Raw genomic sequence first — 56,031 nt, forward strand, 5'->3', positions numbered from 1 at the left:
CTGGTGCGCGCTAACCTCATGCACCGCAAAAGGATCGACCGCCTGCTAAAACCAAGCCACAGTCCCCCCGGAAATCTCGGCCAAATGAGCCTCCAATGGTGACAAAATTTAAACCGGACAGCAGTGGCACAAGGCCGAGGATGACGCCGAGTAAAGAACGCCCTCGCCGGAGCCTACTTCTTCGAAGCCTCGTAGAGCGCCTTGGTCTCGGCGTTCATCGGGTACAGGCCGGGCAGCGACACGCCTTCATCGATCCTGGTCATGATCCAGGCTTCCATGCGCTCCTGTTCCGGCGCTTCCGCCAGCACCGCCTCGAGCAGATCGGCCGGGATCAGCACCGCGCCGTCCTGGTCGGCGACGATGATGTCGTCAGGAAAGACCGCAACGCCGCCGCAGCCGATCGGCTGCTGCCAGGCGACGAAAGTGAGGCCGGCGACCGAAGGGGGCGCCGAGACGCCGCGGCACCAGACCGGCAGGTTGGTGTCGAGCACACCGGCAAGGTCGCGCACGACGCCGTCGGTGACAAGGGCTGCGACACCCCTCTTCTGCATGCGGGCGCAGAGGATATCGCCGAAGATGCCGGCATCGGTAACGCCCATTGCATCGACGACGGCGACACAGCCTTCCGGCATCGCCTCGATCGCGGCGCGCGTCGAGATCGGCGAGGCCCAGGATGCCGGCGTTGCCAGATCTTCGCGAGCCGGAACGAAGCGCAGGGTGAAGGCCGGGCCGACGATGCGCGGCTGGCCGGGCTTCAGCGGAACGGCGCCGCGGATCCAGACGTTCCGCAGGCCCTTCTTCAGAAGAACGGTCGTCAGGGTCGCCGTCGAGACGGTCCTGAGGGTTTCTATCGCTTCAGCGCTGAGGGCCATCGGCTATCGGTTCCAATTCGGTTTCTGTCAGATGCTCTGGATCATGCCGCCATCGACGCGGATCACCGATCCGGTGAGATAGGAGGCAGGTTCGCTTGCCAGGAAGGTGACGACATTGCCATATTCTTCCGGCCGGCCATAGCGGCCGAGCGGAATGCTGCCGGTGCTCTCAGTGACGACGTCATCGATGGAACGGTTCTCGCGCTTGGCCTTCTGTTCGTCGAGGAAGGTGATGCGGCCGGTGGCGATCCGGCCCGGCAGGACGATGTTGACGGTGATGCCGTCGCGCCCGACCTCGCGCGCCAGTGTTTTCGACCAGCCGACCAGCGACAGGCGCAGCGCATTCGAAATGCCGAGATTGGGGATCGGCGCGACCACGCCCGACGAGGTCGAGGTGACGATGCGCCCCCATTTGCGCGCCCGCATCTGAGGCAGCACACGATCGGTAATGGCGATGACCGAGAGCACCATGCTCTGGAAATACTGGTTCCAGAGCGTCGGATCCTGGCCGGAGACAGTGGTCGGCGGGGGGCCGCCGGTATTGTTGACGAGGATATCGACCGGTCCGAACTGGCGCTCGATTGCAGCGACATGGGCATCGATCGAACCGAGATCGGAAAGGTCCCATTGCAGTGTCAGCGCCTTGCCGCCTTCGGATTCGATCGCAGCCGCGGTCTTCTCAGCAGCGGCGAGATCGATATCCGCTGCGGCAATTCTGGCGCCTTCGTGCGCAAGCTTGGCGGCAATCGCGCTGCCCAGTCCGCCGCCGGCGCCAAGCACCAGGGCCGTCTTGTCCTTCAGGCCGAAATCCATTTCATCTCCTCATAGGGTCTGGCCATCTTTCGGAGCAATGGATCGTAAATAAAATATGGCTTCTGCTTCTTTCAGGAGATAGAAAAACTATTGATGGACACGCGTTTTCTCGAAACTTACATCGTGGTTGCCGAGCGGCACTCGCTGGCGGAGGCGGCCCAGCGGCTGAACCTCACGCCTGCGGCTGTGGCCCAACGCATCCGCGCTTTGGAGGCCGAGCTCGGCGTGCGGCTGCTGGTGCGCTCCGGCCGTGTGATGCGGCCGACTGAGGCGGGTTTTGCCATTCTTGAACGCTGCAGGGATCTGGTGCGCGATACACGCGATCTGAAGGCGATGGCCGGCACCGCGACGATTTCGGGCGAGATGCGGATCGGGGCGATCAATACGGCGCTGACCGGCCTCGTTCCCGGCATTCTCTACCGCCTTGCGCAGGATTATCCGCTGATCGAGATCTTCCTCAAGCCGGGCGCGTCGATGGATCTCTATGCCGAGGTCCTGAACGGCACGCTGGACGCGGCCTTCATCATCGAACCGCGATTTCCGATGCAGAAGACGCTGACCTTCGACAAGCTGCGCCAAGAGCCCCTCGTGCTGATCGCCCCGCGGGACTGTGAGGGGGCGGATCCGCTCGAACTGCTGCAGACCCTGCCCTTCATCCGCTACGACCGTAACCAGTGGGGTGGTCACATTGCCGACGAATATCTGCGCGAGATCGGCATCCGCCCGGTCGAGCGTTATGAACTCGACGCGCTGGAGGCGATCGCGGTGATGGTAGATCGCGGTCTCGGGATCTCGATCGTGCCGGATTGGGCGCCGCCCTGGCCGGCGGGATTAGATATCGTCAAGCTGCCCCTGCCCCGCTCGTCCGCTATGCGCACGGTCGGCATCGTGGTGACGCGATCCTCGCCACGGGCAAATCTCGTCGCCGCGCTTCTGGAAACCAGCCGCGCGGCGATGGGGCTCTGATTAATTTCAGGCGATCTTCTGGCGGACCGGCAGTTTCCAGCCGGGCCGGACGAAGTGGCAGGTATAGCCGTTCGGAATCCGCTCCAGATAATCCTGGTGCTCGGGTTCGGCCTCCCAGAAATCGCTAACCGGCACGACTTCGGTGACGACCTTGCCGGGCCACAGGCCTGATGCATCGACATCGGCGATCGTATCCCTGGCGACGCGCTCCTGCTCAGGGGTGACGTAGAAGATCGCCGAGCGGTAGCTCAAGCCAACATCATTACCCTGGCGGTTGCGCGTGCTCGGGTCGTGGATCTGGAAGAAGAATTCGAGGATTTCCCGATAGCTGATCCTTGCGGGGTCGAAGATGATCTCGATCGCTTCGGCATGGGTTCCGTGGTTGCGGTAGGTAGCATTCGGCACATCGCCGCCGGTGTAGCCGACGCGGGTCGAAATCACGCCCTTATATCGGCGGATGAGGTCCTGCATGCCCCAGAAGCAACCACCGGCGAGGACTACACGTTCTTCGGTCATTGGATATCTCCTTTTCCGCAAGAGATAGTATCTCCTGCCGCCGATTTCCACACCGAGCAATCAGCACAGCTGTGCAATTTCCCTGCCGAGACGCCCGATCCTGTCATGTCGATGTTACGCGCCGGCGCTAGCAAGGCCTTGGACAATCCTGCGGAGGCTGAGCCTCGACACCTGATGGAGACGGGTTATGAATAGACGCGAATTTCTGATCACATCGTCGGCTGCAGCCGGTCTTCTGGCTCTTCCACGTTTCGCATCGGCTGCGGCCGGCACGATCGACCTCTACAGCGGTTCGGATGCCAATATTGTCGACCTCTGGAACAACACTATCCGCCCGGCCTTCGAAAAGGCGCATCCGGGTGTTGCCCTGAAGGTGACCGATGCCGGCGACAATAACGGCTTGCGCGCCATCGCCGACCGTGCGCTCGCCGCGCTAAAGATGAAGACCGATCCGCAGGCCGACCTTTTCGAACAATTCGATCCGCGCCTGCCGTCCGGCGGCATCGATGCCGGGCTCTGGGTGAAGTTCTCCGCCGAGAACATCGAAGGCTACGACCATATCAACCCGCTTGCCTTCGATACCCCTTACTCCCTTCCCTATCGCGGTTCGCAGGTGCTTCTCGCCTACGACACGACCAAGCTCGATCCGAAGGATGCGCCGAAGAGCTGGGATCAGCTCACCGCGTGGATCAAGGCCAATCCGGGCCAGTTCATCTACAACAGACCCGACAAGGGCGGTTCGGGCGGCAATTTCGTCCGCCGCGCGATCCATGAGGCCAACGGCCGCGATCCGAAGAAGTTCAAGGTCGACAATTTCAGCTCCGACTTCGCCACCGAGGCGCTGACGCCGGCCTGGAAGATCCTCAACGATCTTGCGCCTGCGCTCTACGACAAGGGCGCCTATACATCAGGCAACACCCAGTCGATCCAGCTGCTCGCCCAGGGCGTCGTCACCATGGTGCCGGTCTGGTCGGACCAGGTGCTGCAGGCGATTTCCCAGGGTGTGCTGCCTGATACGACCGGCCTTGTGCAGCTTAGCGATCTCGCCCTTTGCGGCGGCTTCTCCAGCATCACCGTGTTCTCGAACGGCGCCAACAAGGATGCGGCGCTGAAGCTTGCCGCATTCATGCTGACGAAGGAAATGCAGGAAGCGATCATCACCAATATCGGCGGCTTCCCTGCCGTCTCCTGGGATCACATCTCCGACGATCTCCGCAAGAAATATGCCGACGTCATTCCGTCGACCATTCCAACCTTCCCGGGCGGCGATTGGGAAAAGGCGATCGCCGACGGCTGGTACCGCAACGTCGCGCCAAGCATCAGCCGCACCTGATGTCCACTGACACTGCGCCGGCGGTTTTGCGCCGTCACCGGTCCATCAACAGGCGGAGTTCTATCGGGCTTCTCCTCGTTGCACTGCCGGTCCTCCTGCTCGCATGGCTGATCGTCTTTCCGATCTTTTCGGCAGTCGTCGGCACGATCTTCGTGCAGGGCCCCGACGGCGCGACGGAATTCTCGCTTGCCTCCTATCGCTTCTTCTTCACCGATGGCTACAGCCTCGGCAATCTGTGGCTGACACTCTGGACCACCGCCGTCTGCGGCATTCTGCTTCTGGCGATCGGCCTTCCGATCGCGCTTTACCTCCGGTTCTCGCAAGGCCGCCTCGCCGCCTATGTGCAGGCTCTTGCGATCTTCCCGATGTTCGTACCGTCGATTATCCTTGCCTATGCGCTGATCAGGACGATCGGGCCGAACGGCACCGTCGACCTGCTGCTGAATGCGGTCAGCCTGCCGAAGCTGCGCACGCCCTATCTGACGCCGTGGGGACCGGTCATCGGCCTCGTCTGGGACAATCTTCCCCTGACGGTGCTGATGTTGACGGCGGGGCTTTCCTCCGTTTCGAACAGCGCTATCGAGGCCGCCCGCGATGTCGGCGCAGGGCCGCTCCGGGTGTTCATCTCGATCATTCTGCCGCGCATGGGCAATTCCCTGCTGGTCACCGCGTCCTTTGCCGTGCTCGGCATCTTCTCCGCCTTCACCCTGCCCTATGTGCTGGGCTCGGCATCGCCGGAGATGATGGGGCCGTTCATGCAGCGCACCTTCGCCGACATGAACGACCCGCTGAACGCCATGACCCAGGCCGTCATCACATTCGGCTTCTGCCTGGTCTTCGGTATCTTCTACATCAGGTCGATCGCCCGCAACCGCGAGGCCCAGCCATGAGTGCCGGCAGATCGGGAACGGGTCTTCGCTTCGACTGGATCGGCGTGCTCTTCGCGTGCCTGCTGACGCTGTTCATCGCGCTGCCACTGATCGTCGTCGGAACATGGGCTTTCACCGAGGTCTGGCGTTATCCATCGGTGATCCCGCAGCAGTTCGGCCTGCGCTTCTGGGGCCAGACGCTGGCGCGCCCGGATGTCTGGGACGCTCTCTTCCTCAGCCTGCGGCTGACGACGACGGTGACTATTCTTTCCGCCGTGATCTGCCTTCCCGCCGCTTATGCTTTCGCGCGCATGCGTTTTCCCGGCAGGAACATCCTGTTCCTGTCGTTCCTCGCATCGCATGCCTTCCCGAAATTCGGCCTGCTCGTTGCCATTGCCGGTATCTTCCTGCAGCTCGGCCTGATCAGCACTTTCTGGGGCGTCGTGCTGATCCAGCTTGTCGGCACGCTGATGCTGATGATCTGGATTCCGGTCGCAGCCTTCCAGAATGTCGACCGGCGCATGGAAGAGGCGGCGCGCGATGCGGGCGCCACGCCGCTGCGTGTCTTCTGGTCGATCACCCTGCCGCAGGCCGGACCGACGATATCAGCCGCACTGCTTTTGACCTTCGTCGGCACCTTCTACGAGACCGAAGGCGCCTGGCTGATCGGCGCGCCTCAGGTTCGCACCATGCCGGTGCTGATGATCAGCTTCATCAACAATCAGATCGTCGTGCAATACGGCGCGGTACTGTCAGTCATGCTGTGGGTGCCGTCCTTCATCGCGTTGATGTTTGCACGCCGGGTGATCGGCACCGGCGCATTCGCACGAGGCTTCGGCGCGTGAGGTTAATTCAGGGAAGGGTTTGAGAATGGCACATCTTTCGATCGAAGGCGTTTCGAAGCTGTTCGGGACGACCTTTGCCGTTCGCGACTTCTCGCTCGAAGTGGGCGACGGCGAGCTCGTCTGCCTGCTCGGCCCATCCGGTTCCGGCAAGTCGACGCTTCTCCGGATGATCGGCGGCTTCGAGCGCCCGAGCGGCGGAACGATCCGCATCGACGCGAAGGATGTGACGACGCTGCCGCCCGAGCGGCGCCCGACCGGCATGGTATTCCAGAGCCATGCGCTCTGGACGCACATGGATGTCTTCAACAACATCGCCTTCGGTCTGAAGCTCCGCCGGCTGCCGAAAGCGGAGATTCGCCAGCGTGTCGAGGATGCTTTGACCCTGGTCGGCCTCGCTGATTACGGGCGTCGGATGACGTCTCAGCTCTCCGGCGGTCAGCAGCAGCGCGTCGCGCTTGCCCGCTCGCTCGTGCTCGAGCCGAAGATCCTTCTGCTCGACGAGCCTTTCGCCAGCCTTGACCAGCATCTGCGCGAAAGGCTGCGGGATGAAGTGCGCGATATCCAGCAACGCCTCGGCATCACCACGCTCTTCGTCACCCATGGCCAGGACGAGGCCTTAGCGCTCGCCGACCGCATCGTCGTCATGCGCGACGGAGGCACCGAACAGATTGCGCCGCCGAGCACCATTTACCGGCAGCCACAGACCGCCTTCGTCGCCGGTTTCATCGGCTCGATGAATTTTGTTCAGAGTCATACCAGGAACGGCGTCTGCGAGCATCCGCTGTTCCCGCTTGCGGTTCCCGTCGAGGATGGGCCGGTGACGCTGGCCGCCCGCCCGGAAGCACTGACGATCCGTTCCTCGGACCGGGTCGATGCCGCCACAGTCCATCGCATCGTCGATTTCGGCACCCACAAGATGGTCGATGTCGATCTTGCCGACGGCACCCGTCTGAAGGCGATGGTGGCGCCGGACGATCGGATCCGGGCCGGGATGAGGGTCGAGCCGTGCTTCTCCCGCTTTTTTATCTTCCGTCACAACGAGCTTGTCCATTCCGAGTTGCAGATCCTGCCGCAGTACCCCGGTGAGCGAATCAAGTCGAATACATGCCTTTGATTCGGCATGAGCGGCACTTCAAGCTGTTGACTGTGCCGGCTCGCGCCGTGTGATCTGATACCAGGTCGGTGTTTCGAACTAAAGTTAAAGTTTATTCTGCGTTTTCCATGGGCTTTTTATGTATCCGTGGTTGTGCGGGGCGACCGCCATTTTGATTATCTGAAACAATTCAAACAGAAATGCGCGAATTTTACGCGAATGCATTAGTACATTTACATATTATAAATGTCTTCATTTAAGAATTGGCCCTATCAAAAGTGATGGTATTTGATGGCTTCCCGCCTGCGATAATTGGCCATTGTGAAACTATGGAGGAATGAATGTTGGGATTTGGCGCAGGCGCCGATGCAAGGGCCGTTCTCGAAGCGATGAGCAAGTCTCAGGCGATCATCGAGTTCAAGCTGGACGGTACAATCATCACCGCGAACGAAAACTTTTGCCGGGCGCTCGGTTATCAGCTTTCCGAGATCGTCGGTCAACATCATCGCCTCTTTGTCGATCCGGCTGAGGCAGCCAGCTCCGACTACAAAGACTTCTGGGCAAAACTAGCGCGCGGCCAGTTCGATCAACGGCAATATAAGCGCATCGGCAAGGGCGGCACGGAGGTCTGGATCGAGGCCTCCTACAACCCGGTCTCTAGCGGAGGCAAGCCGTATAAGGTCGTCAAATTCGCGACCGATATCACCGCGCAGAAGCTCAAGGCGGCCGAAGATAGCGGTAAGCTGAACGCCATCTCGCGCGCCCAGGCAGTCATCGAGTTCACTCCGAAAGGCGATATTCTCACCGCAAATGAGAATTTCCTGACGACACTCGGCTACGAGCTGGCGGAAATCCAGGGCAAACATCACTCGATGTTCTGTGAGCCAAGCTATAGCAACAGTGAAGATTATCGTCGGTTCTGGACGAAGCTTGCCGCGGGAGAATTTGTTGCGGATGAGTTCTTGCGCATCGGCAAGGGCGGCAAGAAGGTCCATATCCAGGCATCATACAATCCGATCTTCGACATGAGCGGCAAGGTGTTCAAGGTCGTCAAATTTGCGACCGATGTCACCACGCGTGTCGGAAATGTCGACCAGCTCGCGGGAGCGCTAAAGGCTTTGTCGGAGGGCGATCTGATGCAGACCATCGCCATGCCCTTCCTGCCCGCCTTGGAGAAGCTGCGCGCTGATTTTAACGACGCTTCATCGAAGCTTCGCGTTACATTGCAGACAATCTCGCAGAATGCTGGCGCCATCGCTGCGGCATCGCAACAAATACAATCTGCCTCGAACGATCTGTCCAAGCGTACCGAGCAGCAGGCTGCTTCCGTCGAGGAGACGGCCGCTGCGCTGGAGGAGATCACGACCACCGTCGCTGATTCCAGTTCCCGCGCCCAGGAAGCAGGGCAGCTTGTTCGCAAGACCAAGGAGAACGCGGAAAATTCTGGCAACATTGTCAGTCAAGCCGTCGACGCGATGGGCAAGATCGAAAAGTCCGCCAGCGAGATCGCCAACATTATCGGCGTGATCGACGAGATCGCATTCCAGACCAATCTTCTGGCGCTCAATGCCGGTGTTGAAGCGGCCCGGGCCGGCGACGCTGGCAAGGGCTTCGCCGTCGTCGCTCAGGAAGTTCGCGAACTCGCCCAGCGATCGGCCAAGGCGGCAAAGGAGATCAAGGAGCTGATCAACGCCTCGAACGAACACGTCAAAAGCGGTGTCACATTGGTTGGTAACACAGGCAAGGCATTGCAGGAAATCGTGACCCAGGTCGTCCAGGTGAACGGTAATGTCGGCGCCATCGTCGAAGCCTCCAAAGAGCAGGCAACGGGTCTCAAGGAAATCAACACCGCCGTCAATACGATGGACCAGGGCACACAGCAGAATGCCGCCATGGTCGAGGAGACGACGGCCGCGGCGCATAGCCTTGCCAAGGAAGCAGATCAGCTCTTCGATCTCCTCGGTCAGTTCAACATCGGGACAGGTGCCGGCGCACCTCGCGCGGTCCCGGTTGCAGCCGACCGGCATTTGCGGGCTATGCCGTCGCCAGCCCGTCAGATGACGGCCAAGGTTGCCCGAGCATTCAGCGGCAATGCGGCGCTCAAAGGCGGCGACAGCTGGGAGGAGTTTTGATGGCGTCGATATCCAAAAATCGCGATGGACGCACGTCTCTCGAAATCATTGCATTCCAATTACATGGTCAGAGCTTCTGTATCGAAACCACCTCCATTCGAGAGATACGTGGATGGGCGGCTTCGACGCCGATCCCGCACGCGCCGCCGGAAATGGTCGGCATCATTAACTTGCGAGGCGTCGTCATTCCCACCATCGACTTATGTCGCAAGCTGGGGATGCCTTCGTCGGAAGCGACCGAACGCAGCGCAATCGTGGTCGCTGAAGTTCACGGCAAACCGATCGGCCTTATGGTGGATCAGGTCACCGATATGCTTTCGATCAACGCCGATGATCTGCAACAGGCTCCAGAGATTGTCAGTTCGCCGGACCGCTCATACTGTGAAGGAATTATCACTCACCAGTCTGGGATGATTTGCTTCCTCAGCTTGACCAGGATGTTCGCTGACGATGACGAAGCATTGGCCGCTTAGATGCTGATGATTTTAGGCCGGCTCGGCCTAAAATCTGAATCAGCATCTAAATCAAATAAATAGAGCATGATGTCGTCCGAAAACCGCGCACACTTTTCGGCATCATGCTCGAGTCGTCCGGGTTCAGAGTTGAAATCAAAGGGTACAGCATGATGTCATCCGAAATCCGCCCATAGGCATCGTCCTCTAGTACGGCGCCAACACAGTTGTCGGCGCGGCATTCGCCTATGCGAAACCGAGATAATTGCGCCGGAATACATCGGTTCACGTCCTGATCTGGAAGCCTTCCAGCAGCCAGGGATGCAGCGCCTTGCTGGCAGCCAGGATGTCGCTCTTTCCGACAACCTTAGCGCCGGAAAAACGGGTGACGATGCCGCCCGCCTCTTCGACCATCAGCGCCGAGGCGCCGAAATCATGGATCGCGAGCCCGTCCTCGAAGAATCCATCCAGCCGGCCGCAGGCGACATAGGCGATCGACAGGGCCGCCGAGCCGAGGCGGCGCACACCCGCCGTATTCGCCATCAGCCGTTTGATGGCCTCGAAATAGGTCTCTTCCGCAACCGCCGTGACCTGGCCGGGGATCGGCAGCCCGGCGCCGACGAGCACATTTTCGATGTCGTCGACATCGGCGCAGCGGATACGCTCGCCGTTGAGATAGGCGCCGCCGCCGATCTCGGCGCTGAACAGCTCGTCCTGCATGGCGTCATAGACGACACCCATGACGAGCCTGCCGCCTTCGACGATCGAGATCGTCATGCCGAAATGCGGAACGCCCCAGGCGTAATTGGTCGTGCCGTCGATCGGGTCGATGTAGATAACAGGCGTTTCCGGACCGGCCGTGCGGTTGCCGACGGCTTCCTCGCCCTGGATGGCATAGTCCGGGAAGGCCTTCGCCATCTCGTCGACGATGATCCGCTCGACGGCGACATCGATCTCGGTCTGATAGTCGCGCGGCGCCTTGGTGAGCATTTCCTGGGATGTGCGCCGCCGCAGGGAGCCGCGGGCAGTTTCGCCCGCCTTCAATACCGTTTCGGCAAGCACGACGAGGCGGGACGAGGCGGTCGGGGAAAGACGTGCGGAAATCGGGGAAGATGTCATGAGAAAAGTCCGGATGCTGCTGATATGACGGAGTGAATCGCGAGGAGCCCATCCCTTCGCAGAGGCCGATGATGATTTTATGAAGCGCGCCCATGCCGAGCGGATTATCTCAGGATCGCTTCAAGCTCGGAAATGGTCGGAAACGCCTTTCTCGTTCCATGTCTTGAGACGGTGATGGCCGCGGCTGCAACTGCGTGCTCGATAGCTAACCTGTCCAGCCGCTGTCCGCGCAGCGCGCAGGACGCAAGTGCTGCGGCCATGAAGGTATCGCCTGCGCCCGTTGTATCCACAACATCGCAGACCTGGGCGGGCACTTCGACGCTGTCGTGCCGGTTCACCAGCGTCGCGCCGTCGCCGCCCAGCGTCAGGACGATTTCGCGCAGCCCGCGGCTCAGCAGATATTCGGCAGCATCCCTGCCTGTCGTTCCCGTCAGAGCCTGCGCCTCACCCTTGTTGAGGAAGGCGATGTCGATCAATCCCCAAAGATCGGAGAAATAGGCACGCACCGGCGAGGGATTGAAGGCGGTGACCATGCCGATCGCTCTTGCATGTTCGAGGATGTCGCGCGTCGTCCGGTCGGAGAGGTTGCCTTGTAGTATCATCAGATCGCCGGAACCGGCCGTCGACAGGATCCGCCTGACATGGGACAGGGACAGGCTCTGCGCCGATTCCGTCGTCGTGACGATGGCATTCTCGCCGCCCGGCAGCCGGAAGATGATCGAGACGTCGCTCGATGCATCTTCCATTTCGATCAGTTCGCTCCGAAGCGGCTCGTCCGCGAGGTAGTGGCGTATCGTATCGGCCCTCGCATCCCTGCCGACAGGCGCCACCAGCGTTGTCGGAACGCCGCAGCGAGCCATGACGACCGCCTGGTTCGTGCCCTTGCCGCCGAGATCGCTGCCCCCGGCATTGCCCAGGATGGAGGCGCCGATGAAGGGAAGTTCGGAAACGGCGATGGTTTCGTCGATGGCGACGTTACCGATTATGTAGGCGCGCATGCATCCGCTTTCGCAAGGTGAGGCTTAGAACGGATCAGCTTTTCATGAAAGCGCAGAACCGTTCTAACCTTTTGTTTTTACGCAATTTCCGGCAAAACCGCTTCGCGCTTTGCCTGGGATTGCTCTAGAGGTAAGGCGCATCGTGGAAATCGATCTCGAGTTGCATCGTCCTGCCGAAGATCGCGCTGAGCCGCGCTTTTTCATCCTCTTCCAGCGTTTCTCCTGTCATGTCGAGTTCATTCTTCAGCCATTGCGCCTGGGCGGCGAAATTCGGATCGACGTGCATGTCGACCCATTCCTTCAGCAGCGGATCGCTGATTGGATGGGTCGCCGCTTCCTTCGACCAGGTCCAATACATCCACTCGGCCGCAAACATCGCCGCGACCGTATCGAGGAAGCCGCCCTGGCGGGCAATCTCCAACATGCCGGTGCGAAAGGCCTCGACCTCGGCCATGCCGGTGTCGAAGGACGAGGGATCGATGCCGCGGCTGGCGAAGGTGCGCTCGAAATAGGCGATTTGTTCGTTGGCAAGCGCGTCGAGAACCACGATCAGCCAGCGCTTCTGCGTCATCGTCCTGGCGGTCGCCGCCGCATAGGCAAAGATCGAGATGGCACTGTCGACGAAGGCGCTTTCATAGACGAGATAACGCTCGAAAGCCTCCTTGCTCAGCCTGTCGTTCTTGACATCCTCGACGAAGCGGTGGCCAAGCATCGTCCGGAAGACAGCATCGTTCTCGCGCAGGATGCGGGCCGAAAGGCTCTCTGCCGCCATGCTCAGCCCTCCAACCCTGGTTCGGCCGCCGCCCGGAAGGCGCGCACCCGCTCGACGTCGACCGGGTTCCACCAGACGCCGCCGTGCTTCAACGAAGACGCAACGATGACGCCGTTGGTGCGGCTCAGAATATCGACGATATTGTCCTTGTTGACGCCGGAGCCGACGAGCAGCGGCAGGTGTGTCGCCGCACCGATCTCCTCGATTTCCTCCATCGTTGCCGAATTGCCGGTTCGCTGGCCGGTGGCGATGACGCCGTCGGCATCGAAGAAGGCGAGGTCGCGCGTCAGCTCCCGGATCGAGCGGTCGGCGACGATGGCGTGGCTGCCATGTTTGACGTGGCTGTCGGCAAAGACCTTGATGTGCTCGGCCCGGAGCAGCGAGCGGTAGCGCATGGCTTCGGCCGCTCTGCCCTCCATGAAACCTTCATTGGCGACATAGGCATTGGCCCATTGATTGACGCGGATGAATTTGGCGCCGCCGGCCATGGCAATGGCGAAGGCCGGGATCGGTGCATTGGCCAGCACGTTGACGCCAAGCGGAATGCCGGCCGCGCGCGCGATCCGGTCGGTGACGACGGACATGAAGCCTGTCGTCTCGGGGCCGATATCCTCGGGCTTCGAAAACGGTAGATCGCCGTGATTTTCGATGATCAGCCCATGCAGGCCGCCTTCCACGCAGGCTTCGGCGTCGCGCATGCACGCGTCGTAAATCGCATCCATCGCCGCCCCCCGGTAGCGCGGCGCGCCCGGAAAGGCCGGGCAATGGATCATGCCGATCAGAACCTTGTCCCTGCCGAAGATATCCCTGATGGCGTTGGACGGCCTGTCCGAAATTTCCTGCATGTTATTCCCTTTCGAATTCCTGCCCGGCGCTGACATCACGCCTGCTTTTCGGTGAGCCAGCCGAGGATGTTCTTCCAGAGCCGGCCGTAGCCTTCCCATTGGCAGAAAGCGGGCGAGAGCCAGTGCGGGCCGATATCCGACGTCCAGGCCGCCGTCCGCCCAGTGCCATGTCTGCCGACGACGAGCAGCGGATGGCCGCCCTGATCCTCGGGTAGGCGTGCAACGATCTCGACATCGGCGCGGTCGCGCACTTCGACCTCGTTGACGCCGAGAAGCACCGGCCAGGCGCCTTCAAGACCCCGCATCGTCGGATGCTCCGGCTTCACCACCTCGGCAACCGTGCCCTCGGGAATCTCGACGCGGTCGTCATAGGGCAGGCAGGTGACGGGCAGCGTGTCTTCGACTGGGGTGCGCCGCCAGCGCGCCTTGCCGTCGATACCCTGGAAGGAGAAATAGCCGCCGACCATCAGCAGGCCTCCGCCCTTCTCCACCCAGGCCTTCAGAAGCTTCAGCCGGTTTGGCACCGTGCGCGAATGCAGCCACACATCCGGCGGCAGCAGCAGCGAATTGGCGCCGATGTCGGAGAGAATGATGGCGTCGTAGGCGTCGAGCCCTGCCATATCGAAGGGAAACTTCTCCACCGCCTCATGCGCCGGCATATAGGTGAGCTCGAAGGCGCTGCCGGCGAGCGCCTTGACCAGCGGTTCGGCGCCGAGATGAAAGGTGACGCTGCCGAACTGATCGAAGCCTTTGTAATGCGTGGCGGAGCTGACCCAGCTCTCGCCGACAAGGAGGATTTTTTTGGTCATGGTCTACGTTTACCTGTGATCGATTGAATGGATGGAGCTAAAGCATGTCGCGCAAAAGTGTGCAGCGGTTTTGCGATAACGACATGCGTAAAACGAGATCTAAAGCGCGACGCGCTTTAGCCCCCGGCGTCAAAGACGCGGCGCGGATTGCCGCGCATCATCTCGTCGAGAACCGTCCTGTCGAGGCCGTGCCGCTGAAGACGGGGGAGGAAGTGGCGGAGGATATAGGCGTAGCCGTTGCCGCCGTAATGCGTCAGCATCATCTTCAGAAACACATCGTGCGACAGGAGAATCCGACCGAGATAACCGGCCTCGACGAGACGAACGATCGCACGCGCCGCCTCCTCGTCGCTCGGGCACTGCACCTGCTGGTCGGCATAGAAGAAATCCATGCCGATCATGTCATATTCAATAAAGGCGCCGCGCTCCGCCAACTCGCTCTGATAGGCAATGTCGTCATGCGACGGGTTCATATGGCAAAGCACAGTGTGCCTGAGATCCGCCCCCTCTTCGGCCACTATGTCGAGCACGCGATGGCCGAGACGAAACCAACCCGGCAGATGCACCATCAGCGGAAGCCCGGTCGACACTTGCGCCCGGGCAGCGCCGCGCAGCGATTTTTCTTCCTCGGCGGTGAAATCGGAGGAGACGCCGATCTCGCCGATCAGGCCGATCCTGACGCCGGTGCCGTCGACTCCCTCCCTCGCCTCGCGGACGATTTCGCCCGCGATGTCATCGACGCTCATCGCCGCGACGCCTTCCGGATGTGAGGAGCCGAGGTAATAACCCGCCCCCATCACGATATTGAGGCCTGACGCTTCGGAGATGCGTTTCAGCGCCAGCGGATCGCGCCCAATGCCCTTGCAGGTCGGCTCCACCACCGTGCGCCCGCCCGCCGTGGCGAAATCCCTGAGTTCGGCCACCGCCAGATGTTCGTCGTCGAGCGTGATATTGTGCTTGTTGACGAAGGGGTCCTGCCGGAGTTCGCCGAGGATCTCCATGCAGACGAAGCTTTCGGCGAGATATTGCCGTTCCGGCGTCTTCGGCGCATGCCACCAGCAGCGGCAGTCGTTGAGGATATGCTCGTGCATCAGCGTCACGCCGAGCGCATCCGCCGAAATCGGACCAGTGACGCTCATCACCTTGCCGGATCGGACATGCGCTTCGGACAGGCTTTCTGCTGTCTGTTCGCTCATCGCCTCATCCTTTCCTGCCCAGCCGGAAATGGAAATTGGCCGTAAAGATGCGCGTGTTCAGCCAGATGGCGACGAGAATGATGGCGCCGGTGACGATCTGGGTGAAGAACGGCGATATGTGCATCAGGATCAGGCCGTTGCCGATGACGGCGATGGTCAGCGTGCCGAGTACGGTGCCGAGGATGGTGCCGCGTCCGCCCATCAGCGACGTTCCGCCGAGCACCACGGCGGCGATTACCTGCAGCTCGAAGCCGACGGCGGCATTGGATGAACCGGAACCGAGGCGGGCGGCGATCAGCAGCCCGGCGACCGCGCAGGCGACGCCGGAGATGATATAGACCGAGGCGATGATCCATTTGGCGGGCATGCCGACACGCCGCGCGGCTTCCGCATTGGAGCCGACCGCCACGACCTGACGGCCATATTTGGTCGCGGTGATGATGACATAACCGAGAATGGCGATGATGACGGCGATGATCGCCGGGATCGGGAAGCTCAGGATCTCGCCGCGGCCGAGCGCGAAGAAACCCGGCGCATCCTTGATCGGGATGGAATAGCCCTGGGTCAGATAGAGCGCCAGGCCGCGCAGGATCGAGAGACCGGCGAGCGTGACGATGAAGGCCGGGATGCCCTGATAGGCGGTAAACCAGCCCTGGACCAGCCCCATGAAGCCGCCGAGCACGATCATGCCGATGACCACAGACGGCCAGGGAATACCCATCGCCATGACGATCGCCGCGACCGCGTTGACGAGGGCGACCTGCGAGCCGACCGAAAGATCGATGCCGCCGGTGATGATGACGAAGGTCATGGCGATGGCGACGATCAGGATGGGGGCGGCCTGGCGCACGATGTTCAGGATGTTGCCGAGCGTGAAGAAGGTTTCGCTGCCGATCGAGAAGAAGATCATGCAGGCCAGGAAGAAAATGGCGATCGACAGGACCTGTGCGTGTTCGCCGAAGAAATCGGCGACGCGCGAGCCGTGGCCGCGTTCCGTATAAGCCGTCATTGCCTGGCTCCTTCACCGACGATCAGCCTGACGAGATCTTCGAGATTGGTGCTGCCGATCTGCCGTTCGGCTACCTTCGTGCCCTCGTACATCACCGCGATACGGTCACAGACCCGAAAGAGATCCTGCAGCCGGTGGGTAATGAGGATCACCGAGACCCCGTTTGTCTTGACGCGGTTGATCAGGGCCAGAACCGCCTCGACCTCGGCGACGGCAAGTGCCGACGTCGGCTCGTCCATGATCAGCACCTTCGGCTTGAACGAGGCGGCGCGCGCAATGGCGATCGCCTGGCGCTGCCCGCCGGAGAGCTGGGCGACCTTGCTGGTCAGTCTCGGAATGCGGATCTCAAGCGAATCCAGCATCTTGCGCGCTTCGGTCAGCATCGTCCTGGTGTCGAGAAACGGCCCGCGGCTGAGCTCGCGGCCGAGGAAGAGATTGCCGACGACATCGATATGATCGCAGAGGCTGAGATCCTGGAAGACCATTTCGATGTTACGCCCACGCGCGTCCGCGGGGCCGGAGAAGCGGACCTCCTCACCTTCCATGGTGATCGTGCCGGCATCGGGAATGTAGGTTCCCGAAATAATCTTCGTCAGCGTCGACTTGCCGGCGGCATTGTCGCCGACGAGGCCCAGGCATTCGCCGGGGAAGATGTCGAGATCGACGCCGCGCAGGGCCTGGTGCGAGCCGAACGACTTGCGGATTCCGCGCAGCGAGATGCGCGGGTCGGATCGGGTGCCGCCGGATGTTCCGGTTCCGGAGGGTGCGACCCCTCCGGAACCGGCGGCAGCGATATCATGCTGTCCGCTTTCGATCATTTGAAGACGGCCCGGTATGGCTCGACATTCTCCTTGGTCACGATGGTGATCGGCACCGAGATCGTCTTGGTGACGGCTTCGCCGGCCGAAGCCTTGACGAGCGCGTCGACGGCGGCACCGCCCATTGCGGCCGGATCCTGCTGGACGACGGCGACGACGAAGCCGGCATCGATGCCGGCAATGGCTTCGGCGGTCAGATCCCAGCCGAACACCTTGATCTTATCCTGCTTGCCCTGGCTCTGGACGGCGGCGATCGCCCCCATCAAGGCCGGCTCGCCAGTGGCGTAGATCGCGGTCAGATCGGGATTGGCGGTGATCAGGTTTTCAGCCGCCGCAAGGGCGTTGTCCTGGATGTTCTGCCCGTCGACGACGCCGGCCATTTCAATGCCGTCGATGCCTTTCAGGGTCTTCTCGAAGCCCTCCTGGCGGATGTTCTGGATGAACGAGTTCAGCGCGCCGACAACGCCGAGCTTGGCTTTGCCGCCCATGTTCGCCTTGACGTAGTCGAGGAAGTATTTGCCCATATCGGCGCCGGCCGCGGCATTGTCCACGCCGATCTGCGCCTTCTGCGGGCCATCCGGCAGGATGGCGTCGATGGCGACGACCGGAATGCCGGCATCGGCCGCCTGCTTGACGGCCGGCATGATGCCGTTGACGTCGATCGCCACGACAGCAAGGCCGGAGACCTTTTCCTGCACGTAGGTTTCGATCGCGCTGTTCTGCGCGGTCGTCTCGTTGTTGGCGTTGAAGATCACCAGCTTGACGCCGGCGGCATCGGCCGCCTTCTGGGCGCCCTCATTCATCTGATTGAAGAAAAGCGCCTGCTGGTTGATCTGCACCAGCGCGATGGTCTTCTTTTCCTGTGCCGCAGCGCCGGACAGGCTGATGAAGGTCAATGCCGTAAATCCGGCGGCTGCGATCATCGTTCGTCTTGTCAAATTCAGTGTCATGTTCTCATCCTCTTTTGGTTTTTTGACGTTGCTGATTATTATTTCGCAGGCGACGCAACGGAGTTCCGCACCACGATTTCGACAGGCAGGAGTTCTTCCGAAGCGGATGGTTTCCACTCGTGCCAATTGGTTTCCAGAAGCAGCTCCAGCGACCGTCTTCCGATCTCACGCACCGGCTGACGGATGGCGGTCAGCGGCGGCGCAAAGAGATGAAGCGGACCGACATCGTCGAAGCCGATGACCGAGATGTCAGCAGGGATCGAGACGCCTTGGCTTCTGAAGACCTCGACCAGCCCGATGGCGATCTCGTCGGAGCTGGCAAAGATCGCCGTCGCCTTTCGGTCTCCGGAGAGATAGTCGAGCGCCGCCGCACGGCCGTATTCGATCGTATATTCGCCGGCATATCGATCGGCCCGGGCCTCGTCGCCATGCCGTTCCCTCAGCGCTTTCAACAGGCCGTCATAACGCCTGCGGGCGCTGATCATGCGTTCGTCGCCGCCGATGAAGAGGACATGCCGATGGCCTTGCTCGGCCAGATGCTGGCCGGCGAGATAACCGCCCTGCTCATTGTCGCAGAACAGCTTCGGCGCCTTCGAATCGGGAATGTCCTCGTCGACGATGATGACCTTGCCGCTGCCGTTGATCAGCGCGGCAAGCGCGCCATCATCGGGGTGGTTGGTGACGAAGATCAGGCCGTCGACGTGATTGCGTTCGATCAGCTGCAGATATTCGATCTCGCGCCCCGGCCGGTTCAGAGTGGCGTGCAGGGAGACCGCCAGCTTCTTTTCATCGGCCGCCTGCTCGACGGCGGCGACGAGAGTCGCGAAGAAAGGGTTGGCGATATCGGGCACGACGAGGCCGATCGTGTCCGAGCGCCCCCTGCTTAACCGGCGCGCATGCGGGTTCGGCCGGTAGTTCAGCGTCTTGATCGCATCCTCGATGCGCTTCTTGGTCTGAAAGGGAAGATCGAGGCTGCCGTTGACGAAACGCGACACGGTCGTGACCGACACCCCGGCGGCGGCGGCAACATCCTTCAGGCTTGGTGTCGTTCCCTTGGCCATTGACTGGACCTTTTGTAAAGCGGTTTAGTAAAGCGCTTTACAAGACAATATCGAATGATCGCCGTTGTCAACAGCGATGAACGCACACGATCTGCTTTTTTGCCAGCCGATCGAAGTCTCGACCGGTGGGCCGTCAGGCGATCGTCGGGTCGAGCTTGTCGCGCAGCCAGTCGCCGCTGATGCTGATCGACAGCGTCGTCAGCATGATGACGAAGGACGGCGCCAGCATGATCCAGGGCGCGCGGGTCAGATATTCGCGCCCGTAGCCGACCATGTTGCCGAGGCTGGTCATCGGCGGTTGGACGCCGAGGCCGAGGAAGGAAAGGCTGCTTTCCATCAGGATGATCTCAGGGAAAGTCAGCGTCATCGAGACGATCAGCGTCGAGGCGATGTTCGGCAGGATATGCTTGAGATAGACATGGGCCGGCTTGGCGCCGAGTTGCGTGACGGCGGCGGCATAACCCTGGCCACTGGCGGCGATGGCAAGGCCGCGGGCGATGCGCGCATAACGTTCCCAGCCGTAGAAGCCCATCAGGCAGATAAGCAGCGGCAGCGAACTGCCGAAGAAGGCGAGCACGGCCAGTGCCATGATGAGGAAGGGCATGGCCGCCTGGAAATCGGCAAGCATGACGACGAGCTGCTCGACGACGCCGCGGAAATAAGCGGCGAGAAAGCCGAGCGTCGTGCCGACGAAAGCCGAGATCAGCGTTGCGCCGAAGGCGATCAGCAGCGAGATGCGGATCGACACGATGAGGCGGGAGAGAACATCGCGGCCGAGTTCGTCGGTTCCGAGCCAATGCGCGCCATTGCCGGGCAGTGACAGCCGGTTCTTCAGGTCGAAGGCGGTGATATTGTAGGGCCGGATCCAGTCGGCCGTCAGCGCGATCAGGATCACGACGGCGATCCAGATGAAGCCGATGATCACGAAAACGGGCACGCCGCGCTTCTTCTTCTCGCGCACTTCGTGGATGACGGTCGCCGGTTGAGCAGAGATATTTGTCATGATTCCGCTCCTTAATGCCTTGCCTGATTGCTGCGCAGACGCGGGTCGAGATAGCCGTAAAGGATGTCGACGACGAAATTCGAAAACACCATGGTCGCTGCCACCAATAGCAGGATGCATTGGACGACGGCGAGATCGCGGTTGGAGACGGCGACGACGAGAAGCCGGCCGACGCCCGGCCAGGAGAACAGCGATTCCACCACGACGGCGCCGGCGATCAGCGTGCCGACCATGAAGCCGGCGATCGTCACGATCGGTATCGCAGCATTCGGCAGCGCGTGGCGCCAGACGACGTTTCGCCAGGCAGTGCCCTTGGCGCTGGCCGTACGGATATAGGGCTGGCCAAGCACCTCGATCATTGCGCTTCGGGCAAAGCGGGCAAGAATGCCGGCACCGCCGATACTCATGGTGATGATCGGCAGAATGGCGTGCATCCAGCTGTCCTGGCCGCCCGACGGCAGCAGGCCGAGCGTGACGGAGAAGATCAGCACCAGCACGAGGCCGAGCACGAAGCTCGGCATGGTGAAGCCGACCACCGCGCCCGCCATGACGGCGCGGTCGATCGAGCTGTCGCGATGGAGGGCGGCGTAGACGCCGGCCGGAATGCCGATCACCAGCTTAAGGATGAGGGCCGGTATCGTCAGCTCCAGCGTTGCCGGAATGCGGTCGAGCACGAGCTGGATTGCCGATTGGCCGTCGCGCATCGAGATACCGAGATCACCGCGGGCGATTGCGCCGAAATAGCGCAGATACTGCACCCAGATCGGCTGATCGAGACCCCAGGCGGCACGGAAGGCGCGGATCGCTTCCGGCGGCGCTTCCGGACCCATGATCGTCAGCGCCGGGTCGCCGGAAAGGCGCAGAACGACGAAGGCGAAAGTCACCACCAGCACGATGGTCATCAGCGCGCGGAACGCCCTTATCAGGAAGAAACGGATCATGGCTCAGCTCTCCATGAGCGTTGACGCGGATGCGGGCGTGACGAGGTGGCAAGCAGCTTTTCGACCCGCCTCGATGGTGACGAGTTCAGGCGTCTCGACGCGGCAGCGCTCGACGGCATGGCCGCAGCGGGGATGAAAGGCGCAGCCGGCAGGCCGGGCAGCGGGGTTCGGCGGTTCTCCCTGCAGGATGATACGGTCGCGCAGCGCCGTGCCGGGGACCGGAACGCTGGAGACCAGTGCCTGCGTATAGGGATGCAACGGGCTGCGGAAAATATCCTCCGAGGCTGCTTCCTCGACGATCCGGCCGAGATACATCACCGCGACGCGATCGGCGACGTTGCGCACGACCTTCAGGTCATGGCTGATGAAGGCCATGGCGATGCCGCGCTCTTCCTGCAGGTCGCGCAACAGGTTGATTACCTGCGCCTGGATCGAGACGTCGAGAGCCGAGACCGGCTCGTCGCAGACCAGAAGCTCCGGATTGGTGGCGATAGCGCGTGCAATGACGACGCGCTGGCGCTGACCGCCCGAAAGCTCATGCGGATAACGCTCCGCCTGATCGCGGCGAAGACCGACGGCGACAAGCAGTTCATCGACACGTTCGCGCCGCTCCTCTTCGCTTCCGACGGCATGGATGGCAAGTGGTTCGCCGATCTGAACGCCGATCGAGATGCGCCGGTCAAGGGCTGCCAGCGGATCCTGGAAGACGAGTTGCATGCGCGCCCTCAGGCTACGCCAGCGCGGCGTTCTGAGTGCCGGCATCGCCTCCCCGTCGAAGCGGACGCTGCCTTCTGTCGGAGCTTCGAGCCCGAGCAGCAGCCGGCCCATCGTCGATTTTCCTGAGCCGGATTCACCGACGATGCCGAGCGTCGTCTTCGGCGCGACCGACAGCGAAACGCCGTCGACCGCCCGGACATGGCTCGGCTTTCCGAAGATGCCGCGGCGCATCATATAGGTCTTGACGAGGTCGTTCGCTTCGATCAGCTGAGGTTCGCTCATGCCCATGCCACTCCCTGCTGTGCCTGCATGAGGTTCGGCCTCGATGCGGTGGCGCCGTCACTGAGCGCATGGAAGCAGGCGGTTGCACGGTCATCGTCAACTGCGACGAGCGGTGGCACCTTGTTATGACAGAGTTCCGAGGCATGGCCGCAACGCGGCGCAAAGGCGCAGCCGCCGGGCATCCGGCCGGGCTGCGGCACGGTGCCGGGGATCGGTACCAGCCGGTCGCGGCCGGCATCGATACGCGGAATGGCATCGAAAAGTCCGCGCGTATAGGGATGGCGTGGCGACCGGAACAACGATTCCGTCGGGCATTTCTCGACGATGTTGCCGGCATACATGACGCAGACGCGTTCGCAGATCTGCGACACCGCGCCGAGATCATGACTGATGAAGACGATCGCCATGCCGGTTTCCTCGCGGATCGAAATCAGGAGATCGAGGATCTGCGCCTGGATCGTCGCGTCCAGCGCCGTCGTCGGCTCATCGGCGATCAGCAGGTCAGGATTGCCGGCGAGCGCCATGGCGATCATCAACCGCTGGTTCTGGCCACCGGAAAATTCATGCGGAAAATTGTCGAAACGGCGCACGGCGTCGGGAATGCCGACCATTTCCATCAGGCGGACTGCCTCGCTGCGGGCGGCCCCGCCGGTCAGGCCGCGGTGCAGTTCGACGGCTTCGGCGATCTGGCGGCCGGCGCGGATGACGGGGTTGAGCGAGCTCGACGGATCCTGGAAGATCATGGCGATGCGGCCGCCGCGAATGCTTTCGAGCTTCGTGCGCGACGCGCCGATCAGCTGATCGCTGCCGAGACGCACGCTGCCTGAGACGGAAGCCTTTCCAGGCAGGAGCCCGAGTGCCGCCAGCCAGGTGACCGACTTGCCGCAGCCGGATTCGCCGACGAGACCCACCGCCTCGCCCTTCTCGATCGCCAGATCGACGCCGTGCAGGACTTCGATACCGCTGAAAGCGACCTTCAAATTGGAAATTTCGACCAATGGCATTTCAGCCTCTCCTTCTTGCATTCCCGCCGTCCGCCAGATCCGAATGAGAGCATGATGTCGTCCGAAAACCGCTCACACTTTTCGGCATCATGCCCGTGCCTGTCGGGCTTGCCTGGTTTCCGGATAGCCGGTGCACCAAATGGCAGCGAGCCGGAGTTTCCCCCGGCTCGCTGATGTCGTCAGGTTTGATCAGGACCAGTTGCCCTGGCGGAAGTCCATGGCAAAGGCCGATGCGGCCTTCCAGTTGATCGACTTCGACTTGGCAGTGAAGACGGCGTTCTGGTGAAGAACGGTATAGGCGGGGTCTTCGCGCTCGCAGATCTGCAGCATGCGGGCGAAAGCGTCATGACGCTTGGCGCGATCGGTGCTGGTCTCGAGGAAGCTCGACAACGTGTTCAGTTCGGCGTTGGTCCACTCGCCGACCTGCTGCTGCTGGCCGTTCGGACCGTGCTGGGCGACGATCGAGGAAACCGGATCGGGGAAGCTTGCGGAGTTCGACCAGTCGCGGACGGCGCGCGTCGGCGTCTTTTCGAGGATCTGCTGCCAGTTTTCCTTCATCTCGATCTGCACGTTGAGGCCGACCTGCGCCCACATTTCGACGAGGATCTGCGCCGTCGGGGTCTGATTGGTATAGTAGTTGTTCAGCAGGCGATACGGGATCGGATCGCCCTTGTAGTTGGCTTCCTTGAGAAGCTGTCGGGCGAGATCAGTGTTGTATTCGGGCACGGTCCAATCCTTGACCAGCATGTCGCCATAGAAATCCCACTGCAGGCCGGCCGGAACGCGGGTGCGGCCTGCCCAAAGCGAGTCGACGATCGCCTGGCGGTCGATGGCATGCGTGAAGGCGCGGCGAACCAGCGGGTTGCCGAGCTGGGCATGGGTTTTATCGAACACAGTCAGACGGTGGTTGGTGATGATGCCGCCCTGGACTTCGAAGGCAGCGTTCTTTTCGATGCCTTCGATCTGGTCCGGCGGGATGTCGCTGGCGAGGTGATATTCGCCGGAGAGCAGGCCGTTGACGCGCGAGGCGACTTCCGGAACTTCGACGAAGCGGATCTGCTTCACCGGAGGACGGCCGCCCCAATATTCGTCATGCGCCTCGTAGATCAGGTAGGTGTCCGGCTTGAATTCGGCGACGCGGTAGGGACCGGTGGTGATCGGTGCGCGAGCCCAGTCGAGATAGCTCTTCGCCTCATCCCAGCTGCGGCGGTTGGCGATGGCGCTGGCGGCAACGGAGATGCGGCCTTCCATCGTCACGTCAGGCGAACCGTTGACGAAGCGGACGGTGTATTTGTCGACGATTTCGATGCCGAGCAGGGCCGGCCAGATGCGGCGGGCGACGGCCGGAATTTCGACCGGCAGTTCCTTGCTTTCGCGGCCGAGCGGGTTCTTTTCGGTGACGAAGATCGTCTTGCCGGTGCTCGGCTGGGTATCGCCGAACATACGTTCCTTGCTGAAGGAGAAGGCGACGTCTTCGGCCGTCATTTCGTCGCCATTGTGGAATTTGACGCCCTGGCGCAGTTTCAGCTCGACGGTCTTGTCGTCGATACGACGCCATTCGGTGGCGAGCGACGGAACGGCCGAGAGGTTGCCGAGCCAGTCGAGGCCGATCAGGCTTTCCCAGAGCGACGAATTGAAGATGCGCTGGCCGACATTCGACTGTTCGCGCAAGGTATCCAGCGTGTTCGAGTTCGAGATCTTCTGGACGGCGATGGTGATCGAAGGACGGTTGTCGGCCTGGGCGATGGAAAAGCGCGGCAGGATCAGCGAGCTGGCGACGCCAGTGGCAAGGCCGAGAGCGCCGCGACGGGTGAAGGTGACCATGGGAATATCTCCTTGGGTTCTCTGGTGGTTCGGATCAATGGTTGCGTTCGCTCAGGCCCTCGGGGCCGGAGCGATAATGGGTCAGGGTTCTGTCGGCATGTTTCAGGCGCCAGGAGAGCGCCTTCTGCGCATAGTCCCGCACGCGCGCGGCATAGGCCGGATCGTCGGCGAGATTGGTGAATTCGTTCGGATCGTGCCGCAGATCGAAGAACAGCGGCGGCAGTGCTGCGAAATGAACGTATTTGTATCGCTCGTCCTGGATGACGCAGAGGCTGCAATCGTTCATGCCGAGGCCGAGGAAACTCTGCGGCTCGGAATAATAGACGTCGCGGAAGTCGTATTCGTAGTGCAATTCGGTGCGCCAATCCTGCGGCCGGCCCTCGCTCAGGAAGGGCAGCAGCGACAGGCCGTCACAGGCGTGCGGGATCTTTCCGCCGAGCCAGTCGAGTATGGTCGGCATGACGTCGATGCTCTCGGTGAACCCGCTTTCGATCGCGCCGGCGCGCGCATTTTCGCCGGCGTCCTTGATGACGAGCGGAATGCGGAAGCTCGGATCGTTGTAGCCGATCTTGCCGAGCAGGTGATGATCGCCGAGCTGCTCGCCGTGATCGCTGGTGAAGATGATCAGCGTATCGTCCCACTGTCCGGTGTCGTCGAGATAGTCGAAGACTCGACCAAGGCAATCGTCGACCTCGGTGATCAGGCCGCAATAGGTCGCCCGCATCTGGCGCAGTTCCGCTTCGTCGAGCGTTGCGCCCGACCCTTCGGCGCCCTGAAATAAGGAGCCGCGGCGGATGCTGTCGACATAGAATTTCATCAGCGGATGTTGTGCAGCCTCGATATCCGGATCGGCCGCGCGGATCGGCGCCGGCATGTCTTCCGGCCGGTACATGGCATGATAGGGAGCGGAGGCGACGAAGGGCGGATGCGGCCGGTAATAACCGAGATGCAGGAAGAAGGGCTTGCCGTCGCGACCCTTGAGATAGGTCAGCGCCCGCTCGGTGAAGAAGGTCGAGTCCGAAAATTCCTTAGGGATGCGTGACGGACGGTCGGTGGCGCCGGCAACGGCGTCTTCGCCCTCGGGCAGCCAGATATCAGGACGATGCTCCGGCAGCTTGAAGCCGTTCTGTGCCACCCAGCCGAAATAACCCTCCATATTGGGCTCGAAGGCGCCGACCGGATGGAAGCCGTCCATCATGTCGCCGAGCACCTTGAAGCGCGGATCATTCGGCGAAGTGGTGCGCGGATCCGGCACTGTCGTCGTATAGCCGATCAAGGCCGGATCGTAGCCGACGCCGCGCAACGCCTTGCCGAGGTGGAGGTGGCGCTGGTCGAGCGGCACCGTGTTCTGCACGGCGCGATGGTTCATCAGATAGAGGCCGGTAAGCAGGCTCGCACGGGCCGGACCGCAGGGAACGCAGGTCGTCACATGGTTCCTGAAGGTCACGCCCTCGCGACAGAGCCGGTCGAGATTGGGCGTCTTCAGGAAATCGATTTTCCCGTCGGCACGTAGAACGTGCGGAACGAAATCGGCTCGCCATTGGTCAACGACGATGAGTAGAACATTTTTCTTGCGCATAGGGCCCCGCTTGATGCGGAGGCTGTTTGAACGGCGATTGTTTCAGCGCAATGACCACTTTTTCAAAGTTCTGTGACATTGCACGGATCCGACGTTTCTTCACATTTATTCCGGAAACGCCGCAGAACTGTAATATTTGCGACACAAAAGCCGTTCAACGCGCATGAGGCAATTCCCCGGCGCTCCGCTAGCGGTTTTCTCCATCTTGCGGCCCATGAACGTTGCTTCCCCGCGCCGAAACAGCCGACGCTGCCTGATTGAATTTCCGGCGCAGGAAATTAGCTCATGTCCCATGAGCGGATCGCGAGCAGGCTCCGGGAAGGACTGGTTGACGGCGGGCAGGCTGGATCTGCCGGCGGGTGGTGGCGCGTTCGCGATTTCCCGGCTGGCCGTCGGCCTATTCCTGGTTGATCAGGATCGGCACCGGATCGCGGTCGGCTCCGATCGCAAGCGGTTCGTGCCGCTGCGTGCCGGTGACGGCTGGATTCTGCCAGCCGGTTCATCAGGCACCTGCGAATATGACGATGCGCTCTCGTTTCTGAGAGTAGATCTCTCTGATGCCTTGCTCGACGATGTCGGTTTCGAGAAGGCCGACTTCAATCCCGTCGTCGGCAGCCTCGATCCGCTGCTGGTTCAGTTCGTCCGTCATGCCGCCTCTCTGCGGGATGTGCCGCAATCCCTCTATCGCGATACGATGAACCTTGCGGTTGCAGCCCATCTGACGCAGCTTCTTTTGCCTGCCCCACTGTCATCCGTCGGGATCGAAGACAGGCGGCTGCGCCGGGCGCTGGCCTATATCCACGACAATCTCGCCGACGATCTTTCTCTCGACGACATCGCTTCCGAGGCGGCGATGAGCCGGTTCCATTTCGTGCGCGCCTTCACCGCCGCACTCGGCACGTCGCCGCTGCAATATGTCATCCGAGAGCGCATGGAGCGCGCCAAAGTGCTGCTCAAAACCACGCGCGCCCCGGTCGCCGCCGTCGCCATCCGCGTGGGTTATGACGATGTTTCCCGTTTCGGCCGGCATTTCAGGCGTAGCACCGGGCTCACGCCCGCAGCGTTTCGCCGGCGATAGGGTTTCGGTCTAGAACAGCAAGAAATACACAGTAAACGCCAAGAATCGCGCCGGCGCCGGCGCGCCGATGCTGCGAAACTCCGCCTCGTACCTCATGAAACTGGCGATGACGGCGAGGAGACCTTCGATGAGACTATCGACCCTTTCTGCAATTGGCCTAGCCCTGCTGCATTCGACAGCCTTTGCGGCCGATATCGAGACGCGTCCCGTCTCCTTCCAGAACGATGGAGTGACGCTTGCCGGCACGCTCCATCTCCCGGCCGACTACAAGCCCGGCCAAAAGCGTCCCGGCGTTCTGGTGACCGGCGCCTGGACCTCGATAAAGGAGCAGATGTCCGGCCTTTACGCAAAAGAGATGGCCAAGCGCGGCTTTGTCGCCCTCGCCTTCGATTTCCGCGGCTGGGGCCAGTCGGGGGGCGACATCCGCTTCAAGGAGGATCCGGCGGCCAAGACCGACGATATCATGGCGGCGGCCGACTTCATGGCAACTCTGCCGGAAATCGATGCCGGCAAGATCGCCGGCCTCGGTATCTGCGCCTCCGCCGGCTATATGGCGGCGGCGGCTTCAAGCAATCCCGATTTCACCGGCATATCGCTGGTGGCGCCGTGGCTGCACGACAAAGAGATCGTCGAGCAGGTTTATGGCGGTGCGGACGGCGTCTCCAGGCTGATCGTCACATCCCGCGCGGCTGAGGAAGCCGAGCGCAGTGGCTGGCCCCGGGTGATCGTCGCCGCAAGCGCCGATGACAGCACCGCACTGATGTACCAGATTCCCTATTATACTGAGCCCACTCGCGGCCTCATCCCGCAATATGACAACAAGTTCAATCTCGCCTCCTGGGAGCCGTGGCTGACCTATGATTCGGTTGCGACCGGTGACCGGCTCGACAAGCCGACGCTGATCGTCCACTCGGAAGCGGCCGCCGTGCCGCAAGGCGCACATGCCTTTTTCTCGCGCCTGCACGGCGACGCCTCCGAGATCTGGCTCGACGGTGTTACGCAGTTCGATTTCTACGACAATCCCGAGGATGTCACGCGGGCCGCCGATGCCGCGGCTGCGCATTTCGAACGGATCAACAAAGGCTCCTGATGCCTCACAAGGAGATGACCATGAAAACGCTCGTCCTCACTTCGGCAGCTAGCTTGCTGCTGATCTCTTCCATCGCCAGGGCCGAACCGATCGGTGCCGACGACCGGGCGGCCATCATCGATACCATCACCGACATTGCCGCCGGCGCCGACCGCCGCCAGTGGGACCGCGTGCGCGGCGCCTTCGCCGACACGGTGACGCTGGATTATACCGGCCTCTGGGGCGGCGAGCCGAGCACCCAGCCGGCCGAAGCCGTCATCCGGCAATGGTCTGCCTTTCTGCCGGGCTTCGATCGCACGCTGCATCTCGTCAGCAACCACGCCATCGTCGAATGCGCCGGCCCGACTGTTGTGGCCGAGGCCGATTTCCAGGCCGTCCATCGGATCGGCGCGGAGAGCTGGGTGCTGATGGGACACTATCGATATGACCTCACCAAGATCGACGGCACCTGGAAAGTCTCCCGGCTGGTGATGACGCCCGCCCACGAGACCGGCAACCGGGCTCTGGTCAACCGGGCCGCGGAACGCGCCGGGCAGCCGGGCTGATCCGGCCTGTCGCTCTCATTCCAATATCAGCGCCAAGGAGATCCACATGCGCAGACCATCACCCGTTCGCGCCCTGTTCGTTTCAGCCGCACTCTTTTCCGGAGGAACCGTCATGGCCGCAAGCCCGGAAGAAAACCGCAAGGTGATTGCCGATTATTACGCCGCCTACGGCACCGGCGACATGAGCCGCGTTACCGCGTTCTTCGCCGACGATATCGAATGGCACATTCCCGGCCATCATCCGCTGGCCGGCGTCAAGCGTGGCAAGGAAGAGGTGGCGGCCTTCTTCCAGCAGCTGGGCAAGGCCGGTTTTCGCGCCGAGCTGATCGCGCTGACGGCCGATGAGAACTGGGTGATCGACATGCATCGCGGCTGGTCGGAACGAGACGGCTCAGCCGATATCGATACGATCTGGGTACTCGCCTTCCGCATCGAGAACGGCAAGATCAAAGAGGCACGCAACTTCTCCTATGATCAGGCGGCCGCCGACACCTTCTTCTGGCAGGCCTATCCGCTGAAACCCTTGCCCGACCGGCTGCTCGACTGAGGTTATACCAAGCGGTCCGTCGACGCGTCGAAGAGATGGACCTGGCCCGGATCGACCGACAGTCCGATCATGTCTCCTGCCTTGACCCTGTCGCGACGCGTCTCGACGATCGTCAGTTCCGGCTGGGTGGCCGCGGCGATGAAGGTCGAGGAGCCGGTCGATTCGACGAAGGCGATCGGCACGTCGAAACTGCCATGCCCGGGCTCGACGACGCCGATATGCTCCGGCCGGATGCCGGCGATGAGCTTACGCCCGGGTTCGATGGCGCGTGATATCGCAAGCGTCTGCTTCACCGCGCCGAAATCCAGGATCAGGCTCTTGCCGTCTTCCGCGGCGATCGCGGGAATGAAATTCATGGCCGGCGAGCCGATGAAACCGGCAACGAACCGGTTCGCCGGCCGGTCGTAGAGATCCAGCGGCGCGCCCTGCTGTTCGATGACGCCGTCGCGCATCACCACCACATGGTCGGCCATCGTCATTGCTTCGACCTGGTCGTGCGTGACGTAGACGAAGGTTGCGTGCAGCCGGTCGTGCAGCGACCGGATTTCCTTGCGCATGTGGACGCGCAGCGCAGCATCGAGGTTGGACAGCGGCTCGTCGAACAGGAAGGCCTTGGGGTGGCGGATGATGGCGCGGCTCATGGCGACGCGCTGGCGCTGGCCGCCGGAAAGCTCGCGCGGATAGCGCTTCAGGAGATGCGAAAGACCTGTCGTCGCCGCCACGTCCTCGGCGGCTTTCTTGGCCTCGGCCTTGGCGATGCCGCGGATGCGCAGGCTGTAGGTGAGGTTCTCCTCGACGGTCATATGCGGATAGAGCGCATAGGACTGGAACACCATGGCGACGTCGCGCTTGCGCGGCGGCACGCCGTTCATCAGCTCGCCGGCAATCCTGAGATCGCCCGACGAAATGCTTTCGAGGCCGGCAAGTGAGCGCAGCAGCGTGGACTTGCCACAGCCGGACGGGCCGACGAGCGCAACGAAAGTGCCCTTGGCGATCGAGAGGTCGATATTCTTCAGGGCGTGGAAGGCGCCGTAATATTTGTTGACGCCTCTGAGCTCGATCTGTGTGGTCATTTGAGGGCTCCAGAGGTGAGGCCGGATACGATGCGGCGCTGCAAGAGAACGAAGATGGCAAGGATCGGCGTCACATACATCGTGGCGTAGGCCATGATATTGTTCCACTCGTTGGTGTTCGGCCCCATGAAGGAATTGAGGCCGACGCTTGCCGGCTGAAGCTCGGCCGCCTGGATCATCGACTTTGAATAGACGAATTCGCCGAAGGCCTGCATGAAGATCAGGATGGCGCTGACCAGGATACCGTTGCGGGCAAGCGGCAGCACGATGTTGAAGAAGGCGCCGACGCGCGAATTGCCGTCGACGAGGGCAGCCTCCTCCAGCTCCTGGGGAACGCTCATGAAGGTGGCGCGCACCAGGATGACGAAGAAAGGCATGCTCTTTGCCGCGACCGCGATGATGACGGCAAGGCGCGGAGTGGAAAGCAGGCCGATCTGCGAAAAGCCGACGAAGATCGGCGTGATCATCAGCGAGGCCGGCAGGACCTGCAGCATCAGGATCAGGAACAGGCCGATATCCACCCAGACGTTGCGGTACCTGGCAAGCACGTAGGCGCAGCCGACGCCGAGCAGGGTGATCAGCGCCACAGAACCAAGAGCGATGAGCAGTGAGTTCCAGAGGTAGCGGCCCATGTTGCGGCTCTCCCAGACCGCGGCATAGGTGCCCCATTGCGGCGAGGTCGGCCAGAAGCTCGGCGGCGTCGCGAACATCTCCGAGCCGCTTTTCAGCGCGGTGATGTACATCCAGTAAAGCGGGAACAGATAGATCGCCGCCATGACGATCGATATCGCGAGCATCAGCCGGTCGCGGTTCGTCGTATTCATCCGCGCACCTCGTGGCGTGTGGACCGGACATAGACGACGGACGCGAACATGACGAAGACGATCATGATGACGGAGATCGTCGCGCCCTTGGCGAAGTCGTATTGGCGGAAGGAGAGATCCCAGGCCCAGTATTGCGTGACGTTCGACGAATTGTTCGGCCCGCCCGATGTAATCGCGGCGAAAAGATCGAACTGCTGCAAGGTGAAGATCAGGCCGAGCGCGATGATGGCGCCGATGGTCGAGCGCATCATCGGCAGCGTGATCGTCCAGAAGCGCTGCCAGACGTTGGCGCCGTCGAGTTCGGCCGCTTCGTAGAGGTCGGCCGGAATGCCGGCAAGACCGACGGAAAGCAGGATCATGTTGAACGAGGTGCCGAGCCAGACATTGGCGATGATGACGGCATAGAGCGAATAATGCGGGTCCGAGCGCCAGAAGATGTTGCCGGAGATGATGCCGCTTTCCTTCAGAATGAAATTCAACACGCCGAAATCGCCCGACAGAATCCAGTTCCAGATGGCGCCGACGACGAGGCCGGGCATCACCCAGGAGACCAGGAACAGGCCGCGCATCCATGAGGCGCCGGGAAAATTGACCCAGAAGAACAGCGCCAGGCCGAAGCCGATCAGGAACTGGCCGGCGATGGAGCCGACGACGAAGATGACGGTGTTGTAGAGAATCGGCAGCGTTTCCGGCTGCGCGAAGAGGTCGGTATAATTCTTGAAGCCGACGAAGGGACGCGAGAAGGTCCCGAGGCTGAACATGTCGACCTCCTGGAAGCTCATCACGACATTGTAGATCAGCGGCAGCCCTGCCATCAGGAACAGAAAACCGAGCGGGAAAGCGACCAGTACGATATCGAAACCGCGGCCGTCCCTGACGCTCATCAGGATCCTCTTCATGGGTCCTCCGATACTCCGAACGGGGCCGCCTGGCGCATGATGCGGAAGACGGCCCCTGCCGGGAGGAAATGGTTGAGTTATCCCTTCTCCCCAGCGGGGAGAAGGTGGCCCGAAGGGTCGGATGAGGGGGCGGGGCGGCATACTGCCCTTCGCTTGTCGCTCAGGGCGTTCGTCGCTTTTGCTCCTCACCCCCCTCATCTGCCCGTTGGGCATCTTCTCCCCGCTGGGGAGAAGGGGGAGCAAGTGGCTCGTTCGCAGCCAATGATCAGCCCAATACAGCCTTGATCTTGTCGGCTGCCTGGTCGAGCGCGTCTTTCGGGCTCAGCTGGCCGGTCAGTGCTGCCTGAATGGCGTCCTGGATCGCCTTGGAGATCTTCGGCCATTGCGGATGCGGGCCGCGCGGCTTGGCGTATTTCAGCTGTTCGAGGAAGACCTTGAGGGCGGCATCCTTCAGCGGCTGACCGGTTTCCGGGATCGAGATGTCGGAGCGAGCCGGAAGCTGGCCGAAATTCTTGAACATCTTGTCGTCTTGCGAGGCGAAATATTCGAGCGCCTTGAAGGCTTCGGCCGGATGTTTGCTGGTGGAGAAGATCGCCCAGTTGAAGTCGCCCATGGCCGAGGAGCGTTCAGCGCCTTCCTTCGGAACCGGAAGCAATGTGACGCCCCAGTCGAATTTCGCCTCCTGACTCATGCGGTCGAGTTCCCAGGGACCCGAGATCGCCATTGCCGCATTGCCTGAGTTGAAGGTGCCGGTGGAATCCCACTGGCCGCGCGTCAGCGTATCCGGAGAAGCGAGTTTCTCGTCCATGATCGTCTTCCAGACCTCGAGCGCCTTGACCGCGCCTTCGGCATTGATGTTCTCATAACTGCCGCCGCCCATCTGAGCCCAGGGAAGGAACTGGAAGGTGCCCTCCTCATTGGCCTTGGCCGAGAAGGCGAGACCGTAGACGTTCTTAGCGGGGTCGGTCAGCTTGCGCGCATCCTCGACGAGTTCGTCCCAGGTCTGCGGTGGTTTGTTCGGATCGAGGCCCTTCGCCTTGAACATGTCCTTGTTGTAGTAGAGCGCGATCGTGTTCGTCGCCTTCGGCACGCCAAAATACTTGCCGTCCCACTCCACGGATTTCAGCGGTCCGGGGAAATAGTTTGCCGGCTTGATGACCGTCGACTTGGAGATCATGTCCGTGAGGTCGAGGAAGGCGCCGCGCGACGAGAACAGCGCATGCTCCGGATTGTCGACGGCGATGATGTCGGGCGCCTGGCCGGTCGCATAGGCGCGCATGGCCTCGGTGACGACGTCGTCGAACTGGATCAGCCGGTATTCGATCTTGATGCCATTGTTCTGCGCATTGAACTCCTTGACGAGGTTCGGCGCCGGCTGGATGTCCCTGTCCAGCGACCAGAGCGTCAGCGTGACGTCTTCGGCCCTGGCCGAAAGGCCGGTGATCGAGATGCCTGCAAGCGCCAGAGCGCCCAGAATTGCATATTTGCGGATAGCCATGATTCTCCTCCTTTGTGGTTATCCCCGTTTCCGGCAATTCCTCCTTGCCGGCCACGATATCATCAGACCGGATCGACGACGAATTCGCCGCCCCGGGCATGCTTGAGGTGGTTGAGCGCATAGACCTGGCCGGTCATTTCAAGCGCGTCGCGATAGACCGGGTCGTGCCAGCCTTCGATATCGATGGAGCCCGACCAGCCGGCAAGGCGCAGCTCGGAAATGATGTCGGTCCAGTTGCTGTCGCCAAAGCCCGGCGTGCGCATGAAGACGAACTTCTCCTTGCCGAAGATGCCGTGTTCCTTGATGACCTCCCAGCGGATGGTCGCGTCCTTGCCGTGGACGTGGAAGAACTTGTGCGCCCATTTGCGGATCTGCGGCAAAGGGTCGATCAGATAGACCATCTGGTGGCACGGCTCCCACTCCAGCCCGATATTATCGTCAGGCGTCTCGTTGAAGATCAATTCCCAGGCGTCGGGATTGTGGGCGATGTTCCAGTCGCCGCTAGCCCAGTTGCCATCCATGGCGCAATTCTCGAAGGCAATCCTGACGCCCTTGTCGGCGGCGCGCTTGGCAAGCTCGCTCCAGATCTGCTTGTAGCGAGGCAGGCTATCTGTCAGCGGCTTGCCGCGGATGCGGCCGGTGAAGCCGGCAACGCAGGTGGCTCCGAAGTGATGGGCATTGTCGATGCAGTTCTTCCAGCCCTGCAGCGTCTCGAGGTCGATCGCGGTCTCTTCCAGCGGATTGCCGAACATGCCGAGCGTCGAGATGGTGATGTCGCGGTCGCCGATCGCATCGAGGCAGCGCTTGCCGAGCTCGGCAAGGTCCTGGCCCTTGGTCGTCTGCCAGAAGAAGGGTTCGAAGCTTTCGAAGCCCATGCCGGCGATCTCGCCGATGCGGGTGGCGGCATCGCCCTTGTTACCGCTGACCATGGTGCCGATACGAATGGATTTTGCAGGGTTGCTCACGTCACGTCATCCTATGCTGAAATTTCGACGCGCCTGCCCGTCTTGGCGCTTTCGATCGCGCCGAAGACCATGGCAAGGCTTCTGATATTGTCGGAATTGACCGTCTCGGGCCGTCTGCCGGTGCTGATCGCCGCGATGAAGTCGGCGATGACGCTGGCGTGGCCGTGGGTTTCCTCGTCATGTTCCGGACCGGGAACGTTTACGGCAGCAGAGCCGCGTAGAAGGCCGGGCGCTTCGCCAGCAACAGTCGCCTTGAAATTCTCTTCGCCATCCCAGGTGAGCATTCCCTTCGAGCCGACGAGACGCCACTGGCTTTCCCAGCTGGTGCGCTCGCCCTCGGCGCACCAGGAGCCGCGATAGGTGAAGACGATGTCGTCGGAAAATTCGAAGGTGGCATTGGCCGAGGCGCCGTGCCGGTACCAGGAACCCTTCGGATTGCGCTCGACGCAATAGACGGCAAGCGGCTTCCTGTCGGCGACGTAGCGGGCCGCATCGAAGGTGTGGATCGCCATGTCAAGAAGCAGGACGTTGTCCATCTCTTCGCGGAAGCCGCCGAAATGCGGCGCGATGAAGAAGTCGCAATGGATGCCGGTGAGTTCGCCGATCGCGCCGCTTTCGACGAAGCGGCGAAGGCGCCTGACGCCTGATATGAAGCGGCGGTTCTGGATGACGGCGTGGATGCGGCCGGTCTCGGCGGCAAGATCGATCAGCGCGGCGCCCTCGGCAAGCGAGGCCGCCATCGGCTTTTCGCTGAGCACATGGCAGCCGGCCTTGAGTGCGGTGGAAACGACGTCGTAGCGCGCGGCCGGAATGACGATGTCGAAGACCAAGTCGGCCTTTGTGGCCGCGATGACGTCGGACAAGTCCGAACCGATGACGGCGCCTTCAAGGCCGAACTCCGCGGCCAGCTTTTCCGCCGTCTCCCGGTTCAGGTCGACGAGGCCGACGATGGTGATGGAGTCGGCCAGCAGAGGGTTGGAAGCGATGGCGCGCAACCAACCTTTGGACATAGCTCCGCACCCGCACAGAATGGCACTGAATTTCACGATTTCCTCCAAGGGAACGGTGTCAACTCTCCTCGTGACACGCACTCCGTAAACGTTTACGACTGTAGGCGAAAACATTTTGCAGTGTCAATAGACGGCAAATGGGAAATTACAGGCCCCAGATCCGGACGGATCTGAACTAAAGAAATGGAGCATGATGTCGTCCGAAAACCGCGCACACTTTTCGGCATCATGTCCGGGGGAAAATCGTCAGCGATGAAGGGGATTCGCCAGCTTGCCGAACACCTGAATATCTCGATCGGCACGGTCTCCCGCGCGCTGAACGGCAAGCCCGATGTCAATCAGGAAACCCGCCGGCGGGTGCTGGCGGCGGCCGAGGAACTCGGCTATGTCGCCAACCAGTCTGGACGGAGCCTGAGGCAGGGGGAAACGAAGGTCATCGGGTTGATGATCGAATCCAGCAAGGAGACGGTCGAGAACGCCGACAACTTCTTCCTCGGCGTCACCAGCGGACTGCAGAGCGTCTTTGCCCGCCACAAGCTCGACCTCCTCATGTTGCCCTGCCCGAGCGACGAGGACCCGCACGAATATCTGAAGCGGATGGTGGCGCGGCGCATCGTCGATGCGATGATCATCTCGGACACACAGCGCGTCGACCGGCGCATCGACTTTCTCTCACGGGCGAAGATTCCCTTCGTCGCGCTCGGCCGCAGCCTTTCGGCCAGCAATTTTCCATGGATCGATCTCGATTTCGAGGGCGTGGCCGACCATGCCGTCGAGCGGCTGATTGCGCTGGGCCACCGCCGGATCGCGATCACCGCGCCGTCGAGCGAGGCCAACCTCGGCTATCTCTTTATCGAAAGCTATCGCCGGGCGCTCGAGCGGCACGATATTCCTTTCGATCCGTCGCTCGTCATCCGCGTCAGGTCGAGCGAACAGGGCGGATATCAGGCGGCCCATGAGTTGCTGCTGCTCGAAGAGCGGCCGACGGCGGTGATCCTGATCTACGAGCTGATGGCGATCGGCCTTTACCGCCGCCTGATGGAATCGGGCGTCATGCCCGGCCGCGACCTTGCGGTGATCGGCTTCCGCGACGCTCCGCGCGCACGGTTCCTGCAGCCGTCGCTGAGCTGCTTTCGCATCTCGCTCTACGATCTCGGCGTCGCGCTCGGCCGGATGCTTCTCGCCAACATGCCGATCTATCGGGAGTTCTATCCAGGTGATGGGGGCAACATCATCTGGCCCCTTGAACTGATGCCGGGCGAAAGCGATGCGTTCGATCCCAAGACGGGCGAAAAGGAGTTTGAGCCTCCGCGGTTGAGCTTCGACAACAGGACCGTCGAGTTCTGATGGAATTCCTCCTCGATACGATTGCGTTTCCGCCGCACGAAGAGTCGAGCGGCCGGTAGCGATGCCTCATGTCCCAGCGGGAAAAAACCGGTTCTCCGGCCGCGGCAATCCGAGATGTCCGCGCAGCGTCGTGCCCTCGTATTCGCTGCGAAACAGGCCGCGGCGCTGCAGCTCGGGAACCAGCCGTTCGGTGACGTCGGTGAGACCTTGCGGCAGATAGGGGAAAACGATGTTGAAACCGTCCGAACCCTCCTCGTCAAGCCAGCGCTCCATCTCGTCGGCGATGCTTGCCGGCGTGCCGACGAAGGCAAGGCCGGCATAGCCGCCATAGCGCTGCGCCAGCTGGCGCACCGTCAGATTTTCCTCCGCCGCAAGCTTCAGCACCTGGGCGCGGCCGGTCTTGCTGGCATTGGTGTCGGGAATGTCTGATGGTAGCGGCGCGTCGGGATCGAAGCCGGACGCGTCATGGCCGAGCGCGATCGAAAGCGAAGCGATGGCGCTGTCGTAATGCACCAGACTATCGAGCGTGGCGCGTTTGACGCGTGCCTCGTCGATGCTGTCGCCGACGATGATGAAGGCGGCGGGCAGGATCTTCAGATGGTCACGGTTGCGGCCGATGGCTTCCATGCGACCCTTGATATCGGCATAGAGCGCCCTGCCCGCGGCAAGATCGCGCGGCGAACAGAAGACCATCTCGGCGGTCTCGGCGGCAAGCTGGCGGCCGGGGTCCGACTGGCCGGCCTGGACGATGACAGGCCAGCCCTGCGGCGGCCGGGCGATATTGAGCGGCCCGCGCACACTCAGTTCCTCGCCCTTGTGGCCGAGCACATGCATCTTGTCCGGATCGAAGAACAGGCCGCTTTCCCGGTCGCGGATAAAGGCATCGTCGGCGAAGCTGTCCCAGAGCCCGGTCACGACATCGTAGAATTCCCGGGCGCGATGATAGCGCTCGCCATGCTCCATATGTTCGTCGAGACCGAAATTGAGCGCAGCATCAGGGTTCGATGTCGTGACGATGTTCCAGCCGGCGCGGCCGCCGCTGATATGGTCGAGCGAGGCGAAACGCCGGGCAATGTGATAGGGCTCGTCGAAGGTGGTGGACGCGGTCGCGACGAGGCCGATGCGCTCCGTCACTGCCGCCAGCGCCGACAGCAGCGTGAAGGGCTCGAAGGAGGTCACGGTGTGGCTGCGCCTGAGCGCCTCGACCGGCATGTTGAGCACGGCAAGGTGATCGGCCATGAAGAAGGCGTCGAATTTCGCCCGCTCCAACGCCTGCGCGAAGGACTTCAGATGGGCGAAATTGAAATTGGCGTCGGGATAAGAACCGGGATAGCGCCAGGCGCCGGTATGCAGGCTGACGGGACGCATGAAGGCGCCGAGGCGCAACTGCCGTGGGGTCATGACTTTCCTCATGGATCGGGCAAGGCGGCCGCCTGCCCCGCATTGGGCGTTCTGTCTGAAGCCGCTGCAGCGACGCATCGGATATCGGTTACGTAGGGACTCGACGAATTCAAATCGAGGCCGGCTCCGCTAATTTCCGGTAGCGATTTCGGCGCTTTTCCGGCCACGTTTTCGCAGAACCGCCCGACTGAGACACTAATCGCGGCAGCCAGAAGCCGATAAGCAAACACTTTTTATTTTCTACCACATCTATAGAATTTGTACTCTTATCTCGGCGCGCGATTTCTTTCACCGATAGGGCCGTCAGAAATGGAGACATCGATGAACACCGTGCTGAGGCAAGCAGACCAGATCCGGCCCGTGGCCGACCGTATCGGCAGCGATGATGAGGCGATCGCCACCGCCCGCAGACTGGCGGCGCAATTTGCCGCACGCGCCGCCGAGCGCGATGCCGACAGGATCCTGCCTTTTAGCGAACTCGATCTTCTCGCCCAGTCCGGCCTTCTGACGATCACCGTGCCGGCGCAATATGGCGGCCTCGACGTCTCCAACGCCGTGCTTGCCGAGATCACCGCGATCCTGTCGGAGGCGGACGGCTCGATCGGCCAGATTCCGCAGAACCACTTCTATATTCTCGAGGCGCTGAGAACCGACGGCGGCGAGGAGCAGCAGCGCTATTTCTTCGGCCGGGTGCTGGCCGGCGATCGTTTCGGCAATGCGCTTTCCGAGCGCGGCACCAAGACGGTCGGCCACTACAATACGCGCATCACCCGCGACGGTCCGGGTTACCGGATCAACGGCCGCAAATTCTATTCGACCGGCGTCCTCTTCGCCGACTGGATCACCATCTTCGCGCTCGATCCGGAGGATCGGTTGACCATGGCCTTCGTGCTGAAGGGCACCGAAGGCGTCGAGATCGTCGACGACTGGGACGGTTTTGGCCAGCGCACCACCGGCAGCGGCACGACGATCCTCGACAATGTCTATGTCAGCGCCGATTCCGTGGTCTTCCATCACAAGGGCTTCGAGCGGCCGACGACGATCGGCTCCGTTGGTCAGATCATCCATGCCGGCGTTGATCTCGGTATCGCACGGGCGGCCTTTGCCGAAACGCTGGAGTTCGTCAGGACGAAATCGCGCCCCTGGATGGATAGCGGCCTTGAGCGTGCCTCAGACGATCCGCTGACGATCGCCAAGGTCGGCCAGATCGCCATCCGGCTGGAAGCTGCAACGGCTCTCGTGGAGCGCGCCGGGCACAAGGTCGATGCCGCGCAGGTCGAGACGACGGAGGAAAAGGTGATCGCGGCGACGCTGGCGGTTGCCGCCGCCAAGGTGCTGACGACCGAAGTGGCGATCGAGGCCGCAAATACGCTCTTCGAGCTTGCCGGAACTTCGTCGGTACAAACAGGTCTCAACCTCGACCGCCACTGGCGCAATGCCCGCACCCATACGCTGCATGATCCCGTGCGTTGGAAATATCACGTCGTCGGCAACTACCATTTGAACGGCGTAACGCCGCCGAAGAACGGCGCGCTCTGAAATCTCACCTCTCCAACCGAAAACCCCACCGCCGGTGCCGGCAGTGGGGTTTTTGCGTTCGATGAAAGATGGGCGCTCAGCTATAGAGGCTGACCTCCGGTATCTTGTCGTTCAGCACGAATTCACCGACTTCTTTCGCCTTGTAGAAGACCGGGTCGTGCAGCGTGTGAGTGCGGACATTGCGCCAGAACCGGTCGAAACGGTATTTGTCGGCCGTCGAGCGAGCGCCCGTCAGCTCGAAGACGCGCGAGGTGATGTCGAGCGAGACATGGGTGGCGTGGACCTTGGCGGCATAGGCTTCCGTCGCCGCCTCGCCGCGCTCCCGCGCAGTGACGTCGCGGCCGCGGGCAAGACCCGCCTGCACGGCGGCTGCCGCACTGTCGGCAAGGGCCGCCGAAGCCTCCAGCGCGGCGGTGAATTCGCCGACGCGTTCGAGGATATAGGGATCATCGGCCGCCCGCTCGACACCGGAGGTGATCCACGGCCGGGTCGTGTTGCGGACGTAATCGACCGCCGCCTGCAGCGCGCCTTCCGCGGTGCCGAGATAAAAGTTGACGAAGACCAGCTGGATGAACGGCGTATTGAAGGTCGACAGCACCGGCGGCGCCACGTCGGGTGCAGCCGGCGCGCCGACGAAATCTTCCTCGTAAACGGGGAAATCATGAAATTCGACGCTGCCGCTGTCGGACAGGCGCTGGCCGATATTGTCCCAGTCGTCATTGGCGACGTAACCTTGACGATTGGTCGGCACGGCGAAACCGGCGATCTTGTCGTCGAGCGTCGCGTTGGCATTGATATAGTCGGAGACCCGAGCCGCCGTGGAGAAGGACTTGCGTCCGTTCAGCACATAACCATTGCCGCGACGGGTGAGCACGAGCCCGGGATCGCGCGGATTGACGGCCGCACCCCAATAGAGATTCCTGGCGACCGTATCGCTGCCCAGTGCGTGGGCGCGCGCGGCATCGAGGGCCCAATAGATGTACTGGCTATTGACGTAGTGATAGCCGAGCAGCTGGCCGATCGAGCTCTCGCCACGGGCGAGAATGCGCACCAGCCTCAGCCCGTCGACCCAATCGAGGCCGCCGCCGCCGATTTGCGTGGGATGCAGCGCATTGAGCAGCCCGGCATTCTTCAATTTGACGATCTCGGCGAGCGGCGGACGGCCTTCGCGGTCGAGGTCTGCGGCGCGCCGCGACAGGTCGGCAGAGATCTCCTCGGCACGGGCAAAGAGGTCTTCACGCGTCGGGTTGCGGCTGGCCGCGAAGATGACATTGGATTGGCTCATGGGCGGAACTCCAATTCTCCAAAAAGATGATCCGGCGGGAGCCGCACGCTTCCGCCGGAAGGATCGAAATGCGAGTTCTCAGAACAGCTTGTCCGGGATCCAGCTAGCGGTCGCCGCATCGCTCGTGCTGAAGGCCGGGATCTTTTCGGCCAGTTCCTCGATCGTCTTGACGCCGGCCGCACGCAGGCTTTCCTGCGTCAGAAGCGTCGGCTTCACGGTGATTTGGTGGGGAACTGTCTGCCCGGCGATTTCGAGTGCTGCGGCGCGAATGGAGACGGCGCCGACGACGGCGGGATTGGTCGCGACGGTCGCGACCCACGGGCTGCCCTCCTCGGTGATTTCCTGGATATCGGCCGTCGAGACGTCGGCCGAATAGATCTTGAGCTTGCTTGCTATGCCGAGATCGTTGGCAGCGAGCTTCACGCCGCGGGCGAATTCGTCATAGGGGGCGAAGACGACCGATATATCGGGATTGGCGGTGAGCACGGCCTTCGCCTGATCGGCGGTCGAAGTCGCCGTCGTGTCGCTGACATTGCCGAAACGGGCCTTTTCGACCACGCCTTTATTGTCCGACTTGAACTTATCCCAGACTTCGTTGCGGCGGTCGAGCGGCGCAAAGCCCGCGACGTAGACATAACCGGCGTTGAAGCTGTTGCCGTTGTCCTTCACTACCTGTTCGAGCGCCAGTGACGCGAGTTCGTGATCGCTCTGCTCCACCTGCGGAATCTTGGGATTGTTGAGGTTGACGTCGAAGGCCACGACCTTGATGCCCTTGTCGAGCGCCTGCTGCACGACGTCGCCGAGCGATTCCGGCAGGCCATGATCGATGACGATGCCGGAGACGCCGAGATTGATCGCCTGGAGGATCTGTTCGCGCTGCTCGGCGGCATCCTGCCGGCCGGGGAAAATGCGCAGGTCGATATCCAGCGCCTTGGCCTGGGCTTCAGCCCCTGCCTGGTAGGCCTGGAAGAAATCGCCGGCCGAGATGTAGCTGATCAGCGCTACTTTGACGCCGCCCTTGTCGAAAGGGGCAGGAGCGCCGGACAGACCGTCGGCTTTTGCGCCTTGAATGAAAATGAACGGAATGACGGCAGCAGACAGTGCGAGCCGTGCGAGGGATTTCATCGTCGCGTTCCTTTTAGCAATCGGGAGCGTCGTCTGACAGGTCTGGCAGCCCTCGCGACGCGTCGGATTATTAGATATAATCTCTATGTTTTTAGTAGAGTAAATGATCCGATTTTACGGGCTGTGGGAGATTCTTTGTTTCCCCAGGGCCGTTCGCCGGGGAAAGCCGTGCCTGGAGTTCGGCCGCCCGGACAGGGCACACTCCGGCTTCGATTGCAGTCCCGGACCTTTATCGATGCCGCTTCTTCACATTGAAAATATCACCCGCAGTTTTGGGTCGACGCGGGCACTTGCCGGCGCTGATTTTTCTATGGAACGCGGCGAGATCGTGGCGTTGATGGGTGCGAACGGCGCGGGCAAATCGACGCTGGTCAAGATCCTTTCCGGGGTGCTTCCGGCCGATGGCGGCATGGTCAGTCTCGATGGCCGCGCCTTTGCGCCGCGTAGCCCGGCCGAAGCAGCAAGGGCCGGTGTCGTCACGGTGCATCAGTCGACGGATCTCGTCGGCGCGCCCGGTCTGACCGTTGCCGACGCGCTGCTGCTCAACCGGTTTGCCGATCGCAGCACACCCTTCTTCGTCTCGCGCGCCGGCATCCGCCGTGCCGCGCAGTCCATGCTCGATGCCGCCGGCTTCACCCTGCCGCTGGACCGTGATTTCGGTGACCTCGCCAGCGCCGATCGGCAGCTGGTGGCGATCGCCCGGGCGCTTGCCAACCGCGCCGACCTCCTCATCCTCGATGAGCCGACGGCGAGCCTTTCCGGAGAGGAAAGCCGCCGCCTCTTCGATATTCTGCTGAAGCTTCGCAAGCGCGGACTGGCGATCCTCTATATCTCGCACCGCACCGCCGATCTCGAAGCCATCGCCGACCGCGCGCTCGTCATGCGCGGCGGTCGCGTCGTCGGCACCTTCTCACGGCCGATCGATTTTTCGAGCGCCATCGAGACGATGATCGGCCGCAGACTGGATGCGGCCCGGCCGGATGCGCGGCCCGCGACCGGATCGGCGATTTTCGAGATGCGTAATGCCCGTTTGTTCTCTGGGGCCGCCTCCTTCGATCTGTCATTGCATGAGGGCGAGGTGGTGGCGGTGACCGGTGTGCTCGGCGCCGGCAAGAGCCGGCTGCTGTCGGCGATCTTCGGGGTGACGGCGCTTGCCGATGGTGCGATGTTCCTTGGCGGTCGGCCCTACCGGCCGAAAGGCCCCGCTGAAGCGATCGCCGCAGGTGTGGCGATGGCGGCCGAAGATCGTCATCGCTCCTCGCTGATGCCGCCGGCATGGCCGGGCCATTCGCTGTCGGCGACCATCAGCCTGCCGCATCTTGGCAAATGGTATCCGCGCGGTTTCCTTGTCGGCGGCCGCGAGCGACGCGAAGCCGAACAGGCAATCGCCCGTCTCGGCATCAAGGCCGCAGGCCCGCTCGCTTCGATCTGGTCGCTCTCCGGCGGCAACCAGCAGAAGGCGGTGATCGCCCGCTGGGAGGCGGAACCGAGCAGGCTGCTGCTGCTCGACGAACCCTTCCAGGGCGTCGACGTCGGCGCCCGTCACGACATCATCCGGGCAATCCGCGCCCGCAACGATCGGGCGACACTGATCGCGACCTCCGATCCGGAGGAGGCCTATGAGGTGGCCGACCGCATCCTCGTCATCGACCGCCACGTGTTGAAGGCCGCTGCAGGCGGAATTGCCGCTCCTTCCGCCATTCAGGGAATATCCGCATGACGACGATCGATGACGACACTCTTCCGCAGGCAAGCGCCCGGCCGAAGGCATCGCCGCAAGCCGATAACGGCCGTCTCGCAGCCCTCGGGGCGTTCCTGCGGGCGGGCGCGGTGTTCATCCTGCTGGCGCTGCTCATCGTCGGCTTCACCATTGCCCAACCCGCCTTCATCAATATCGCCAACCTGATGAGCATCCTGCAGGCGGTGTCCGTCGTCGCCATTCTCGGCGCCGGCGTCACCGTCACGCTGGCTGTCGGCGGTTTCGACCTGTCGATCGGCGCGGTCGCCGCATCGAGCGTGATGGTGGCGAGTTACGCGATGATCGTCTGGCACCTTGATGCCTATGCGACGGTGCCGCTGGTGCTTGCCTTCGGCGCCCTGGTCGGCCTCGTCAATGCCTTCCTCATCGTGCGCCTGAAGGTGCCGGACCTCCTGGCGACATTGGCGATGATGTTCCTGCTCTCCGGCCTGCAGCTGATCCCGACCGCCGGCCGGTCGATTTCGGCCGGCCTCACCCTGCCCGACGGCTCGAAAGCCACCGGTGCCTACGATCCGACCTTTTTGCTGATCGGCCGCTACAGCATCCTCGGCACCCTGCCCGTTGCCGTGGTGCTGATGGCGGTAGTCGCCATCGCACTCTTCATTCTCACCGAACGCACTCGCATCGGCCGGCTGCTGTTTGCGACCGGCGGCAATGAGATCGCGACCCGGCTTGCCGGCGCCTCGACGGTGCGGCTGAAGACGCTCGCCTATGTAATTTCAGGCACGCTGGCATCGCTCGGCGGCATTGTCATCGCCGCCCGCGTCGGGCGTGGTGATATCTCGTCCGGCGGCTCGCTGCTGATGGATTCGGTCGCCGCCGCGCTGATCGGTTTTGCCGTCTTCAACCTGCGGCGCCCAAACGTGCTCGGCACCATTGCCGGCGCGGTCTTCGTCGGCGTGCTGCTGAACGGCCTCACCATGCTGAACGCCCCCTATTACACCCAGGATTTCATCAAGGGCGCCGTGCTCGTCGGCGCGTTGGCGCTGACCTACGGCCTCGGTCGCAGCAATCCCTAATTCCAAGGAAGAAAGACATGACCCGCGAAATCAGGCTGAACGCCTTCGACATGAATTGCGTCGGACACCAGTCGCCGGGGCTCTGGCGCCATCCGCGCGACAAGTCCTCAACCTACAAGGATCTCGACTACTGGGTGCATCTGGCAAAGACGCTGGAGCGCGGCAGGTTCGACGGGTTGTTCATCGCGGACGTGCTCGGCGTCTACGATGTGTTGAACGGCAATGTCGATGCTGCACTTCGCCATTCGGCGCAGGTGCCGGTCAACGACCCGCTGCAGCTCATCCCCACCATGGCCTACGAGACCGAGCATCTCGGCTTCGGGCTGACGGCATCGCTCTCTTTCGAGCATCCCTACACTTTCGCCCGCCGAATCTCGACTCTCGATCACCTGACCAAGGGGCGCGTCGGCTGGAATATCGTCACCTCCTATCTCAATAGCGGCGCGCTCAATATCGGCCAGCCCGCACAGACCAAGCATGACGATCGCTACAACCTCGCCGAGGAATATCTCGAGGTCTGCTACAAGCTCTGGGAGGGAAGCTGGGAGGACGGCGCCGTCGTTCGCGACCGCGAAACCGGCATCTTTACCGATCCCGACAAGGTCCATCCGATCCGCCATTCCGGCAAGCACTTCAACGTGCCCGGCATTCACTTGAGCGAACCTTCGCCGCAGCGCACGCCGGTGCTCTACCAGGCCGGCGCCTCCAGCCGCGGCAAGGACTTTGCCGGCGCCCATGCCGAATGCATCTTCGTCGCCTCTCCATCGAAGGCGGTGCTGAAGCGTTACGTCGCCAATGTCCGCGAGGCGGCCGAACGCGTCGGCCGCAACCCGCGCGAAATCCTCGCCTTCAACCTGCAGACCGTGATCCTCGGCGAGACCGATGCGGAAGCGCAGCGGAAGTTCAACGAATACCGCAAATACGCCTCGTTCGAGGGCGCGCTGACACTGATCTCCGGCTGGACCGGCATCGATTTCGGCCAGTTCGGGCCGGACGAGGTGCTACGGCACCGCCATACCAATGCGGTGCAATCGGCTGTCGAAACTTTCACCACCATCGATCCCACCAAGGAATGGACGGTGCGCGAAATGGCCGACTGGGTCGGCATCGGCGGTTTCGGCCCTGTTTTCGTCGGCTCGCCGCAAACGGTCGCCGATCTGATGCAAGAATGGATCGAGGATACCGATGTCGACGGCTTCAACCTTGCCTATGCCGTGACGCCAGAGAGTTTCGAGGATGCCGTCGATCTGCTGGTGCCGGAACTGCAAAAGCGGGGCGTCTACAAGACCGACTACGCCAAGGGAACGTTGCGGGAAAAACTTGGGGGAGCGGGGCCGCGGCTCGTCGCGCCGCATCCGGGGGCGGCCTATCGGAACCTCGCCGGAGAACCGGTCAGGCTTGCCGCCGGCGGCTGACCGGCACGCCTTGCTCAGGCGAATGCGCACAGGGCAGAAAAATATCTCGCCCGGCTCGCGCATTTGAATTTAATATCCGTCGCACTGATCTTTTCGCTTCGAATATAGTCTGGCGAATTGTTCACCGATCAGGAGGGGTCATGACCGTATCATTTATATCGCGGCGCACGCTGATGAAGGGCACTGCCCTGCTCCTTGCCTCGACGGCGCTCGCCCGGCAGGCGCTTGCGCAGACGGCGCCGGGCGGCGGTCGGCTGATCGTTGCGGCCGATTCCGAGCCGAAGAACCTCAATCCCGCCATCGTCGCCTCGAACGGCGTCTTTTTCGTCGCAAGCAAGGTCATCGAGCCGCTGGCCGAAGCGTCGTTCGACGGCAAGGACGGGCTTTCGCCTCGCCTCGCCACCTCCTGGGAGGGTTCGGATGACGGCCTTTCCGTCACCTTCAAGCTACGCGACGGCGTCACCTGGCACGACGGCAAGCCGTTCACCTCGGTCGATGTCGCCTTCTCCGCGCTCAATATCTGGAAGCCGCTGCAGAATCTCGGCCGCCTGGTTTTCGCCAATCTCGAAGCCGTCGATACGCCTGACGATTACACCGCCATCTTCCGCTTCTCCAAGCCGACGCCATTCCAGCTGATCCGCAACGCGCTGCCTGTCGTGACCAGCGTCGTGGCCAAGCATATCTTCGACGGCACCGATATCGCCACCAATCCGGCTAACAATACGCTCATCGGCACCGGGCCGTTCAAATTCGCCGAACACAAGCCTGGTGAATATTACCGGCTGACGCGCAATGAGAGTTACTGGAACAAGGACCAGCCGAAGCTCGACGAAATCGTCTTCCGCGTGCTGCCCGATCGCGAGGCGGCGGGTTCGGCGCTCGAAGCCGAAGAAATCCAGCTTGCCGCCTTCTCGGCCGTGCCGCTGGCCGATCTCGACCGTATCTCGAAGGTCGCCGGCATCAAGGTGATCTCGAAGGGCTATGAGGCCCTGACCTACCAGCTCGTCGTCGAGATCAATCATCGCCGCAAGGAGCTTGCCGATCTCAGGGTGCGCCAGGCGATCGCGCAGGCAATCGACAAGAAATTCGTGGTCGACACCATCTTCCTCGGCTACGCCGCCGCCTCCACCGGTCCCGTGCCGAAGAATGCGCCGCAGTTCTACACGCCGGATGTCGCGGCCTATGATTTCAACCCTGCCGCCGCCAACGACATCCTCGACCAGGCCGGATACAAGCAAGGGGCAGACGGCAACCGATTCACGCTGAAGCTTCGCCCCGCGCCCTATTTCAACGAAACCCGCCAGTTCGGCGATTACCTTCGCCAGGCGCTGGCCGTCATCGGCATCAACGCCGAGATCGTCAATGCCGATGCGGCCGCGCATCAGAAGGCTGTTTATACCGATCACGACTTCGATCTCGCCGTCGGCCCGCCGGTCTTCCGCGGCGATCCGGCGATCTCCACCACCATTCTCGTCCAGTCCGGCACGCCAGCCGGCGTGCCCTTCTCCAATCAGGGCGGCTACGTCAATCCAGAGCTCGACAAGATCATCAAGCAGGCCTCGGAGACTGTCGACGCGGCGGCGCGCACCGATCTCTACCGCAAGTTCCAGCAACTCGTCGCAGCCGATCTGCCGCTGATCAACGTCGCGGAATGGGGTTTCATCACCGTCGCGCGCGACAGCGTGCTCAACGTCGCGGACAATCCGCGCTGGGCCGTCTCGAACTGGGGCGATACGGCGCTGCAATCGTGATAGGATCGGCGGCAATTCTCTTCGAGAGGCCCTGTCCGGCGTGAGACGTGCAATCATCCTCCTGAGGCGCAGGGCGATCAGCAGCATTCCGGTGCTGCTGATCGTGGTGATCTTCACCTTTTTCCTGCTTGAATCCGCCTCGGGCGATGCTGTCGACGCCTATCTCGGCTCGATCGGCGGTGGCGATGCCGCACTTAGGCAGTCGCTGCGCGAGAGCTACGGCCTCGACCAATCGATGTTCGCGCGCCTCTGGCTCTATCTTTCCTCACTCGCACGCTTCGATCTCGGCTGGTCGGTCGCCTTCGGCCGGCCGGTCGGTGCGCTCATTGCCGAACGCCTGCCGAATACGCTGCTGCTGATGGGCAGCGCGACGGCGCTATCCTTCGGCCTCGGCTCAGCGCTCGGCATCCTTGCCGGGGCGCGGCCGGGCGGTCTGCGGGACCGGCTGCTGTCGATCGGCTCGCTGATCGTCTATGCCATTCCGAGCTTCTGGCTCGGTCTGGTGCTGAGCATTGCTTTCTCGGTGAAGCTGCGCTGGTTTCCGATCGCCGGCGTCGAGACGATCGCTTCCGGCAAGACAGGATTTTCGCGCGCGCTCGATATCGCCGATCATCTCGTTCTGCCGGTCGGCGCGCTGGCGCTGATCTATCTCGCCTTGTTCCTGCGGGTGATGCGCAGCGGCATGGCCGAGGCCTGGAAGCTCGATTTCGTGCTCTTCGCCCGGGCCAAGGGTCTGTCGCGGAGCCGGATCGTGCTGCGCCATGTCGCCCGCAACGCGCTGCTGCCGCTCGTCACCATGCTCGGGCTGCAATCGGCGGCCATGCTCGGCGGCAGCGTGGTGATCGAGAGCATCTTCGCAATTCCGGGCTTCGGGCGGCTGGCGCAGGAGGCGGTCAACGGCCGTGACGCGCCGTTGTTGATGGGCATCATCGTCACCAGCGCCGTCCTGGTTATCTCGGTCAATTTCCTCGTCGATCTCATCTATGCCGCACTCGACCCGCGCATCGGCGCATCGGAGGGCGGCGCATGAGCTGGCTGCGGCGACTGCTGCGCACGCCGGAAGGTGCTGCAGGATTTGCGATCCTTCTCGTCCTGCTTTCGGCCGGGCTGCTCGCTCCCGTTATTTCGCCGGGCGATCCGCTGAAAATTGCCGGCCACGCCCTGCTGGCGCCATTCGCCGATCCGGGTTTTCCGCTTGGGACCGACCGTCTCGGCCGCGACGTGCTGGCGGGCCTGCTCTATGGTGCCAGAACCTCGCTTGCCGTTGGCCTGGCGGCGGCGTTTGCGGCCATGGTGCTTGGGCTCTGCGTCGGCCTTGCGGCCGGTTTTGCCGGCGGGCTCGTCGACGAGGCGCTGATGCGCGTGGTCGACGCCTTCCAAATCGTGCCGGCTTTCCTGCTCGCCCTTGCTTTCGTCAGCACCATCGGCGTCTCGACGCCGGTTGTCGTCCTTGCCATCGCACTCGGCACCTGGGCCGATCCGGCGCGGTTGACGAGAGCGCAGGTGCTTGCGATCCGCGAGCAGGATTATGTCGCCTCGGCAAGGGTGATCGGCATGCATCCGGCCGAAATCGCCTTCCGGGAAATCCTGCCGAATGCATTGCCGCCGGTGCTGGCGCTTTCGGCCACCATCGTCGCCGGTGCGATCCTCACCGAGGCAGCGCTTTCCTTCCTGGGTCTCGGCAATCCCAATATCGCCACCTGGGGTTCGATGATCGCCGAGGGCCGCAGCGTGTTGCGTTCGGCATCCTATCTCTCGGTCATACCGGGTGCGGCACTCGCCGTGACCGTGCTCGGCGTCCATCTCCTCAGCGAGGGTCTGGGCAAGGCGCTTGGCGACAATGGCGCGAGGGCGGCATGAGCGGGACTTTTTTGAGCCTGCGACAGCTTTCGGTCACCTATGGGCGCGGCAGCAGCGGTGCGGTCGCGTTAGACGATATCGATCTTGATATCGTCGCCGGCGAAAGGCTGGCGATCATCGGCGAAAGCGGCTCGGGCAAGAGCACGCTTGCCCGCGCGCTTGCCGGTCTGCTGCCGGAGGGAACGAAGGTCGGCGGCGAGATACTTTGGCCCGGCCTTGGCCATCCGCCCCGCCCAGGCCGCGATTTCGCCTTCGTCTTCCAGGATCCGGGCTCCAGCCTCAATCCCGTTTTGACGATCGGCGAACAGATCGCCGAGGGCGCCAAGCGCCATCTCGGACTCAGCTGGAAGCAGGCCTATGTTGGGGCCGAGGAATTGCTCGGGCGGGTACGGATACCGCAGCCTGACAAGGCGATGCGGGTCTTTCCGCATCAGCTCTCCGGCGGCCAGCGCCAGCGCGTGGCGATTGCCGCAGCCATCGCCGCGAGGCCTGCGCTGCTGATTGCCGACGAGGCGACCAGCGCGCTCGACGTCGTCGTCCAGGCCGAGATCGTCCGCCTGCTCGACGGGCTGGTGCGCGAGGACGGCATGACGCTGCTCTTCATCACCCACGACATAGCGCTGGCTTCAGGCTTCGTCGATCGCATCGCCGTTTTCCGCAATGCGAGGCTGGTCGAGGCCGGCCCCGTCCGTTCGGTGCTTTCGGCGCCCAAGAGCGACTATACCGCCGCCCTGATCGCCAGCCATCGCGATCTCGCGACGCCGCCGCTGATCGCAGAGGTGCCGTCATGAACGACAGGCTGCTTTCCATCGAAAACCTGTCGAAAGGTTTTTCGTCTGCGGGACGCCGGATTGTTGCTCTCGATAATGTGTCGCTCACCATCGCGGCCGGGGAAACGCTCGGTCTCGTCGGCGCCTCCGGCAGCGGGAAATCGACGCTATCGCGCATTCTGCTGCGGCTTGTTGCTGCCGATGCCGGCTCGATTCGTTTCGAGGGAGAGGATTGGCTCGCGCTGAATGGTGCGCCTTTGCGCCGCCGGCGGGCGCGTATGCAGATGGTGTTTCAGGATCCGCTCGCCGCTTTCAATCCGCTGGCGAGCGTCGGTGCAGTGCTCGATGATCCGCTTCGCATCCACGGCGTCGCAAAAGACCGGCGCCCCAGGGAGATCGGTGAGCTGCTCGATCGTGTCGGCCTCACCGCAGATCATGCCGCCCGTCCGGTGCGGGCACTCTCTGGCGGCCAGCGGCAGCGTGTAGCGATTGCGCGGGCGATTGCGACGCGGCCCTCGCTGCTGGTGCTCGATGAGGCGGTGTCCGCGCTCGACGTTACCGTGCGCGGCAGGATCCTGGAGCTTCTGGTTGATCTCCAGAAAGAACAGGGCATTGCCTGTCTGTTCATTTCGCACGATCTTGCCGTGGTCCGCGCCGTCTCCCACCGCATCGCCGTTATGGATGGCGGACGGATCGTCGAGACCGGACCGGCAGCGGCGGTCGTTGCCGCGCCGCAATCGGCCGCCGCCCGCGCACTCGTTGCCGCCGTCCCCCGTCTCGTGACCGATCCTTGCTGAAGGAAGTATCCATGTCCGATCTTGGTTGGAATCCCCTGCATGGCGTGCCCTCCTATCCCGCAGAACGCTACGCCGTCCTTGCCGACAGGATCGGCGGTATCTTGCGCAGCCGCAACGACATATTGCTGGTGCAGGCCGAGGCGGTGGTGGCGCTGGAGGCGGCGGCGGTCAGCCTTGCGCGCCCCGGCCTTTCAGCACTCAATATCATCACCAGCCCCTATGGCGGCTGGTTCGGTCAATGGCTGCGGCGGGGTGGCGCGGCGGTCGCCGATATCGTCGCCGAACCGGGCCTGCCGATCGAGATCGAAACAGTCGCCAAAGCGCTCCAGACGGGTCCGAAGATCGATGTTCTCGCGCTGGTGCACGCGGAATCCGCAAGCGGCATTCTCAACCCCCTGCCCGAGATACTGGCGCTTGCCCGGGCTCGCGGCATCGTCACGGTTGTCGACGCGGTCGCATCGGTCGGCGGCCATCAGCTCGATGTCGACGGTCTCGGTATCGACATCGCCGTGATCGGGCCACAGAAGGCGCTCGGCGGTCCGGCTGGCGTGTCCGCGCTTTCGGTCAGCGGCAGGGCCTGGGATTTGATCCTCAGTGACGGCGCACCGCGCGATTCGATCTTGTCTTTGGCCGATCTGAAGACTTGGATCGACGGCGGCCGGCGTGGCCTGCCGGGAACACCGGCGCCGCTGGAATTCATCGCGCTGGAGACGGCGCTCGACCGCGTCGAGGCCGAAGGCCTGGAGAATGTCGTCGCCCGCCATGCGCTGGCGGCATCGGCGACACGGGCGGGGCTTGCCGCACTCGGAACCCCGGCATGGGTCCCTGCAGCAAGGGCTTCGAACCTGGTGACGGCGGTACCGGTGCCGGAGGCGCTGGCGCCTGCCGCGCTGATCGCAGCCGCTGGGCAGCTCGGGGTCGAGCTGAGCGAAGGCGTCGGAACCGCGCTGGCCCGTCTCGTGCGGCTGAACCATACTGGTCCGCGCGCCGCATTCCAGACGGTGCTCTCGAATGTCGTAGCGTATGGCGCGGCCCTCAGGCAGGCCGGCCATCCCTCGGACATAGCAGCCGCTTCGGAAGCGATATCCTCGGCCTATAGCCGATGAAAACCGTATTCGGCTCTTGATCATCACGGTTCGTCAGGGCAGGAATGTGGCATCGCGGAGACTTGGTGCAGATGACGAGATTGCTGGATGCGCAGGGGCTGGAGATTTCGCATGAGGGGCATCGGACCCGCCTGAAATGGCACCGCTTGCGCAAGCGGTTTTCCGACCCGCTGTTTTCCGCCGAGGTGATGGCGGAGGGCTTTGCGGCGGGCGCCTCGATGGAGCTCGATCTGCGCGTGCGTGCCGACGGCGGTTTCGTCGTGCTGCACGACAAGGAACTCGAAGGCGAGACGACAGGACATGGACCGGTCGCCGAAAAGAGCGTCAGTGACCTCAACGATATCAGGATGCAAGAGCGCGACCGGCCGCTGATCCTTAGCGAGGATCTCGCTGCCATGATGCAATCGACGCATCCAGCCGCATTGCTGCAATTCGACATGAAGGACGACTACGAAGCGATCGGCGCCAGCGGCGTCGCGCATTTGGCCACGCATTTCCGCGATATCGCCGCCTCGGTGATCGTCAGTGGCGACAGTCTCGACCTCATCGTCGCGGTCAAGGAGAAGCTTCCCCATCTCCTGCGCGGCATCGATCCGACCAACAAGCTCTACGATATCAGGATGGCCAACGGCTGGAAGGCGGTGGAGACGGAACTGCGCGCTGACCTCAGCGGCCCGACCGAACCGGACACGATTTATCTGCACTGGCCGCTGATCCTTGATGCCGCCAATGCGGGGCTGGATATGATCGCGCTCTGCCAGGACGAAGGCAAACGTGTCGATGCCTGGACCTTCACCCTGAAGGATCCGGAGGCCGGTTTCAGCGAAGGAGAATGGCGGAGCTTTTCGGCGCTGATGGCGCTCAAGCCGGATCAGATCACTACTGACGAGGCGCCGGCGACAGAACGCGCCTGGCGCCGGCGGATGACGGCTTAGCCGGGAGCCGCCGCCAACCCTTCGATGTCGAGGATGAAGGCAAACTCGCCGGCAAGCCCGGGCGAGCAGGCAATGACTGGTCCGCCGTTCATAAGCAAACTATCGACCGGCGGCATCGCCACCACAGCGCCGGCCTCTTCGGCGATCAGCGCGCCGGCGAGCATGTCCCAGGCATTGAGGTGGCGTTCGTAGTATAGATCGGCAGCCCCCTCGGCGACGCGAACGAGGTCGATCGCGGCCGCGCCCATGCGGCGATAATCCATGCCGCGTTCGTGGAGCCGCCGCGAGAGCGCGAGATGGTCGTCGAAGCTCGTCTTGCGGGAATGGCCGAGAATGACAAGCGCATTGACCGGATCGACGGTCGCAGCCGCATGCACCGGAAGCCCGTCCTTGAAGGCGCCGCCGCCGCGGACGGCGTGAAAGACTTTGTCTCCGGCGGCGTCGTAGACCACGCCGATCTCCACCGTGCCGCCGACGACGAAGGCGATCGAGACGCCCCAGTGCCGGAAGCCTCTGATATAGTTGGTCGTGCCGTCGATCGGATCGACGACCCAGGTGCCGCTCTCGCCCGACCGTCCGCCGCCTTCTTCGCCCATGAAAGTGTCATCCGGAAAGCGCGAGAGCAGCCCCTCGCGGATCGCCTGCTCGGCCCTCCTGTCGGCGATGGTGACGAAATCCTGCAATCCCTTGTTCTCGACGGCAAGCGAGCCGGGGTCGGAGTCGTGCCGAAACCGGGCCGTTTCCCGCCCGACTTCGAGGGCAACGGTGATCGCGGCCTCCGCCCGTGCGCGGATGGCGGCGGCGTCGAAAGCGGCATTCATCAGGCAGTCCTTCTTCTAATCAGTGTCACCGGCGTGAATTCGACACGCGCCGTCAGGTCCGGCTCGACGATGCGGCTCATCAGCAGGTCGACCGTCTTTTCGGCCTGGACATCGCAGGGTTGGCGGATGGTCGTGAGATCGTAGGCGGTCCAGCTCGCCTGAGGAATGTCGTCATGGCCGATGATGGAGAGCGGTGGCGCATCATCCCGGCCGAGGCCCTGCATGACGCGGTCGATGACGCCGCAGGCCATGTAGTCGTTGGCGCAAAACAGCCCGTCTATGCCGGATGCGGCAAGTTCGGCTGCAGCATCGTAGCCGCTCCGGTAGTCGTTGATTCTGACCTGCAGAAACTGCGCCTCGACGCCGAGCTGCTTGCAGCGTGCGATGAAGGCCTCGCTGCGCCGCCGCGCCGTATAGGATATGGCAGGGGCGGCCATCACGGCGGGCTTTCGCACGCCGCTATCGATCAGGTGGGTGGCGGCGAGATGGCCGGCCATGCGATCATCGGAGATGATGCGGTCGACGAAGGGAATGTCATTGCCCTTGTTGATCAGCACGATCGGCACGCCCTCGGCTGCGCATTGCTCGCAGATCTCGGTCGGCGGCGCGTCCGAGGTGACGATGACGCCAGAGACGGCGTAGTGCAGTAGCTGGCCGATGACCGTCGAGGTATCGGCCTCCAGCGAGGTCGGGAGCAGGATGGGGCGGAAATTGCGGGCGAGCAGCACTCTTGCCAGATTTTCGATCTGCAGCG

At 62.5% G+C, this 56,031-nt stretch carries 53 protein-coding genes (1 of these 53 only partly in view); 23 read left to right on the plus strand and 30 right to left on the minus strand.

The window, feature by feature from the left end; genetic code table 11:
- Positions 1-173: 173 nt before the first annotated feature.
- A complete protein-coding gene (locus tag GFM02_RS27490) occupies positions 174-872 on the minus strand; it encodes a ribonuclease activity regulator RraA (RefSeq protein WP_168323379.1) in 699 nt (232 codons plus the stop codon).
- 27 nt (positions 873-899) lie between these two features.
- Entirely contained in the window at positions 900-1,685 is a 786-nt protein-coding gene (locus GFM02_RS27495; RefSeq protein ID WP_168323380.1) for an SDR family oxidoreductase, read from the minus strand.
- Positions 1,686-1,778: 93 nt separating this feature from the next.
- On the opposite strand from GFM02_RS27495, the gene GFM02_RS27500 reads away from it, so the two are divergent.
- A complete protein-coding gene (locus tag GFM02_RS27500; RefSeq protein ID WP_168323381.1) occupies positions 1,779-2,651 on the plus strand; it encodes a LysR family transcriptional regulator in 873 nt (290 codons plus the stop codon).
- 6 nt (positions 2,652-2,657) lie between these two features.
- Here GFM02_RS27500 and msrA read toward each other — a convergent pair whose 3' ends face one another.
- A complete protein-coding gene (msrA, locus tag GFM02_RS27505; RefSeq protein ID WP_168323382.1) occupies positions 2,658-3,167 on the minus strand; it encodes a peptide-methionine (S)-S-oxide reductase MsrA in 510 nt (169 codons plus the stop codon).
- Positions 3,168-3,354: 187 nt separating this feature from the next.
- On the opposite strand from msrA, the gene GFM02_RS27510 reads away from it, so the two are divergent.
- From GFM02_RS27510 to GFM02_RS27535, 6 genes are all read left to right on the plus strand, one after another.
- Positions 3,355-4,500: an extracellular solute-binding protein gene (locus GFM02_RS27510; protein WP_168323383.1), complete on the plus strand. Its 1,146-nt coding sequence runs from the start codon at positions 3,355-3,357 to the stop codon at positions 4,498-4,500.
- The gene (locus GFM02_RS27515; protein WP_168323384.1) at positions 4,500-5,390 is read left to right on the plus strand and encodes an ABC transporter permease; all 891 of its coding nucleotides are present in this window, start codon (positions 4,500-4,502) and stop codon (positions 5,388-5,390) included. The genes GFM02_RS27510 and GFM02_RS27515 overlap by 1 nt, the downstream gene beginning before the upstream one ends.
- Positions 5,387-6,214, plus strand: a complete 828-nt coding sequence (locus GFM02_RS27520; RefSeq protein ID WP_168323385.1) for an ABC transporter permease — start codon at positions 5,387-5,389, stop codon at positions 6,212-6,214. Before GFM02_RS27515 ends, GFM02_RS27520 begins: the two co-directional genes overlap by 4 nt.
- A 25-nt stretch (positions 6,215-6,239) precedes the next feature.
- Complete coding sequence (locus GFM02_RS27525) at positions 6,240-7,328, plus strand: ABC transporter ATP-binding protein (RefSeq protein WP_168323386.1); 1,089 nt, start codon at positions 6,240-6,242, stop codon at positions 7,326-7,328.
- Between the two features lie 320 nt (positions 7,329-7,648).
- On the plus strand, positions 7,649-9,439 hold the full coding sequence (locus GFM02_RS27530; protein ID WP_168323387.1) for a methyl-accepting chemotaxis protein: 1,791 nt from the start codon (positions 7,649-7,651) through the stop codon (positions 9,437-9,439).
- On the plus strand, positions 9,439-9,912 hold the full coding sequence (locus GFM02_RS27535) for a chemotaxis protein CheW (protein WP_017969197.1): 474 nt from the start codon (positions 9,439-9,441) through the stop codon (positions 9,910-9,912). The genes GFM02_RS27530 and GFM02_RS27535 overlap by 1 nt, the downstream gene beginning before the upstream one ends.
- A gap of 264 nt (positions 9,913-10,176) precedes the next feature.
- Here the strand turns inward: GFM02_RS27535 and GFM02_RS27540 are convergent, their stop codons facing one another.
- The 16 genes from GFM02_RS27540 to pehA all read right to left on the minus strand — a co-directional run bounded on the left by GFM02_RS27540 (position 10,177) and on the right by pehA (position 26,818).
- Positions 10,177-11,010: an inositol monophosphatase family protein gene (locus GFM02_RS27540; RefSeq protein ID WP_168323388.1), complete on the minus strand. Its 834-nt coding sequence runs from the start codon at positions 11,008-11,010 to the stop codon at positions 10,177-10,179.
- Positions 11,011-11,114: 104 nt separating this feature from the next.
- Entirely contained in the window at positions 11,115-12,008 is an 894-nt protein-coding gene (locus tag GFM02_RS27545) for a ribokinase (protein WP_168323389.1), read from the minus strand.
- A 124-nt stretch (positions 12,009-12,132) separates the two neighbouring features.
- On the minus strand, positions 12,133-12,780 hold the full coding sequence (locus GFM02_RS27550) for a TenA family protein (RefSeq protein WP_168323390.1): 648 nt from the start codon (positions 12,778-12,780) through the stop codon (positions 12,133-12,135).
- Between the two features lie 2 nt (positions 12,781-12,782).
- A complete protein-coding gene (locus GFM02_RS27555; RefSeq protein ID WP_168323391.1) occupies positions 12,783-13,625 on the minus strand; it encodes a BtpA/SgcQ family protein in 843 nt (280 codons plus the stop codon).
- Positions 13,626-13,660: 35 nt separating this feature from the next.
- Positions 13,661-14,434: a glutamine amidotransferase gene (locus tag GFM02_RS27560; RefSeq protein ID WP_168323392.1), complete on the minus strand. Its 774-nt coding sequence runs from the start codon at positions 14,432-14,434 to the stop codon at positions 13,661-13,663.
- 116 nt (positions 14,435-14,550) lie between these two features.
- Positions 14,551-15,630, minus strand: a complete 1,080-nt coding sequence (locus GFM02_RS27565; RefSeq protein WP_168323393.1) for a phosphotriesterase family protein — start codon at positions 15,628-15,630, stop codon at positions 14,551-14,553.
- 4 nt (positions 15,631-15,634) lie between these two features.
- Complete coding sequence (locus tag GFM02_RS27570; protein WP_168323394.1) at positions 15,635-16,639, minus strand: ABC transporter permease; 1,005 nt, start codon at positions 16,637-16,639, stop codon at positions 15,635-15,637.
- Positions 16,636-17,457, minus strand: a complete 822-nt coding sequence (locus GFM02_RS27575) for an ATP-binding cassette domain-containing protein (protein WP_168323395.1) — start codon at positions 17,455-17,457, stop codon at positions 16,636-16,638. The genes GFM02_RS27570 and GFM02_RS27575 overlap by 4 nt, the downstream gene beginning before the upstream one ends.
- Positions 17,454-18,407, minus strand: coding sequence for an ABC transporter substrate-binding protein (locus tag GFM02_RS27580; protein ID WP_168323396.1), 954 nt, complete (start codon positions 18,405-18,407; stop codon positions 17,454-17,456). Before GFM02_RS27580 ends, GFM02_RS27575 begins: the two co-directional genes overlap by 4 nt.
- A 38-nt stretch (positions 18,408-18,445) precedes the next feature.
- Positions 18,446-19,468, minus strand: a complete 1,023-nt coding sequence (locus tag GFM02_RS27585) for a LacI family DNA-binding transcriptional regulator (protein WP_168323397.1) — start codon at positions 19,466-19,468, stop codon at positions 18,446-18,448.
- A 133-nt stretch (positions 19,469-19,601) separates the two neighbouring features.
- Positions 19,602-20,471: an ABC transporter permease gene (locus GFM02_RS27590; protein ID WP_168323398.1), complete on the minus strand. Its 870-nt coding sequence runs from the start codon at positions 20,469-20,471 to the stop codon at positions 19,602-19,604.
- An 11-nt stretch (positions 20,472-20,482) separates the two neighbouring features.
- Positions 20,483-21,412 carry an ABC transporter permease gene (locus GFM02_RS27595; RefSeq protein ID WP_168323399.1) on the minus strand — a complete coding sequence of 310 codons (930 nt, stop codon included), beginning with the start codon at positions 21,410-21,412 and terminating at the stop codon, positions 20,483-20,485.
- Positions 21,413-21,415: 3 nt separating this feature from the next.
- Positions 21,416-22,417 carry an ABC transporter ATP-binding protein gene (locus GFM02_RS27600; protein WP_168323400.1) on the minus strand — a complete coding sequence of 334 codons (1,002 nt, stop codon included), beginning with the start codon at positions 22,415-22,417 and terminating at the stop codon, positions 21,416-21,418.
- Positions 22,408-23,415 carry an ABC transporter ATP-binding protein gene (locus GFM02_RS27605; protein WP_168323401.1) on the minus strand — a complete coding sequence of 336 codons (1,008 nt, stop codon included), beginning with the start codon at positions 23,413-23,415 and terminating at the stop codon, positions 22,408-22,410. The genes GFM02_RS27600 and GFM02_RS27605 overlap by 10 nt, the downstream gene beginning before the upstream one ends.
- A gap of 189 nt (positions 23,416-23,604) precedes the next feature.
- On the minus strand, positions 23,605-25,239 hold the full coding sequence (locus tag GFM02_RS27610; RefSeq protein WP_168323402.1) for an ABC transporter substrate-binding protein: 1,635 nt from the start codon (positions 25,237-25,239) through the stop codon (positions 23,605-23,607).
- 34 nt (positions 25,240-25,273) lie between these two features.
- Complete coding sequence (gene pehA, locus GFM02_RS27615) at positions 25,274-26,818, minus strand: phosphoric/sulfuric ester hydrolase PehA (protein WP_168323403.1); 1,545 nt, start codon at positions 26,816-26,818, stop codon at positions 25,274-25,276.
- Between the two features lie 292 nt (positions 26,819-27,110).
- On the opposite strand from pehA, the gene GFM02_RS27620 reads away from it, so the two are divergent.
- The 4 genes from GFM02_RS27620 to GFM02_RS27635 all read left to right on the plus strand — a co-directional run bounded on the left by GFM02_RS27620 (position 27,111) and on the right by GFM02_RS27635 (position 30,078).
- Complete coding sequence (locus tag GFM02_RS27620; RefSeq protein ID WP_246792414.1) at positions 27,111-27,896, plus strand: AraC family transcriptional regulator; 786 nt, start codon at positions 27,111-27,113, stop codon at positions 27,894-27,896.
- Positions 27,897-28,023: 127 nt separating this feature from the next.
- The gene (locus GFM02_RS27625; RefSeq protein WP_168323404.1) at positions 28,024-28,986 is read left to right on the plus strand and encodes an alpha/beta hydrolase; all 963 of its coding nucleotides are present in this window, start codon (positions 28,024-28,026) and stop codon (positions 28,984-28,986) included.
- 20 nt (positions 28,987-29,006) lie between these two features.
- Entirely contained in the window at positions 29,007-29,531 is a 525-nt protein-coding gene (locus GFM02_RS27630; RefSeq protein WP_168323405.1) for a nuclear transport factor 2 family protein, read from the plus strand.
- Between the two features lie 46 nt (positions 29,532-29,577).
- A complete protein-coding gene (locus GFM02_RS27635; RefSeq protein WP_246792417.1) occupies positions 29,578-30,078 on the plus strand; it encodes a nuclear transport factor 2 family protein in 501 nt (166 codons plus the stop codon).
- Positions 30,079-30,080: 2 nt separating this feature from the next.
- On the opposite strand, the gene GFM02_RS27640 is transcribed toward GFM02_RS27635, so the two are convergent.
- From GFM02_RS27640 to GFM02_RS27665, 6 genes are all read right to left on the minus strand, one after another.
- Entirely contained in the window at positions 30,081-31,151 is a 1,071-nt protein-coding gene (locus GFM02_RS27640) for an ABC transporter ATP-binding protein (RefSeq protein ID WP_027667131.1), read from the minus strand.
- Positions 31,148-31,975, minus strand: coding sequence for a carbohydrate ABC transporter permease (locus tag GFM02_RS27645; RefSeq protein WP_131665825.1), 828 nt, complete (start codon positions 31,973-31,975; stop codon positions 31,148-31,150). Before GFM02_RS27645 ends, GFM02_RS27640 begins: the two co-directional genes overlap by 4 nt.
- A complete protein-coding gene (locus GFM02_RS27650) occupies positions 31,972-32,874 on the minus strand; it encodes a carbohydrate ABC transporter permease (protein WP_003552007.1) in 903 nt (300 codons plus the stop codon). Before GFM02_RS27650 ends, GFM02_RS27645 begins: the two co-directional genes overlap by 4 nt.
- A 265-nt stretch (positions 32,875-33,139) precedes the next feature.
- Entirely contained in the window at positions 33,140-34,372 is a 1,233-nt protein-coding gene (locus GFM02_RS27655) for an ABC transporter substrate-binding protein (RefSeq protein ID WP_168323406.1), read from the minus strand.
- Positions 34,373-34,434: 62 nt separating this feature from the next.
- A complete protein-coding gene (locus GFM02_RS27660) occupies positions 34,435-35,337 on the minus strand; it encodes a TIM barrel protein (RefSeq protein WP_168323407.1) in 903 nt (300 codons plus the stop codon).
- An 11-nt stretch (positions 35,338-35,348) separates the two neighbouring features.
- Positions 35,349-36,383, minus strand: a complete 1,035-nt coding sequence (locus GFM02_RS27665; protein ID WP_168323408.1) for a Gfo/Idh/MocA family oxidoreductase — start codon at positions 36,381-36,383, stop codon at positions 35,349-35,351.
- A 216-nt stretch (positions 36,384-36,599) separates the two neighbouring features.
- Between GFM02_RS27665 and GFM02_RS27670 the strand changes: the two genes are divergently transcribed.
- Positions 36,600-37,694, plus strand: coding sequence for a substrate-binding domain-containing protein (locus GFM02_RS27670; protein ID WP_168323409.1), 1,095 nt, complete (start codon positions 36,600-36,602; stop codon positions 37,692-37,694).
- A gap of 66 nt (positions 37,695-37,760) precedes the next feature.
- Here the strand turns inward: GFM02_RS27670 and GFM02_RS27675 are convergent, their stop codons facing one another.
- Complete coding sequence (locus tag GFM02_RS27675; RefSeq protein WP_168323410.1) at positions 37,761-39,095, minus strand: LLM class flavin-dependent oxidoreductase; 1,335 nt, start codon at positions 39,093-39,095, stop codon at positions 37,761-37,763.
- 321 nt (positions 39,096-39,416) lie between these two features.
- On the opposite strand from GFM02_RS27675, the gene GFM02_RS27680 reads away from it, so the two are divergent.
- Entirely contained in the window at positions 39,417-40,634 is a 1,218-nt protein-coding gene (locus GFM02_RS27680; protein ID WP_168323411.1) for an SfnB family sulfur acquisition oxidoreductase, read from the plus strand.
- A 76-nt stretch (positions 40,635-40,710) separates the two neighbouring features.
- Here the strand turns inward: GFM02_RS27680 and GFM02_RS27685 are convergent, their stop codons facing one another.
- Positions 40,711-41,919: an acyl-CoA dehydrogenase family protein gene (locus tag GFM02_RS27685; protein WP_168323412.1), complete on the minus strand. Its 1,209-nt coding sequence runs from the start codon at positions 41,917-41,919 to the stop codon at positions 40,711-40,713.
- 78 nt (positions 41,920-41,997) lie between these two features.
- Positions 41,998-43,044 carry a substrate-binding domain-containing protein gene (locus GFM02_RS27690; protein ID WP_072642410.1) on the minus strand — a complete coding sequence of 349 codons (1,047 nt, stop codon included), beginning with the start codon at positions 43,042-43,044 and terminating at the stop codon, positions 41,998-42,000.
- A 235-nt stretch (positions 43,045-43,279) separates the two neighbouring features.
- Here GFM02_RS27690 and GFM02_RS27695 point away from each other — a divergent pair, with 235 nt between their 5' ends.
- The 10 genes from GFM02_RS27695 (at position 43,280) to GFM02_RS27740 (ending at position 54,456) form a co-directional block, all read left to right on the plus strand.
- Positions 43,280-44,764: a sugar ABC transporter ATP-binding protein gene (locus GFM02_RS27695; protein WP_168323413.1), complete on the plus strand. Its 1,485-nt coding sequence runs from the start codon at positions 43,280-43,282 to the stop codon at positions 44,762-44,764.
- Positions 44,761-45,822, plus strand: coding sequence for an ABC transporter permease (locus GFM02_RS27700; protein ID WP_168323414.1), 1,062 nt, complete (start codon positions 44,761-44,763; stop codon positions 45,820-45,822). Before GFM02_RS27695 ends, GFM02_RS27700 begins: the two co-directional genes overlap by 4 nt.
- Before the next feature lie 17 nt (positions 45,823-45,839).
- Complete coding sequence (locus GFM02_RS27705) at positions 45,840-47,237, plus strand: LLM class flavin-dependent oxidoreductase (protein ID WP_168323415.1); 1,398 nt, start codon at positions 45,840-45,842, stop codon at positions 47,235-47,237.
- Positions 47,238-47,377: 140 nt separating this feature from the next.
- Positions 47,378-48,988 carry an ABC transporter substrate-binding protein gene (locus GFM02_RS27710; protein ID WP_168323416.1) on the plus strand — a complete coding sequence of 537 codons (1,611 nt, stop codon included), beginning with the start codon at positions 47,378-47,380 and terminating at the stop codon, positions 48,986-48,988.
- Positions 48,989-49,028: 40 nt separating this feature from the next.
- Positions 49,029-50,018, plus strand: a complete 990-nt coding sequence (locus tag GFM02_RS27715) for an ABC transporter permease subunit (RefSeq protein ID WP_168323417.1) — start codon at positions 49,029-49,031, stop codon at positions 50,016-50,018.
- The gene (locus GFM02_RS27720; protein ID WP_168323418.1) at positions 50,015-50,848 is read left to right on the plus strand and encodes an ABC transporter permease; all 834 of its coding nucleotides are present in this window, start codon (positions 50,015-50,017) and stop codon (positions 50,846-50,848) included. Before GFM02_RS27715 ends, GFM02_RS27720 begins: the two co-directional genes overlap by 4 nt.
- The gene (locus GFM02_RS27725; RefSeq protein WP_168323419.1) at positions 50,845-51,639 is read left to right on the plus strand and encodes an ABC transporter ATP-binding protein; all 795 of its coding nucleotides are present in this window, start codon (positions 50,845-50,847) and stop codon (positions 51,637-51,639) included. The genes GFM02_RS27720 and GFM02_RS27725 overlap by 4 nt, the downstream gene beginning before the upstream one ends.
- The gene (locus GFM02_RS27730; RefSeq protein WP_168323420.1) at positions 51,636-52,415 is read left to right on the plus strand and encodes an ABC transporter ATP-binding protein; all 780 of its coding nucleotides are present in this window, start codon (positions 51,636-51,638) and stop codon (positions 52,413-52,415) included. Before GFM02_RS27725 ends, GFM02_RS27730 begins: the two co-directional genes overlap by 4 nt.
- A gap of 11 nt (positions 52,416-52,426) precedes the next feature.
- On the plus strand, positions 52,427-53,521 hold the full coding sequence (locus tag GFM02_RS27735; protein WP_168323421.1) for a pyridoxal-phosphate-dependent aminotransferase family protein: 1,095 nt from the start codon (positions 52,427-52,429) through the stop codon (positions 53,519-53,521).
- Positions 53,522-53,592: 71 nt separating this feature from the next.
- Positions 53,593-54,456: a glycerophosphodiester phosphodiesterase gene (locus GFM02_RS27740; RefSeq protein ID WP_205930490.1), complete on the plus strand. Its 864-nt coding sequence runs from the start codon at positions 53,593-53,595 to the stop codon at positions 54,454-54,456.
- Here the strand turns inward: GFM02_RS27740 and GFM02_RS27745 are convergent.
- Together GFM02_RS27745 and GFM02_RS27750 are read right to left on the minus strand one after the other, a co-directional pair.
- The gene (locus GFM02_RS27745; protein ID WP_168323423.1) at positions 54,453-55,277 is read right to left on the minus strand and encodes an inositol monophosphatase family protein; all 825 of its coding nucleotides are present in this window, start codon (positions 55,275-55,277) and stop codon (positions 54,453-54,455) included. The two genes, GFM02_RS27740 and GFM02_RS27745, sit on opposite strands and share 4 nt — an antisense overlap.
- On the minus strand, positions 55,277-56,031 hold the 3' portion of the coding sequence (locus GFM02_RS27750; RefSeq protein WP_168323424.1) for a LacI family DNA-binding transcriptional regulator. Its footprint extends 250 nt past the window's final position; only the last 755 of its 1,005 coding nucleotides appear in the window; the start codon falls outside the window, past its right edge; its stop codon occupies positions 55,277-55,279. Before GFM02_RS27750 ends, GFM02_RS27745 begins: the two co-directional genes overlap by 1 nt.

It is taken from the genome of Rhizobium leguminosarum bv. viciae, assembly GCF_012276115.1.
Lineage (GTDB): Bacteria > Pseudomonadota > Alphaproteobacteria > Rhizobiales > Rhizobiaceae > Rhizobium > Rhizobium leguminosarum_T.

What these genes read in the sequence shown, in the direction of transcription:
- GFM02_RS27710 (WP_168323416.1), top strand. Translation starts at nt 47,378, where the DNA reads ATGACCGTATCATTTATATCGCGGCGCACGCTGATGAAGGGCACTGCC.
- GFM02_RS27625 (WP_168323404.1), top strand. Translation starts at nt 28,024, where the DNA reads ATGAGACTATCGACCCTTTCTGCAATTGGCCTAGCCCTGCTGCATTCG.
- GFM02_RS27745 (WP_168323423.1), bottom strand. Translation starts at nt 55,277, where the DNA reads ATGAATGCCGCTTTCGACGCCGCCGCCATCCGCGCACGGGCGGAGGCC.
- GFM02_RS27705 (WP_168323415.1), top strand. Translation starts at nt 45,840, where the DNA reads ATGACCCGCGAAATCAGGCTGAACGCCTTCGACATGAATTGCGTCGGA.
- GFM02_RS27545 (WP_168323389.1), bottom strand. Translation starts at nt 12,008, where the DNA reads ATGCGCGCCTACATAATCGGTAACGTCGCCATCGACGAAACCATCGCC.
- GFM02_RS27525 (WP_168323386.1), top strand. Translation starts at nt 6,240, where the DNA reads ATGGCACATCTTTCGATCGAAGGCGTTTCGAAGCTGTTCGGGACGACC.
- GFM02_RS27670 (WP_168323409.1), top strand. Translation starts at nt 36,600, where the DNA reads ATGAAGGGGATTCGCCAGCTTGCCGAACACCTGAATATCTCGATCGGC.
- GFM02_RS27655 (WP_168323406.1), bottom strand. Translation starts at nt 34,372, where the DNA reads ATGGCTATCCGCAAATATGCAATTCTGGGCGCTCTGGCGCTTGCAGGC.
- GFM02_RS27640 (WP_027667131.1), bottom strand. Translation starts at nt 31,151, where the DNA reads ATGACCACACAGATCGAGCTCAGAGGCGTCAACAAATATTACGGCGCC.
- GFM02_RS27610 (WP_168323402.1), bottom strand. Translation starts at nt 25,239, where the DNA reads ATGGTCACCTTCACCCGTCGCGGCGCTCTCGGCCTTGCCACTGGCGTC.
- GFM02_RS27735 (WP_168323421.1), top strand. Translation starts at nt 52,427, where the DNA reads ATGTCCGATCTTGGTTGGAATCCCCTGCATGGCGTGCCCTCCTATCCC.
- GFM02_RS27520 (WP_168323385.1), top strand. Translation starts at nt 5,387, where the DNA reads ATGAGTGCCGGCAGATCGGGAACGGGTCTTCGCTTCGACTGGATCGGC.
- msrA (WP_168323382.1), bottom strand. Translation starts at nt 3,167, where the DNA reads ATGACCGAAGAACGTGTAGTCCTCGCCGGTGGTTGCTTCTGGGGCATG.
- GFM02_RS27580 (WP_168323396.1), bottom strand. Translation starts at nt 18,407, where the DNA reads ATGACACTGAATTTGACAAGACGAACGATGATCGCAGCCGCCGGATTT.
- GFM02_RS27490 (WP_168323379.1), bottom strand. Translation starts at nt 872, where the DNA reads ATGGCCCTCAGCGCTGAAGCGATAGAAACCCTCAGGACCGTCTCGACG.
- GFM02_RS27600 (WP_168323400.1), bottom strand. Translation starts at nt 22,417, where the DNA reads ATGGGCATGAGCGAACCTCAGCTGATCGAAGCGAACGACCTCGTCAAG.
- GFM02_RS27510 (WP_168323383.1), top strand. Translation starts at nt 3,355, where the DNA reads ATGAATAGACGCGAATTTCTGATCACATCGTCGGCTGCAGCCGGTCTT.
- GFM02_RS27595 (WP_168323399.1), bottom strand. Translation starts at nt 21,412, where the DNA reads ATGATCCGTTTCTTCCTGATAAGGGCGTTCCGCGCGCTGATGACCATC.
- GFM02_RS27565 (WP_168323393.1), bottom strand. Translation starts at nt 15,630, where the DNA reads ATGAGCGAACAGACAGCAGAAAGCCTGTCCGAAGCGCATGTCCGATCC.
- GFM02_RS27575 (WP_168323395.1), bottom strand. Translation starts at nt 17,457, where the DNA reads ATGATCGAAAGCGGACAGCATGATATCGCTGCCGCCGGTTCCGGAGGG.
- GFM02_RS27515 (WP_168323384.1), top strand. Translation starts at nt 4,500, where the DNA reads ATGTCCACTGACACTGCGCCGGCGGTTTTGCGCCGTCACCGGTCCATC.
- GFM02_RS27700 (WP_168323414.1), top strand. Translation starts at nt 44,761, where the DNA reads ATGACGACGATCGATGACGACACTCTTCCGCAGGCAAGCGCCCGGCCG.
- pehA (WP_168323403.1), bottom strand. Translation starts at nt 26,818, where the DNA reads ATGCGCAAGAAAAATGTTCTACTCATCGTCGTTGACCAATGGCGAGCC.
- GFM02_RS27630 (WP_168323405.1), top strand. Translation starts at nt 29,007, where the DNA reads ATGAAAACGCTCGTCCTCACTTCGGCAGCTAGCTTGCTGCTGATCTCT.
- GFM02_RS27495 (WP_168323380.1), bottom strand. Translation starts at nt 1,685, where the DNA reads ATGGATTTCGGCCTGAAGGACAAGACGGCCCTGGTGCTTGGCGCCGGC.
- GFM02_RS27740 (WP_205930490.1), top strand. Translation starts at nt 53,593, where the DNA reads ATGACGAGATTGCTGGATGCGCAGGGGCTGGAGATTTCGCATGAGGGG.
- GFM02_RS27635 (WP_246792417.1), top strand. Translation starts at nt 29,578, where the DNA reads ATGCGCAGACCATCACCCGTTCGCGCCCTGTTCGTTTCAGCCGCACTC.
- GFM02_RS27620 (WP_246792414.1), top strand. Translation starts at nt 27,111, where the DNA reads ATGAGCGGATCGCGAGCAGGCTCCGGGAAGGACTGGTTGACGGCGGGC.
- GFM02_RS27560 (WP_168323392.1), bottom strand. Translation starts at nt 14,434, where the DNA reads ATGACCAAAAAAATCCTCCTTGTCGGCGAGAGCTGGGTCAGCTCCGCC.
- GFM02_RS27695 (WP_168323413.1), top strand. Translation starts at nt 43,280, where the DNA reads ATGCCGCTTCTTCACATTGAAAATATCACCCGCAGTTTTGGGTCGACG.
- GFM02_RS27645 (WP_131665825.1), bottom strand. Translation starts at nt 31,975, where the DNA reads ATGAATACGACGAACCGCGACCGGCTGATGCTCGCGATATCGATCGTC.
- GFM02_RS27500 (WP_168323381.1), top strand. Translation starts at nt 1,779, where the DNA reads ATGGACACGCGTTTTCTCGAAACTTACATCGTGGTTGCCGAGCGGCAC.
- GFM02_RS27690 (WP_072642410.1), bottom strand. Translation starts at nt 43,044, where the DNA reads ATGAAATCCCTCGCACGGCTCGCACTGTCTGCTGCCGTCATTCCGTTC.
- GFM02_RS27680 (WP_168323411.1), top strand. Translation starts at nt 39,417, where the DNA reads ATGAACACCGTGCTGAGGCAAGCAGACCAGATCCGGCCCGTGGCCGAC.
- GFM02_RS27550 (WP_168323390.1), bottom strand. Translation starts at nt 12,780, where the DNA reads ATGGCGGCAGAGAGCCTTTCGGCCCGCATCCTGCGCGAGAACGATGCT.
- GFM02_RS27650 (WP_003552007.1), bottom strand. Translation starts at nt 32,874, where the DNA reads ATGAAGAGGATCCTGATGAGCGTCAGGGACGGCCGCGGTTTCGATATC.
- GFM02_RS27530 (WP_168323387.1), top strand. Translation starts at nt 7,649, where the DNA reads ATGTTGGGATTTGGCGCAGGCGCCGATGCAAGGGCCGTTCTCGAAGCG.
- GFM02_RS27725 (WP_168323419.1), top strand. Translation starts at nt 50,845, where the DNA reads ATGAGCGGGACTTTTTTGAGCCTGCGACAGCTTTCGGTCACCTATGGG.
- GFM02_RS27730 (WP_168323420.1), top strand. Translation starts at nt 51,636, where the DNA reads ATGAACGACAGGCTGCTTTCCATCGAAAACCTGTCGAAAGGTTTTTCG.
- GFM02_RS27675 (WP_168323410.1), bottom strand. Translation starts at nt 39,095, where the DNA reads ATGACCCCACGGCAGTTGCGCCTCGGCGCCTTCATGCGTCCCGTCAGC.
- GFM02_RS27605 (WP_168323401.1), bottom strand. Translation starts at nt 23,415, where the DNA reads ATGCCATTGGTCGAAATTTCCAATTTGAAGGTCGCTTTCAGCGGTATC.
- GFM02_RS27555 (WP_168323391.1), bottom strand. Translation starts at nt 13,625, where the DNA reads ATGCAGGAAATTTCGGACAGGCCGTCCAACGCCATCAGGGATATCTTC.
- GFM02_RS27535 (WP_017969197.1), top strand. Translation starts at nt 9,439, where the DNA reads ATGGCGTCGATATCCAAAAATCGCGATGGACGCACGTCTCTCGAAATC.
- GFM02_RS27540 (WP_168323388.1), bottom strand. Translation starts at nt 11,010, where the DNA reads ATGACATCTTCCCCGATTTCCGCACGTCTTTCCCCGACCGCCTCGTCC.
- GFM02_RS27720 (WP_168323418.1), top strand. Translation starts at nt 50,015, where the DNA reads ATGAGCTGGCTGCGGCGACTGCTGCGCACGCCGGAAGGTGCTGCAGGA.
- GFM02_RS27585 (WP_168323397.1), bottom strand. Translation starts at nt 19,468, where the DNA reads ATGGCCAAGGGAACGACACCAAGCCTGAAGGATGTTGCCGCCGCCGCC.
- GFM02_RS27590 (WP_168323398.1), bottom strand. Translation starts at nt 20,471, where the DNA reads ATGACAAATATCTCTGCTCAACCGGCGACCGTCATCCACGAAGTGCGC.
- GFM02_RS27685 (WP_168323412.1), bottom strand. Translation starts at nt 41,919, where the DNA reads ATGAGCCAATCCAATGTCATCTTCGCGGCCAGCCGCAACCCGACGCGT.
- GFM02_RS27570 (WP_168323394.1), bottom strand. Translation starts at nt 16,639, where the DNA reads ATGACGGCTTATACGGAACGCGGCCACGGCTCGCGCGTCGCCGATTTC.